The 57,671-nt window shown below is 65.9% G+C and carries 46 protein-coding genes and 1 pseudogene (1 of these 47 cut by a window edge); 34 read left to right on the top strand and 13 right to left on the bottom strand.

From position 1 onward, the window contains the following. Positions 1-240: 240 nt before the first annotated feature. Positions 241-1,177: pseudogene (locus MUN23_RS20390) on the top strand (5'-3' exonuclease H3TH domain-containing protein). Between the two features lie 65 nt (positions 1,178-1,242). On the opposite strand, the gene MUN23_RS20385 reads toward MUN23_RS20390, so the two are convergent. After that, complete coding sequence (locus MUN23_RS20385; RefSeq protein WP_248760755.1) at positions 1,243-2,748, bottom strand: HNH endonuclease signature motif containing protein; 1,506 nt, start codon at positions 2,746-2,748, stop codon at positions 1,243-1,245. 188 nt (positions 2,749-2,936) lie between these two features. Continuing rightward, on the bottom strand, positions 2,937-3,515 hold the full coding sequence (locus MUN23_RS20380) for a hypothetical protein (protein WP_248760753.1): 579 nt from the start codon (positions 3,513-3,515) through the stop codon (positions 2,937-2,939). Between the two features lie 162 nt (positions 3,516-3,677). On the opposite strand from MUN23_RS20380, the gene MUN23_RS20375 reads away from it, so the two are divergent. From MUN23_RS20375 to MUN23_RS20365, 3 genes are all read left to right on the top strand, one after another. Then, on the top strand, positions 3,678-5,834 hold the full coding sequence (locus tag MUN23_RS20375) for an elongation factor G-like protein EF-G2 (protein ID WP_248760751.1): 2,157 nt from the start codon (positions 3,678-3,680) through the stop codon (positions 5,832-5,834). 13 nt (positions 5,835-5,847) lie between these two features. Further along, positions 5,848-7,104 carry an MFS transporter gene (locus MUN23_RS20370; protein ID WP_248764159.1) on the top strand — a complete coding sequence of 419 codons (1,257 nt, stop codon included), beginning with the start codon at positions 5,848-5,850 and terminating at the stop codon, positions 7,102-7,104. A 104-nt stretch (positions 7,105-7,208) separates the two neighbouring features. Continuing rightward, positions 7,209-9,080 (top strand): gamma-glutamyltransferase family protein, encoded by a 1,872-nt coding sequence (locus tag MUN23_RS20365; RefSeq protein WP_248760749.1) that lies wholly within the window; start codon positions 7,209-7,211, stop codon positions 9,078-9,080. Between the two features lie 47 nt (positions 9,081-9,127). On the opposite strand, the gene MUN23_RS20360 is transcribed toward MUN23_RS20365, so the two are convergent. Next, positions 9,128-9,388 carry a hypothetical protein gene (locus MUN23_RS20360; protein ID WP_248764158.1) on the bottom strand — a complete coding sequence of 87 codons (261 nt, stop codon included), beginning with the start codon at positions 9,386-9,388 and terminating at the stop codon, positions 9,128-9,130. 95 nt (positions 9,389-9,483) lie between these two features. Between MUN23_RS20360 and MUN23_RS20355 the strand changes: the two genes are divergently transcribed. Together MUN23_RS20355 and MUN23_RS20350 are read left to right on the top strand one after the other, a co-directional pair. Then, the gene (locus tag MUN23_RS20355) at positions 9,484-12,279 is read left to right on the top strand and encodes an ATP-dependent RNA helicase (RefSeq protein ID WP_248760748.1); all 2,796 of its coding nucleotides are present in this window, start codon (positions 9,484-9,486) and stop codon (positions 12,277-12,279) included. Positions 12,280-12,435: 156 nt separating this feature from the next. Next, the gene (locus tag MUN23_RS20350; protein ID WP_248760747.1) at positions 12,436-12,588 is read left to right on the top strand and encodes a hypothetical protein; all 153 of its coding nucleotides are present in this window, start codon (positions 12,436-12,438) and stop codon (positions 12,586-12,588) included. A gap of 25 nt (positions 12,589-12,613) precedes the next feature. On the opposite strand, the gene MUN23_RS20345 is transcribed toward MUN23_RS20350, so the two are convergent. Beyond that, the gene (locus MUN23_RS20345; RefSeq protein WP_248760746.1) at positions 12,614-13,291 is read right to left on the bottom strand and encodes an alpha/beta family hydrolase; all 678 of its coding nucleotides are present in this window, start codon (positions 13,289-13,291) and stop codon (positions 12,614-12,616) included. A gap of 79 nt (positions 13,292-13,370) precedes the next feature. Here MUN23_RS20345 and ligD point away from each other — a divergent pair, with 79 nt between their 5' ends. Beyond that, positions 13,371-14,393, top strand: a complete 1,023-nt coding sequence (ligD, locus tag MUN23_RS20340; RefSeq protein WP_248760745.1) for a non-homologous end-joining DNA ligase — start codon at positions 13,371-13,373, stop codon at positions 14,391-14,393. Positions 14,394-14,409: 16 nt separating this feature from the next. On the opposite strand, the gene MUN23_RS20335 is transcribed toward ligD, so the two are convergent. Continuing rightward, positions 14,410-15,030 carry an L-threonylcarbamoyladenylate synthase gene (locus tag MUN23_RS20335; protein WP_058932553.1) on the bottom strand — a complete coding sequence of 207 codons (621 nt, stop codon included), beginning with the start codon at positions 15,028-15,030 and terminating at the stop codon, positions 14,410-14,412. 160 nt (positions 15,031-15,190) lie between these two features. On the opposite strand from MUN23_RS20335, the gene MUN23_RS20330 reads away from it, so the two are divergent. After that, positions 15,191-15,946, top strand: coding sequence for a ZIP family metal transporter (locus MUN23_RS20330; protein WP_248760744.1), 756 nt, complete (start codon positions 15,191-15,193; stop codon positions 15,944-15,946). A gap of 20 nt (positions 15,947-15,966) precedes the next feature. Here the strand turns inward: MUN23_RS20330 and MUN23_RS20325 are convergent, their stop codons facing one another. Beyond that, positions 15,967-17,940 carry an amino acid transporter gene (locus MUN23_RS20325; protein ID WP_248760742.1) on the bottom strand — a complete coding sequence of 658 codons (1,974 nt, stop codon included), beginning with the start codon at positions 17,938-17,940 and terminating at the stop codon, positions 15,967-15,969. 109 nt (positions 17,941-18,049) lie between these two features. Between MUN23_RS20325 and MUN23_RS20320 the strand changes: the two genes are divergently transcribed. From MUN23_RS20320 to MUN23_RS20290, 7 genes are all read left to right on the top strand, one after another. Then, positions 18,050-20,071, top strand: a complete 2,022-nt coding sequence (locus MUN23_RS20320) for a DUF4118 domain-containing protein (RefSeq protein ID WP_248760740.1) — start codon at positions 18,050-18,052, stop codon at positions 20,069-20,071. Then, positions 20,068-20,787: a response regulator gene (locus MUN23_RS20315; RefSeq protein ID WP_248760739.1), complete on the top strand. Its 720-nt coding sequence runs from the start codon at positions 20,068-20,070 to the stop codon at positions 20,785-20,787. The genes MUN23_RS20320 and MUN23_RS20315 overlap by 4 nt, the downstream gene beginning before the upstream one ends. A gap of 109 nt (positions 20,788-20,896) precedes the next feature. Next, the gene (locus MUN23_RS20310) at positions 20,897-21,328 is read left to right on the top strand and encodes a VOC family protein (RefSeq protein ID WP_248760735.1); all 432 of its coding nucleotides are present in this window, start codon (positions 20,897-20,899) and stop codon (positions 21,326-21,328) included. Positions 21,329-21,503: 175 nt separating this feature from the next. Beyond that, entirely contained in the window at positions 21,504-22,019 is a 516-nt protein-coding gene (locus MUN23_RS20305) for an HAD domain-containing protein (protein ID WP_248760734.1), read from the top strand. A 147-nt stretch (positions 22,020-22,166) separates the two neighbouring features. Further along, positions 22,167-23,384: an inorganic phosphate transporter gene (locus tag MUN23_RS20300; RefSeq protein ID WP_248760733.1), complete on the top strand. Its 1,218-nt coding sequence runs from the start codon at positions 22,167-22,169 to the stop codon at positions 23,382-23,384. Beyond that, complete coding sequence (locus MUN23_RS20295) at positions 23,381-23,602, top strand: hypothetical protein (protein WP_248760732.1); 222 nt, start codon at positions 23,381-23,383, stop codon at positions 23,600-23,602. The genes MUN23_RS20300 and MUN23_RS20295 overlap by 4 nt, the downstream gene beginning before the upstream one ends. A gap of 39 nt (positions 23,603-23,641) precedes the next feature. Continuing rightward, a complete protein-coding gene (locus MUN23_RS20290; RefSeq protein ID WP_248760731.1) occupies positions 23,642-24,199 on the top strand; it encodes a dihydrofolate reductase family protein in 558 nt (185 codons plus the stop codon). A gap of 22 nt (positions 24,200-24,221) precedes the next feature. Here MUN23_RS20290 and MUN23_RS20285 read toward each other — a convergent pair whose 3' ends face one another. After that, positions 24,222-24,695: a hotdog fold thioesterase gene (locus MUN23_RS20285; RefSeq protein WP_099093412.1), complete on the bottom strand. Its 474-nt coding sequence runs from the start codon at positions 24,693-24,695 to the stop codon at positions 24,222-24,224. A gap of 193 nt (positions 24,696-24,888) precedes the next feature. On the opposite strand from MUN23_RS20285, the gene polA reads away from it, so the two are divergent. From polA to rpsA, 6 genes are all read left to right on the top strand, one after another. Next, entirely contained in the window at positions 24,889-27,531 is a 2,643-nt protein-coding gene (gene polA, locus MUN23_RS20280; RefSeq protein ID WP_248764157.1) for a DNA polymerase I, read from the top strand. 54 nt (positions 27,532-27,585) lie between these two features. Then, positions 27,586-28,197, top strand: a complete 612-nt coding sequence (locus MUN23_RS20275) for a GyrI-like domain-containing protein (RefSeq protein WP_248760730.1) — start codon at positions 27,586-27,588, stop codon at positions 28,195-28,197. Between the two features lie 97 nt (positions 28,198-28,294). Further along, positions 28,295-29,584 (top strand): GNAT family N-acetyltransferase, encoded by a 1,290-nt coding sequence (locus MUN23_RS20270; protein WP_371876046.1) that lies wholly within the window; start codon positions 28,295-28,297, stop codon positions 29,582-29,584. 27 nt (positions 29,585-29,611) lie between these two features. Then, entirely contained in the window at positions 29,612-30,223 is a 612-nt protein-coding gene (locus tag MUN23_RS23515) for a polysaccharide deacetylase family protein (RefSeq protein ID WP_256468657.1), read from the top strand. Further along, on the top strand, positions 30,151-30,579 hold the full coding sequence (locus MUN23_RS23510; RefSeq protein WP_256468656.1) for a hypothetical protein: 429 nt from the start codon (positions 30,151-30,153) through the stop codon (positions 30,577-30,579). The genes MUN23_RS23515 and MUN23_RS23510 overlap by 73 nt, the downstream gene beginning before the upstream one ends. A gap of 158 nt (positions 30,580-30,737) precedes the next feature. Continuing rightward, entirely contained in the window at positions 30,738-32,216 is a 1,479-nt protein-coding gene (gene rpsA, locus MUN23_RS20260) for a 30S ribosomal protein S1 (protein ID WP_056339708.1), read from the top strand. A gap of 138 nt (positions 32,217-32,354) precedes the next feature. Here the strand turns inward: rpsA and MUN23_RS20255 are convergent, their stop codons facing one another. Both MUN23_RS20255 and MUN23_RS20250 read right to left on the bottom strand, forming a co-directional pair. Further along, the gene (locus MUN23_RS20255; RefSeq protein WP_248760726.1) at positions 32,355-32,879 is read right to left on the bottom strand and encodes a GNAT family N-acetyltransferase; all 525 of its coding nucleotides are present in this window, start codon (positions 32,877-32,879) and stop codon (positions 32,355-32,357) included. After that, complete coding sequence (locus tag MUN23_RS20250; RefSeq protein WP_248760724.1) at positions 32,863-33,579, bottom strand: YigZ family protein; 717 nt, start codon at positions 33,577-33,579, stop codon at positions 32,863-32,865. Before MUN23_RS20250 ends, MUN23_RS20255 begins: the two co-directional genes overlap by 17 nt. A 22-nt stretch (positions 33,580-33,601) precedes the next feature. Between MUN23_RS20250 and coaE the strand changes: the two genes are divergently transcribed. From coaE to MUN23_RS20230, 4 genes are all read left to right on the top strand, one after another. Beyond that, positions 33,602-34,816, top strand: coding sequence for a dephospho-CoA kinase (coaE, locus tag MUN23_RS20245; protein WP_248760722.1), 1,215 nt, complete (start codon positions 33,602-33,604; stop codon positions 34,814-34,816). A gap of 82 nt (positions 34,817-34,898) precedes the next feature. After that, on the top strand, positions 34,899-36,998 hold the full coding sequence (uvrB, locus tag MUN23_RS20240) for an excinuclease ABC subunit UvrB (RefSeq protein WP_248760720.1): 2,100 nt from the start codon (positions 34,899-34,901) through the stop codon (positions 36,996-36,998). 228 nt (positions 36,999-37,226) lie between these two features. Next, positions 37,227-38,255 (top strand): TerC family protein, encoded by a 1,029-nt coding sequence (locus MUN23_RS20235; protein ID WP_248760718.1) that lies wholly within the window; start codon positions 37,227-37,229, stop codon positions 38,253-38,255. Between the two features lie 121 nt (positions 38,256-38,376). Then, complete coding sequence (locus tag MUN23_RS20230) at positions 38,377-39,828, top strand: MFS transporter (RefSeq protein WP_248760716.1); 1,452 nt, start codon at positions 38,377-38,379, stop codon at positions 39,826-39,828. Here the strand turns inward: MUN23_RS20230 and MUN23_RS20225 are convergent. The 4 genes from MUN23_RS20225 to MUN23_RS20210 form a co-directional block, all read right to left on the bottom strand. Continuing rightward, on the bottom strand, positions 39,814-41,100 hold the full coding sequence (locus MUN23_RS20225; RefSeq protein WP_248764156.1) for an alpha/beta fold hydrolase: 1,287 nt from the start codon (positions 41,098-41,100) through the stop codon (positions 39,814-39,816). The two genes, MUN23_RS20230 and MUN23_RS20225, sit on opposite strands and share 15 nt — an antisense overlap. Before the next feature lie 79 nt (positions 41,101-41,179). Then, positions 41,180-41,680 (bottom strand): GNAT family N-acetyltransferase, encoded by a 501-nt coding sequence (locus tag MUN23_RS20220; protein WP_248760714.1) that lies wholly within the window; start codon positions 41,678-41,680, stop codon positions 41,180-41,182. Between the two features lie 45 nt (positions 41,681-41,725). Then, the gene (locus MUN23_RS20215; RefSeq protein WP_248760713.1) at positions 41,726-43,096 is read right to left on the bottom strand and encodes a CoA transferase; all 1,371 of its coding nucleotides are present in this window, start codon (positions 43,094-43,096) and stop codon (positions 41,726-41,728) included. Positions 43,097-43,107: 11 nt separating this feature from the next. Then, on the bottom strand, positions 43,108-45,654 hold the full coding sequence (locus MUN23_RS20210; RefSeq protein WP_248760711.1) for an RNA helicase: 2,547 nt from the start codon (positions 45,652-45,654) through the stop codon (positions 43,108-43,110). Between the two features lie 97 nt (positions 45,655-45,751). Here MUN23_RS20210 and MUN23_RS20205 point away from each other — a divergent pair, with 97 nt between their 5' ends. The 9 genes from MUN23_RS20205 to rapZ all read left to right on the top strand — a co-directional run. Beyond that, positions 45,752-46,537: a trans-aconitate 2-methyltransferase gene (locus MUN23_RS20205; protein ID WP_248760709.1), complete on the top strand. Its 786-nt coding sequence runs from the start codon at positions 45,752-45,754 to the stop codon at positions 46,535-46,537. Between the two features lie 144 nt (positions 46,538-46,681). Further along, positions 46,682-48,427 carry an ABC transporter ATP-binding protein gene (locus tag MUN23_RS20200; RefSeq protein ID WP_248760708.1) on the top strand — a complete coding sequence of 582 codons (1,746 nt, stop codon included), beginning with the start codon at positions 46,682-46,684 and terminating at the stop codon, positions 48,425-48,427. Continuing rightward, positions 48,424-50,235, top strand: a complete 1,812-nt coding sequence (locus MUN23_RS20195; protein WP_248760707.1) for an ABC transporter ATP-binding protein — start codon at positions 48,424-48,426, stop codon at positions 50,233-50,235. Before MUN23_RS20200 ends, MUN23_RS20195 begins: the two co-directional genes overlap by 4 nt. Beyond that, complete coding sequence (locus tag MUN23_RS20190; RefSeq protein WP_056339746.1) at positions 50,232-50,612, top strand: GntR family transcriptional regulator; 381 nt, start codon at positions 50,232-50,234, stop codon at positions 50,610-50,612. The genes MUN23_RS20195 and MUN23_RS20190 overlap by 4 nt, the downstream gene beginning before the upstream one ends. A 48-nt stretch (positions 50,613-50,660) precedes the next feature. Continuing rightward, entirely contained in the window at positions 50,661-53,588 is a 2,928-nt protein-coding gene (gene uvrA / locus MUN23_RS20185; protein WP_248760706.1) for an excinuclease ABC subunit UvrA, read from the top strand. A 78-nt stretch (positions 53,589-53,666) separates the two neighbouring features. Further along, positions 53,667-54,380 carry an HAD hydrolase-like protein gene (locus MUN23_RS20180; protein WP_248760705.1) on the top strand — a complete coding sequence of 238 codons (714 nt, stop codon included), beginning with the start codon at positions 53,667-53,669 and terminating at the stop codon, positions 54,378-54,380. Continuing rightward, a complete protein-coding gene (locus MUN23_RS20175) occupies positions 54,367-55,035 on the top strand; it encodes a 1-acyl-sn-glycerol-3-phosphate acyltransferase (RefSeq protein ID WP_248760703.1) in 669 nt (222 codons plus the stop codon). Before MUN23_RS20180 ends, MUN23_RS20175 begins: the two co-directional genes overlap by 14 nt. A gap of 19 nt (positions 55,036-55,054) precedes the next feature. Beyond that, complete coding sequence (uvrC, locus tag MUN23_RS20170; RefSeq protein ID WP_248760702.1) at positions 55,055-57,061, top strand: excinuclease ABC subunit UvrC; 2,007 nt, start codon at positions 55,055-55,057, stop codon at positions 57,059-57,061. 72 nt (positions 57,062-57,133) lie between these two features. Further along, positions 57,134-57,671 carry the 5' portion of an RNase adapter RapZ gene (gene rapZ / locus MUN23_RS20165; protein WP_248760701.1) on the top strand. 386 nt of this gene lie beyond the right edge of the window, so only the first 538 of its 924 coding nucleotides appear in the window; the start codon lies at positions 57,134-57,136; its stop codon lies off the right edge, out of view.

Raw genomic sequence — 57,671 nt, 5'->3', positions numbered from 1 at the left:
TGCGGCAGGGTCGTTCCGTTCGTCGTCGTGATGACGTGGCGCCGCGTGCGGGTCCGAAGCCTGCTTCAAGGGCACGCGGGGTGCGGTCTTTACGGGTGCATCTTCGGCCAAGGGGAAACCTCACAAACACAGAAGGTTGGCCCGCTGCTTGAACCGATAGAGGCATCCTAACCCCAAGGGAGCGTTCTGTCGCCCGTAAATGCTCGTAGCCCGGCAGCTGCTTCCGTGTCAGGATCAGGTATGCCACACCGCCTGATGCTGCTCGATACTGCGTCACTGTACTTTCGCGCCTTCTATGGCTTGCCGGACACGATCCGCCGTGCTGACGGAACCCCGGTGAACGCGGTTCGCGGCCTCCTGGACATGATCGCCCGCCTCACCACGGATTACGGGGCAACGCATCTGATTGCCTGCTGGGACGACGACTGGCGTCCGCAGTGGCGCGTGGACCTCATCCCGAGCTACAAATCGCACCGGGTCGCCGAACTTGTATCGGATGCCCCCGACGTCGAGGTCGTCCCGGACGCGCTCGAGGCGCAGCTTCCGATGATCCGCCGCGTGCTCGAACTCGCCGGCATCGCCATAGTGGGGGGCCGCGGAACACGAGGCCGATGACGTCGTCGGGACCTATGCCAGCCACGCGGGCCTCCCCGTGGATGTGGTCACCGGCGACCGTGATCTTTTCCAGACCGTCAACGATGACCGTCAGGTCCGGGTGATCTACACCGGGCGGGGCATGAGGAACCTCGAAGTCGTGACAGACGCCGTCGTCGTCGGGAAGTACCGCGTGCTGCCCGAACAGTATGCCGACTACGCGACCCTTCGCGGCGACGCCTCCGACGGGCTGCCAGGCGTTGCCGGCATCGGCGAGAAGACCGCCGCGTCGCTCCTGGGCGAGTACGGCACACTGGAGAACCTGCTCGCTGCAGCCGCCGACGGGGGAGGCGGGGTATCCGCGTCCGTGCGCTCAAAGCTCGCCGCGGCCGCGGAATACCTGACGGTCGCGCCAACGGTGGTGAAAATTGTGCGCAACCTCAAGCTCCCCACCCTCGAGGAGGCCGGTGCGCAGCTTCACCCCGTCGACGCGGAATCGCGCGCCGAACTGGAGCGTCTCGCCGTCGAATGGAACCTTGGAGGCTCGGTTAAACGGCTGCTCGACGCGCTTGACCGGCAGTAGCAGTGATTGCTGCATACGCCGACTGGAACGTCCGGTCCCGACGCCGCTGCCGAGCCCCGGAGGAGCTAGACCATCTGAGGGACGCCCCACTCCGGCCATGGCTCGTCGACCGGTGCCTGTTGCCAGCTCCACTCCGGCAAGGGATCTACCGGGCGCAGCTCCTTAGTCGGCTCGCCGGGCAAGATGTCATCGGGCATGGTCGGGCCCAGTTGCGGGTGTATCAGCAGGGTCATGATGTCGGGTGGCCAATCGGGTGGTTCCCAGCCCTGTTGTTCGCTGGCGTACTGACGGCCTGTCGGTGAAATCCAGCCGGGTGGCTTGTCGGTGGTCGCCCCAGTGGGTGTCCAGCCGCTGGTGTGTTTCAGCCTGTGGTGCTTGGGGCATGGCTGCCCCAGGTTAATGATGCCGGTGGTGCCGCCGTCGGCCCAGGAGAGAAGGTGGTCGGCTTCGTTGTCCAGGGACTGGTTGGTGCAGCCGGGGAACGGGCATTTGCCGTCCCGCAGGCGGAGCCATTGCCGCATGCTGACGGGGATGCGGTAGCTGGTGCGCCCGATCTCCAGCGGCGCCCCGTCGCGGGGGTCGGTAAGGACCCGGTGGAACGACGAGGAACTTTCGGCCATGAGCCGGCTGGCCATCGACGTCGGGATCGGCCCATATCCGTCGAGCATGGCGGGTTCGTCGGTGAGGCCCATCAGGGCGAACACCGGCACGGTCACGAGCACCTGCGCCGACGGTGACGGCACGTGCTCCGCAGTGCCGCCAAGGAGCCACTTGGCGGCCATGTCGGCGCGGATTTGGCTCAGGTTCCGGCGCTCATGGGGTCCTTGGAGGGCGCGGGCCGCCGTGGTGGTGCGGTCCCAGATCCCGGCCGCCTGGTCCGCGGGGAGGTACGCGCTCAGCCAGGCCATGCCGTCCCGGTCCGGGGCGAACTCCAGCCGGCGGTCCAGGGCGCTTTTGGTGTGGCGTTCTTCGATGCTGTCCGGATGGTGGCGTTCACGCCAGGTCCGGGCTTTGTGCCGGAACCTGGACGGCACGAGTTCCCCTGCGGGGCAGCCCTGTGCGGGGTTGGGTGCGTCGGGGTCCAGAAAATGGGCTTCCAACGCGGCGGCGCCGGCGGGGTCCAAGTTCGCGGTTTCGTCGACCATGGCCCGGGCGTGCTGCCACGAAATGCTCCCGTCCTGCAGGGCGGCCAGCGTCAGCGGAAGCGTGGTTGACAGTTCGTGAGCCTCGGACAGAAGCGCACCGGCGGTCCGTTCGCTGACCGTCAGGACGCACGCGACCTCGGAGACCACGGCCATGTCCTGCGCGATGAGGCCCTGTGGCAGCGCGTTCGGGGAGGCCATCGCCCGCGTAGTGTCAGCGAACCCGGCGGCGGCGTGGACCACCAGGGCAGCCGTAGCAGCTTGCAGCCGGGCAGCCTCCGCGAGGGTGTCCAGCCAGCCGTCAGACTGATGCCGCAGCGGATCCGGTTCCCCTTGACCCGCAGGATCTGCGCCAGGGATCACCAGGGCAAGCGCAGCGACAGAAGCCTTGATGGCCTCCAACGCCTCCACCGCGGTTGTCCTTGTCATACTCACATCATCTTGCGAGGCACTGACATTTTAAGGTCCCCCTAGCCAGTGACGAGAAATACTTTGGGAAAGTTTTTCGCGTGGGGCCTCAAATGTCCGTTCGCGGAGGGGGGTGGGGAGTGGCCTCAAGTGTCGGTTCGCGCAGCGTGCGGGCCTGGAACGGTGCCGCGCTCTGACTCGTTGGCTGCTCAGTCAGCCGTGAGGTAGCGGCCGTTCCTGATCCGCGACGGGCCAAAGACGACGGTCAGCGGGGCAATCGTCCGCGGCCGGTGATCCCGCGACAGGGGACGTCCGACGGCGACATGGGGCACCCAGTGCGGGTACCGGTAGCCCAGGGCCGGTGAGCTGAGGATGAAATCGTCCACATTGTCCACGAGGAGCCGGTCCAGGAGATCATGCAGGCCCTGCACCAGGGACACCTGGTAGTCGTGCACGCGACGGGGCACATCCACTTCGAGCCCGGAGATGCCGCCGCCACCCAGCACAATCAGTTGTTCCGAAGTTCCCGCAAACCCGTCCATTACGGGCAGGCCCTGCAACCAGCCCGTCGTGCGCCGGGCGGCTTCACCGGCCGAGGTGATCCCCTTGGTCCAGTCCGCGACGTCCTGGGCAAAATCCGCCAAGATGCCCATATGCAGCAGCGTCATGTGCAGCCCCTGCGGCCTTCGCAGGGCATTGACATAGCTGGCCAGCGCCTCGTAGTCGGACGGTCCCGCACCAACCGTGAGGACGGGAACCTCCACTGTGATGCGCGGAACCGGCTGCATGGGACCCCCTCACGGTGGCACGGACTCTTGGGCTCTGGCTGCCATTATCCTCCGCTGCGGCCACCTCGTCCCGGCGCCTGCTCTTGCCCTTGCGCCCGCCAGGGTGTCGAATCAGAGAACACGATTCGGCCCGGTGCATGGCAAAGACGCCAGGAGGTTCCCATGTCAGTGAAAGCCGCAAAGGACGCAGCACGGACACCGGGGCGGGGAGGGCCGGAGGTGCGCCGGGCTGATGCTCCGCACGGCATCGCGGCAACAGATCCGGAGCAGGTGCGCAACGTGGCGCTAGTGGGGCATTCGGGCGCCGGGAAGACCCTGCTGATCGAAGCAATGCTGGCCGCCCACGGCATGATTTCACGCAAAGGCTCCATCGCGGAGGGCACCACCGTCAGCGATTCCGACCCTTCGGCAGTGCGGCAGCAACGGTCGGTCACGCTGTCCCTGGTTCCGCTGCTCGTCGACGGGACCAAGGTGAACCTGCTGGATACTCCGGGATATCCGGACTTTATCGGCGAACTTCGGGCGGGGCTCCGGGCTGCGGACGCCGCCCTCTTTGTTGTCTCCGCCGTTGACGGCATCGACGCCACCACTACGGCGCTCTGGGGCGAATGCGAAAGCCTCGGGATGCCGCGGGCGGTGGTCATCACCCGCCTGGACCACCCCCGGGCAGATTACGACGGCGTCCTGGCCGCCTGCCAGCAGGCGTTCGGCGACGCGGTGCTGCCGTTGTACGTCCCGGTCGGGTCCGGCGGCGAAACCAGCGGGCTGCTGGGACTGCTGACGGGCACAGTCTCTGACTACTCCGACGGGGAGGCGGCCGCAGGTTCCCGGGACGTTGACGCCGGTGAGCGCTCGGCGTCGGAAGCCGCCCGGGGCCGGCTCATCGAAGGGATCATCGCGGAGAGCGAGGACGAGACCCTGATGGACCGCTATCTGGGTGGTGAGGACATCGATACCGATGTCCTCATCGCGGACCTGGAAACCGCCGTCGCCCGCGGTTCCTTTTTCCCGGTGGTGCCGGCCTCGGCTGTCACGGGCCTTGGCACAGCGGAACTGCTGGAAGTCCTGACCCGGGGCTTCCCGTCGCCGGTGGAGGGCGGCCTCCCAGAGGTGACTGACCTGGCGGGTGCTCCAGCGGCGGCTTTGGCCTGTGACCCGGACGGGCCGCTGGCGGCTGAGGTGGTCCGCACCACCATTGATCCGTTCCTGGGGAGGGTCTGCCTGACGCGTGTATTTTCAGGTACTTTGCGTGCTGACACTCCCGTGCACGTCGGCGGGCACGGGCTCGCGGACCGCGGCCATCAGGACCACGACACCGACGAGCGCGTCACCCACCTGTATTCTCCGCTGGGCCCCACCCTGCGTCCCGTGGCACACTGTGTTGCCGGTGACATCTGTGCGGTGGCGAAACTGGGAAGCGCCGAAACCGGGGATACCATTTCGGCGAAGGACCAGCCGCTCCTGTTGGCTACCTGGGAGATGCCGGAGCCGCTGATGCCGGTGGCCGTCGAGGCGGACTCGCGCAGTGACGAGGACGCGCTGGCCCGGAGCCTGGCGAAGGTGGCCGCCGGCGATCCCACGCTGCGTGTTGAGCGGAACGCGGAAACACACCAGCTGATCCTCTGGTGCATGGGGGAGGCCCATGCCGAGGTGGTGCTGGACAGGCTGCGCGACCAGGGCGTGAAGCTGCACACCATTGACGTAGTGACGCCACTGCGGGAAACGTTCGCCGCCCCGGCAACGGGCCACGGCCGGCACGTTAAACAGTCCGGCGGCCACGGGCAGTATGCCGTCTGCGACATCGACGTGGAGCCGCTGGACCGTGGCGGCGGGTTCGAATTCGTCGACAAAACGGTGGGCGGGGTGATCCCCGGAACGTTCATCTCCTCCGTGGAGAAAGGGGTGCGTGCGCAGATGCAGAAAGGGCTGGCTGCCGGGTTCCCCGTGGTGGACCTCCGCGTCACGCTGGTGGGCGGCAAGGCCCACAGCGTTGACTCTTCCGACGCCGCCTTCCAGGCGGCGGGGGCCCTGGCGCTCCGGGAGGCTGCCGCGGCCGGTCGTATCCAGCTACTCGAGCCGGTTTCCGCCGTCAGCATCACCGTGTCCGAGGCGCACGTGGGGGCCGTGATGAGTGACCTCTCAGCACGCCGCGGACGGCTCACCGGCACGGCCACCTCCGGTAGTGAGCTGACCGAAATCAGCGCGGAAGTCCCGGACCAGGAACTGCTGAAGTACGCTGTGGAGCTGCGGGCGCTGACTGCCGGGACCGGCCGGTTCCGGCGCCGGTACCTCCGGCATGACCCGGTGCCCAGCGGCTGATGAACGCCACGTCATGAACGCCGCCGCGCGGAAGATCCAGCGCATCTACCTCACCCTGACGCTGGGCAACACCCTTGCGGCCTCCTTCATCTGGGGCATCAATACGCTCTTTCTGTTGGATGCCGGGCTGAGCAACCTGGAAGCATTCGCGGCCAACGCCTTTTTCACGGCCGGCATGGTCCTGTTCGAAGTGCCCACCGGGGTCATCGCGGACGGTTGGGGACGCCGGGTCTCATTCCTGCTCGGCACGGTGACCCTGGCAGCCTCCACCTACCTGTACTACCTGCTCTGGCAGCTGTCCGCTCCCTTCTGGGCCTGGGCAGTGGTGTCGGTCCTTCTGGGCCTGGGCTTCACGTTCTTCTCCGGGGCCGTGGAGGCTTGGCTGGTGGATGCGTTGCGTTTCTCCGGCTACGACGGTGAGTTGGAGGCAGTGTTCGGGCGGGCATTGATGGTCTCTGGCATCGCGATGCTCGTCGGTTCGACGGCCGGCGGCGTGATTGCCCAGGCCACTGACCTCGGCGTGCCGTTCCTGTTGCGTGTTGGAGTGCTCCTGGCGATGTTCGGGGTGGCCTTTTGGCTGATGCGCGATGTGGGCTTCACTCCGGAACGTTCTCCCCATCCGCTCAAGGCGAGCCGGGACGTACTGTCCGCCTCCATCGACAGCGGCCTGAAAAACCCGCCCGTACGGTACATCATGCTCGCAGCGCCGTTCAGCGCCGGCGTCGGGATCTATGTTTTCTATGCTCTGCAGCCCTACCTGCTGGAGCTCTTCGGTGACCCGCGCGCCTACTCCGTCGCCGGCCTCGCGGCGGGCATTGTGGCCGGGGCCCAGGTGGTGGGCGGCTGGCTGGCGCCCATGGTCCGGCGCCTGGTCCGCAAACGCACCACGGTCCTGGTAGTGAGCAGCAGCGTGGGCGCCTTGATCCTGGTGGCCCTCGGCATTACGCGTGTGTTTTGGGTGGCGCTGCTGCTGCTGGTGCTGTGGGCCCTGATCTCAGCGGCGGGCACTCCGGTGCGGCAGGCCTATTTGAACGACATGATTGCTTCAAAGCAGCGGGCAACGGTGCTCAGCTTCGATTCACTCATGGGATCCAGCGGTGGAATTGTGGTGCAGCCGCTGATGGGCCGGGCAGCGGACGTATACGGCTATCCGTTGTCGCTGGCTATCAGCGGTGTGATCGAGCTGTTCGCCGTGCCGTTCCTGCTCGCGAGCCGGCGGCGGCGCTCGCCGGCCGACACTGCCACCACCGAAGCCGGCACACCGGCCTGAGGCCATGGCTTCGGGCACAAAAAAGTTGAGCCTTGAGTGTCCCAACCCGGCGGAGTATCGTGGCGAAAACCCACCCTGCGCAACACCCTGACTTGGGAGAGATCATGCCTAGTGTGCGACGTCAATTGGCTGCTGTAACGGCTGTCCTGGCCTTGAGCGTAACGGGTGGGGCGGTGACCAGTCCCGCGTTCGCTGATCCCCGGGAAATCAAGAAGGAGGCGATGGCGACCGGGTACGGCGGGGCGGTGAGCACCGTTGACCCGGAGGCGTCCGCTGCGGCGATCGAAGTCCTGCGCGACGGCGGCAATGCGGCGGATGCCGCCGTCGCCGCGGCCGCGACCCTGGGTGTGACCGAGCCGTACAGCGCCGGCGTCGGCGGAGGCGGATACTTCGTGTTCTACGACGCGAAGTCCGGCAAAGTGGGAACCATCGATGGCCGCGAAACGGCTCCGGCAACGATGCCGACCACCGCGTTCGTGAATCCGGCAACCGGCGTCCTCTATACGTTCGCCGAGCTGGTCTCGAGCGGCGTCTCCGTAGGCGTCCCCGGAACACCGGCCACATGGGAACGGGCGCTGGAGCGTTGGGGCACGCTGGACCTTGACGAGGCCCTCGAACCTGCCATCAAGGTGGCCGACCGCGGCTTCGTGGTGGACGAAACCTTCCGCCAGCAGACGCTTGACAATAAGGTCCGTTTCTCCGCTTTCACGTCGACGAGCGGCTTGTTCCTTCCCGGCGGCGACGCGCCCGCCGTCGGCAGTGTCTTCCAAAGCCCCGACCTTGCTGAGACCTACAGGCTCCTAGCGAAGAAGGGAACGGATGCCTTCTACGGTGGACAGCTCGCGACGGAGATCGCGGCAACTGTCAAGGACCCGCCGAAAGACCCCGCCTGGGTGCCTCCTGTGACTGTCCCGCCCACCAGCATTCCAGCCCTTCCGGGCTACCTGACGACGGCGGATCTCGCCGCATACCGGACGCTGGACCAGGAACCCACACACGTCGAGTACCGCGGCTATGACGTCTACGGCATGGCGCCCTCCAGCAGCGGTGGCACAACAGTCGGCGAGGCGCTGAATATCCTGGCGCCTTTCAACCTCCGTGAGATGACCGAACCGGACGGCAAGAATCCTGGCGCGTTGCACCACTACCTCGAAGCGACCGCGCTCGCCTTCGCGGACCGCGCCAAGTACCTGGGCGACCCGGCATTTGTCGACGTGCCCACCGAAGCGCTGACCAACCCGCTGTTTGGCAAGGAACGGGCGTGCGCAATCGACCCGAAGCAGGCGGCGACACCGAAGCCCGTCGCCGCCGGTGATGTTTCCGGGTTCGACGGCGTGTGCCCGGTTGCACCTGCGGCAGCCGCAGACGAGAAGGACACCGAAAACATCTCCACGACCAACCTGACTGTCGCTGACAAGTGGGGCAACGTGGTGGAATACACTCTCACCATCGAGCAGACCGGCGGGTCCGGCATCGTGGTGCCCGGCCGCGGGTTCCTGCTCAACAATGAGCTCACCGACTTCTCCTATACGTCGACCAATCCGGAGGACCCGAACCGGATCGAGCCGGGGAAGCGCCCACGGTCCTCGATGTCGCCCACCATCATCCTTAAGGACGAGAAGCCGTTCCTGGCGCTCGGTTCCCCAGGCGGATCGACCATCATCACCACGGTGCTGCAGACCATCCTGAACAGGGTGGACCTGGGTATGGGCATTTTGGACTCGCTCGCGGCCCCGCGTGCGTCCCAGCGCAACACGCCCAATGTCACGGCCGAGCAGGGCTTCATCGACCAATACGGGAAGTCGTTGGCATCATACGGTCATACCCTTGTACTAGCCGGTGACGCTTTCACGTCGGCTGCGGAGATCGGCGCCGCGACAGCCATCGAGTTTGGGCCGGGTAAGAGCATGACTGCGGTTGCCGAGCCCCTGCGGCGCGGCGGCGGTTCGGCGATGGTGGTCAATCCGTCGCCGTGAGCCTACCTGGCGCAGTGAACCGGGAGCCGCTTGGCGCGGTGGCCGGGTTACTGCCCCATCCCGGGCCGGACGGGGACAAACTCGATAGTGGTCTGCACCTTTTTCTGCGGACCACGGGAAAAACCCTTGGCGTCAAGCTGGTTCTGGGCGCGGTACACCGCCAGGGCGTCATCGTAGATCTCATTGAGCCGCCGGCCGGAGAACTCCTCCTGGGAGCCGTCGCTGAACGTGACAGTCACGGTGGCAGTGGCGGGAAAGTGCCTTTTCATGCGGATGAAACCTTCGGAGTCCTGCTGGAGGTTGATCAAGGGAAGTCCTGCTTTCATGGTCGACGACCTCCAGTCTGACGTATCCCACCGCACGTGCGCTGACGGCGGCGGGTGATTGCGGCGACAATGGACGGGTGACATCGCCAACCAACTCCGCCGCCGTCGCTGCTGGCACCCCGGGTGCCGCCACCTTTGATCTGGCGGCCATCGGCACGGGTCTGGCCTTCGCCGAATCGCTCGCCGAGTTGTCCACTGTGCTGCGCGCCGGCGGTGCGGCGGGTACGGCAGTGGTGCAGGCGCCGCCCGGCACCGGCAAAACAACGCTGGTCCCACCGCTGCTCGCCAACCTCTCCGCGCCTGCAGGAATGGCCAAGCGGGTGGTGGTCACCCAACCGCGGCGGGTCGCTGCGCGTGCCGCCGCCCGGCGACTGGCCGCCTTGGACGGCAGCCGGATCGGAGACCGCGTGGGATACACTGTCCGCGGTGAACGCCAGGCCGGTCCCGCCACCCTGGTGGAGTTTGTCACGCCGGGCATCCTGCTGCGGCGCCTGCTCGATGATCCCGGCCTGGAAAGCACGGGCGCGGTCATCCTTGACGAGGTCCACGAACGCGGCCTCGAAACCGACCTGCTGCTGGGGATGCTCACCGAAGTGCGGCAGCTCCGCGGCGACCTCACGCTGGTGGCCATGTCCGCCACACTGGACGCGCCCCGCTTCGCCGCCCTGATCGGGGGCGCAGCCGCGAATGCAGGGACCGGACAGGCAGGGACAGCGGACGACGGCGGCGGGCCGGCTCCCGTCGTCGACTGCCCCTCAGCGCTGTACCCCCTGACAGTGGAGTGGGTACCCGCCGCCGTCGCGCGGTTGGATGACCGTGGGGTCACGCGCGGATTTCTCGACCACGTGGCCGATGCAGCCGCGCAGGCCCATACCGCCGCGGTGGGGCAGGACGCGCGCACCGATGCGCTGGTCTTTGTCCCGGGAGCCTGGGAGGTCTCCTATGTGGCGGCCCGCCTCCGCGGCAGGGCTGCCCCCGGAACTGAGGTGCTGGAGCTCCACGGCCAGGTCAGCCCAGCCGAACAGGACCAGGCCGTTTCGGGGCGCCGGCCGGGTGGCCCGGCACGGATCATCGTGTCCACGGATCTGGCCGAGTCATCCCTGACCGTCCCCGGAGTGCGCCTCGTCATCGATTCCGGGCTGACCCGCGAACCCCGCCGTGATGCCAGCCGCGGTATGTCCGGGCTGGTCACGGTTTCCTGCTCCCGGGCATCAGCCGAACAGCGGGCCGGCCGGGCCGCACGGCAGGGCCCGGGCCGGGTGGTCCGGTGCTACGACCAGCGGACCTATGGCGCCGCGCCGGCGCACGTGACGCCGGAGATCGCCGTCGCGGACCTGACCGGTGCTGCGCTGGTCCTGGCCTGCTGGGGATCACCGGGCGGCGCCGGGCTGGCACTTCCGGATGCACCCCCTGCGGCAGCCATAGGCGAGGCCATCGAGGTGCTGCGCGAACTCGGAGCCGTGGCCCGCGACGGACATGCCACCGCGGTGGGGCGGACGCTGGCAAGGGTCCCGGCCGATCCACGGCTGGCCCGAGCACTGCTCGACGGCGCCGCGGCCGTAGGTCACCGCGCCGCAGCGGAAGCGGTGGCACTCGTAGCCGGGGACCAGCGGGCCCCGGGGGCCGACCTCACCCGGCTCCTGTCCGGCCTGCGCACCGGAAAGGACCCCGCTGCCAGGCGCTGGGCGGAGGACGTCCGCCGGCTGGAGGGCATTGCGCGGACTGAAGGTGCCGCCATCGGACAGTCCGCCATTGCGTCCCTGATGAGGTCCGCGCCGGTGACCGCTGCGGAGGCGGTGGGCGTCGTCGTCGCGCTGGCGTTCCCGGACCGTGTGGCCCGGCGCGTCCCGGGCGATGGCCCGGCGCGGTACCTGCTGTCGTCCGGCACGCGTGCGGGGTTGCCGGCGGGCAGTCCGCTCGCGGGGCATGAGTGGCTGGCCGTGGCGGAAGTTTCACGCGCCGCCGGCCGGGACGCAGCCGGTACCGGCGCGGTGATCCGGTCCGCCGCGCCGCTGAGCGCCGACGCCGCCGAGGCGGCCGCCGGGCACCTCCTGACCGACGCGGTGGAAGCGCAGTTCAGCCACGGCCGGGTGAAGGCCAGGCGGGAACGCCGGCTGGGTGCCATCAGCCTGTCCTCCACCCCGGTCCGCCCCTCCGCCGAGGAGGGCCGTGCCGCCGTGGCCCGTGCCCTCGCCACGGAGGGGCTGGGAATTATCGGATGGTCGACGGCGGCTGACAACTTACGCCGCCGCCTCGCCTTGCTGCGCCGCGAACTGGGTGAGCCGTGGCCCGATGTTTCGGAACAGTCACTGCTGGCACGGCTGGACTCCTGGCTGGGACCGGAGCTCGAGAAACTGGATGGCGGCGCCGCCACCAACAGCATTGACCTCACCGACCCCTTGCGGCGGCTGCTGCCCTGGCCGGAGGCGGTCCGCCTGGCGGAGCTGGCACCGGAGGCACTGAAAGTACCCAGCGGATCGATGGTGCGGATCGACTACCCCGAGGTGTCGGACATAGCGGCGTCAGGCGGTGCCGGGTCAGGCTCGGCCCCGGCCGACCAGGCAGGACCCGGGCCGGAAGCACCCGGGCAGCCACGCGCGGACGACGGCGGCCGGCCGGTTGTTGCGGTCAAGCTGCAGGAGTGCTTTGGCTGGGCTGAGACCCCGCGGCTGGTGGACGGCAGGGTTCCTGTCCTCTTCCACCTGCTGTCGCCCGCGCGGCGGCCGCTCGCCGTGACGGACGACCTGGCATCGTTCTGGTCCGGGCCGTACGCGCAGGTGCGGTCCGAGATGCGTGGCCGCTACCCCAGGCATCCCTGGCCGGAGGATCCTTGGACGGCACTGCCGACGGCCCGGACCAAAGCCCGCATGTAGCGCCGGGCCGCCGGCAGCCTTTCTTTCGCTGGTTGCACCGGGTGAGATGTCCGATACGTCGCCGAAACGTTGCGTCGACCCGCTGAAACATGGCGCAGTTAGGCTCGTTCCTACTTGGACAGCGTGGTCCAGACCACCACACGAAGGGACACAATTATGTTGCTTTTGAGTAGCCTGAACTTCCTCTTTGACGCCGGTCGCGGAGAGGGCAGCCGCCCGCACAATGGCGGGATCGGGAAGACCGATTTCCCCACGGGCCGGCTGACCTCCACCGCCTGGGAAGGCTGGTGGCACGAGGACGCCGCGTAACTGGGGCCGTTACGGCTGGGATCGGTCAGCCGCGGCTCCGCATAAACTCGGCCACTCTAGGCGCCAGCGACGCTCCGATCTCTGCAGCGTCGCGTTTCTTTCCTGCGACGGCGAAGGAGTGGTCACCGCCGTCGATCCAGTCCAGGACAACAGACGGACCGATCCGGGAGACCACACCCTCCAGCAGATCCGGCGTCGCGAAGGTGTCGCGCGTGCCCTGCAGGAACAACATGGGGAGCGTGAGTCCGTAGAGGTGCTCGTCGCGGAGCTTTTCGGGCTTGCCGGGCGGGTGGAGGGGATAGCCAAGGTAGACGAGTCCGGCAGTGTCCATTCCCTCGGCAACTGCCATGGACGCCATCCGGCCGCCGAACGATTTGCCGGCAGCCCACACCGGTCCGGTATCACCGTGCTGGGTTCCTCGCCGCATTGCTTCATGCATTGCGGCGCGCCAGGCGGCGATGGCTGCCGGCGGCCGGTCCGGGAATTTCCGGCCGGCCTCGCGGTAGGGGAAGTTGAAGCGCAAGGTGGTAACGCCGTCGTCGTTCAGTCCACGGGTGAAACCGCTCATGAACGGGTGCTCCATACCGGCGCCTGCCCCGTGCGCCAGCACCAGGGTGGCGAAGGGGCTGTCCGGGCGGGCGTAAACGCCGGAGACCTCAACGTCGCCGACGGGAAAGGTGACAGGGGATTCAGCTACGGCCATAGGTCCATGATGCCGGATCACCGGCAACCCTGGGCGCCGGGGTGCTGACGCCACGCGTGGCGCAGGGTAGGTTGTCCCCATGGCGAGCGAACAGACCACCCTCACTGTCCCGGGACCGCACGGCGATCGCGAGATGCGCGTTTCCAGCCCCAGCAGGGTGCTCTGGCCGGATCTCGGTCTGACCAAGCTGGACCTCGCACGCTACATGGTGGATGTCGGGGAGGCGTTCATTGCCGCGAACGGTGACCGTCCGGTGGCGCTGCAGAGGTACTCGGACAATGTCGAAGGGGACCAGTTCTTTTCGAAGAACCCGCCCAAAGGAACCCCTGAGTTCATCCGGTCAGTGAAGGTGGTCTTTCCGAGCGCACGCTCGCACCCCATGCTGGTCCTGGACGAACCCGCCGCGGCCGTATGGGCGGTGCAGATGAATACAGTGGTGTTCCACCCGTGGCCGTCGCATACAGCGAACACCGATAACCCGGACCAGCTGCGCATCGACCTTGACCCGCAGCCGGGCACAGATTTCGACGACGCCGTCCCGGCTGCCCTGGCGTTGAAGGAGGTGCTGGCGGAGGCCGGGCTGGACACGTTCATCAAGACATCGGGGAACCGCGGCCTGCACGTCTACGCTCCCATCGAGCCCAACCACGAATTCCTGGACGTCCGCCACGCGGTGATCGCTGCGGCCCGCGAGCTGGAGCGGCGGATGCCGGACAAGGTCACCACGGCCTGGTGGAAGGAGGAACGCGGCGTGAAGGTGTTCCTGGACTTCAACCAGGCGAACCGGGACCGGACCATCGCCGGCGCGTACAGCCCCCGCGCGCTGGCCCATGCGCCGGTCTCCTGCCCCATCAGCTGGGACGAACTGGGCAGCGCGGATCCCAAGGACTTCACCATCCTGACGGTCCCCGAGCGGCTCAGGACCGTCGGCGATCCCTGGGCAGACATGAAGGCGCATCCGGGCACCATCGACGTGCTGTTGGAGTGGTGGGAGCGGGACCTCAAGGCCGGGCTCGGCGAACTGCCGTTCCCGCCGGACTACCCGAAGATGCCCGGTGAGCCCCCGCGGGTGCAGCCGAGCCGGGCCCGCAAACCGGACTGAGTCCGTTCGAGCCGCGCTACTCGAACCGGGACGGGTCGCCGGTGCCGCGACGCACCACCTCGGCCACTCCGCTGGAATAGTCGATCACCGTGGTGGGCTCTGCCCCGCAGTCGCCGGAATCGATGACCGCGTCCACCTCGTGCTCAAGCCGTTCCTTGATTTCCCAGCCCTGGGTCAGCGGGTCTTCCTCGTCCGGGAGCAGCAGGGTGCTGGAGAGGAGGGGCTCGCCGAGTTCGGCCAGCAGCGCCTGGACCACCCGGTTGTCCGGGATGCGCACGCCCACGGTCTTTTTCTTCGGGTGCAGCAGCCGGCGGGGCACTTCCTTGGTGGCCGGCAGGATAAACGTGTAGCTTCCCGGTGTGACGGCTTTAATGGCGCGGAAGACGTCGTTGCCGATGTTCACGAACTGGCCCAGCTGGGCGAAGTCCTTGCACACCAGCGTGAAGTGGTGCTTGTCGTCGAGCTTGCGGATATTCCGGATCCGGTCCAGCGCATCCTTGTTGCCCAGCTGGGCCCCGAGGGCGTAGCAGGAGTCCGTGGGGTAGGCGATCAGCCCGCCGTCGAGCACGATCTTCACGGCCTGCGTGATCGCGCGGGGCTGGGGATCCTGGGGATGAACATCAAAGTATCTGGCCATGCTCCTGAGCCTACGACAATTGCCGCCCTGGCCAGTAGACAGGCACGGCCCAGTAGATAGGCACGGCGCCGTGCGTGCAACGCCGAGGGAGGATAGGTTCAGGGCCTATGGGTTCAGTCAGCAGGGTGAGTCCTGTGCGGGGCGAACGAAGGGTGGCAGCATGCCGGTGTGGCTTCAGGCGTTGATGTGGGGAACCGTGGCCGGTGCCGCCTTGGTGCTGGGGGCCGCCGCGTCGTGGAAATGGGCCATTCCGTCCAAACTGGTCTCCTCGATCATGTCCTTTGGGGCGGGCGTGCTGATTTCCGCACTGGCGTTCGAGCTCGTCGCTGAGGCGGTTGATGGCGGGGGCCTGTGGCCTACCGTGACCGGATTCCTGGCCGGCTCCGTGGTCTACGTGGGAGCGAACATGCTCCTCACACGGGCCGGCGCAAAACACCGCAAACGCTCAGGCAGCCAGCAACCGTCGGAGCAGGACAGCCCGGGCAGCGGCACGGCCATCGCCTTCGGCGCCCTCCTCGACGGGATCCCGGAGTCGATAGTGCTCGGCGTCGGACTCGTCACCGCGGGATCGGTCAGTCCGGCCATGCTTGCGGCTGTGTTCATTTCCAACGTTCCCGAGGGTCTTTCCGGAACTGCCGGGATGAAAAAGGCAGGACGCAGTACCGGCTACATTTTTGGGGTGTGGGGAGGCATCGCCGTCATGTGCGGGTTCGCCTCCCTGCTCGGGTATGTGGCGCTGGAGAACGCTCCGGACGCCGTCATCGCCTTCATTACCGCGATCGCGGCAGGCGGGATCCTGGCGATGCTCGCCGACACCATGATCCCAGAGGCGTTCGAAGAGCACCACAACCTCACCGGACTGACCGCATCCGTCGGGTTCCTGACGGCCTTCACAGTCCACCAGCTCGGGGGGTGAAGTCCCGCCGTCGTCAACGGTCAGCCCACGTGCACCCACGGCCGCTTGGTGACATCCGGTTCGGCCTCGCGGAGGATCTCGCGTGTCACGGGGGCGATCTCGCCTTCGCCCAGCACCAGGAACTTCAGGAGGTTCACGGCAGGATTTCCTTCGGTCCAGCGGAAGTAGACGTGCGGCATCAGCCCGGTCACATCGCGGATGTGCAGGAGCACCGAGGCGATGGTGTTGGGCACAACCGGTCCATGGACTTCCAGGACGGCGAACCCGTGCCGCACCACACCCCGGACCTCCAGGGCCGTCTCGAAGTCGGAGGAATCGTCCACAGTGACTTCCAGGAACAGGGGCCGGTAATCAGAGGGGAAATGGCTTGCTTCGGTGGATGACGCCAGTTTCTGCCGGTAAGCATCCGCCGACTGGCGAAGCGGTTCGTGGGCGATGATCCCGATCGGCCCGCTCAGATTCTCCGCCATGAACTCCAGGGCCTGGGTGTCCAGCCGGACGTGCGTGGCGTGCAGTTCGAAGGATCGCAGCACCCTCGAGAGCAGCGAGATGCTGATGATCCCCAGAATGAAGAAGCCGGCAATCCGGATGCCTTCGGGACGTTCAAAGATATTGGCGACCGTTGTGTAGACAAACAGCACCGTGATGATGCCAAAGCCGATGGTCCGCTTGCGCTGCTGAAGCCGGCGGGCCGAGAGTGTCACGGCCACTGCAGCCGAGGTCATCAGCACCAGGACGCCGGTGGCGTACGCCCCGCCCTGGGCATCGACGTCGGCCTCAAACAGCCAGGTGATCAGGAACCCGATCAGCGTGAAGACAAGCACGAGCGGCCGGACTGCCTTCGCCCACGCAGGGGCCATGCCATACCGCGGCAGGTACCGGGGGACAAGGTTCAGCAATCCGGCCATCGCGGACGCACCGGCGAACCACAGGATGGCGATGGTGCTCACGTCATACACCGTGCCGAAGCCCGGCCCGAGGTATTCGTGGGCCAGGAACGCCAGCGCCCTGCCGTTGGCTTCGCCGCCCGGCAGGAACTCAGCCTCGGGGATCAGGACAACCGTGGTGAAGCTGCTGGTCACGAGGAAGGAACTCATGACCAGGGCGGCGGTGGTCAGCATCCGCCGGGTCCCCTGGATCCGCCCGGCCGGGTTCTCCTGGGTATCGCCCGCGCCGCCGCGGACCTGCGGCATCACCGCCACGCCGGTTTCAAAGCCGGACAGCCCCAGCGCCAGCTTGGGGAAGACCAGCAGGGCGATGGCCACCGCCATCAGCGGATTCCCGTGGGAGGTGTTGAGCGTCTGCCACCAGTCACCGACGGCCACCGGATGCGCGGCTGCCTCCGCGAGCGACCTCGCGATGACCACCACGTTGAGCCCCAGGTACAGGACCACCAGCACAACGGCGACGCCGATGGCCTCCTTGAACCCGCGCAGGAAGACCGCAGCGAGCATGGCAAGCAGGACCAGCGTCACGGCCACCTCCTGTCCGTGCAGGGCGTCCGGTGCAAAGGGATTCTCGATCAGGTGTGCCGTGGCGTCCGCGGCGGACAACGTCATGGTGATCATGAAGTCGGTGGCGGCGAAACCCAGCAGCACCAGCACCAGGAGCTTGCCCCGCCACTTGGGGAGCAGCCGCTCCAGCATGGCGATGGATCCCTCGCCGCGGTGGCTCTCGCCGGCAACCCGGCGGTAGACGGGGAGAGCGCCGAACAGCGTCACGGCCACCAGGACCAGCGTTGCCAACGGGGAGATGGCACCGGCCGCGAGCGCCGCGATGGCCGGCTGGTAGCCCAGCGTGGAGAAGTAGTCCACGCCGGTCAGGCACATCACCTGCCACCAGTGGTGCTTCCTATGTTCGTCGGCGAGCCCGCCCGGCCCCTGATGGGTGCCCTTGGCATCCTCCAATCCATGCAGCAGCCAACTGCCAAGGGCCTCCTTCCGCGTCGCACGGAGTGCCGAGGGGTCGGCCGGGGGTCTGCTCATGGTGGTCATGAAAGCCTTTCAGTCTGCGGCACAGCACCGCGGGCACAGCCGAATCTAGTACTGCCCCCTCGCCTTGGAGCCGGATTCGGGCGGATCTTGACGCATCCTTAACGTCCGTATGAGCAACGCCACCAACCCCGGGAAAGGCCCGCACGGGACGTCGGGATCCGGGTGGGAGAATGGCGGCATGGCACGGGAACGGATAGTCATCGGCCTCAACGGCAGCGATGACGCAGAACTGCTCATCCGGCGCGCCGCCAGGATTCTCGAAAGGACCGACGGCGGCGAGCTGGTGGCCGTCCACGTCCGCACCACGGGGGGTACCGCGGGCGAGTCTCCCCAGGTTTTAGAGGCACAGCGGCGGCTGGTCAATGACCTGGGCGGGACCTACCACACCGTCTCCGCGACGGATCCGGCCCGGGCCCTGCTCGATTACGCCCGCAAGTCCAGTGCCACCCATATTGTCGTGGGGCAGTCCCGCCGCGGACCGCTTGCGGGTGTGCTGGCAGGCTTGTTCGCCGGCGGCACCGTTGAAGCCCGGGTGGTCCGCGGTGCGGGCGACGTCGACGTCCAGGTAGTTCCCCGCGTCCCGCCCCAGCGGAACGCACCACGCCGGCGGCCTGACCTGGGCCGCACCAGGGTTGCTATTGGCTTTGCGCTCGCAGCAGCCCTGCCCGCACTGCTGCAGCTGCTGCTCGCAGCCTTCGACCACAGCGTTGCCACCGCCGTCCTGATCCAGCTTGCCGGCGCCGTTGCGGTGGCGCTGGTGGGCGGGTTGTGGCCTGCCGTGGTCGGCGCCCTGTGGAGCAGCGTGCTGGTGAACTACTTTTCCACGCCGCCGCTGGGGGACCTGGCGATCAGTGATCCCCAGGACCTCCTGTCACTGGCCGTCTTTGTGGGGGTGTCAGTGGCGGTCGCCGGGGTGGTGGACGGGTCTGCCCGCCGGTCCAAGGAGGCTGCCCGCGCGCAGGCGGAGGCGGCCACGCTGGGCGACCTCGCCCTGGGCGCCTCCCGTTCGGAAGACACTCTGGACGGGATCCTGGCGGAGGCCCTGGACGTTTTTGGTGCCACCGGCGCCGGTGTGTACAGCAGCCGGGAGGGCACAGCGCAAGGTTCCAGTCCGACGTCGGGACTCGCCGGAGTCCGCGGCGCGGACGGCAGGATCTGGTCGCTCGTGGCCGGCGCGGGGGATACCGCCGGGTGGGAGCATGGCGTCACCGGACCGCCGGGCAGCACCGCGGAACCGGTCGACGACGACACCCGGCTGGTGCTGTTCGGCCGGGAGGCGCCGGCAGTGGAAAGCCGGTTGCTGGGTGCGTTTGCGGTCCACGTGAAAGCCCAGCTGGAACGCCGCCAGCTGGCCGTCAGCCGGCGCGAGGTGCTGCGGCTGGCCGAAGGGAACTCCATGCGCACGGCGATCCTGCGGGCGGTGTCCCACGACCTGCGGACCCCCCTGGCGGGGATCAAGCTCGCCGCCGGTGGCTTGCTGCAGCGGACCGTCACCTATACGCCCGCGGAAGAACGGGAGCTGCTGGAAACCATTGACGAATGCACGGACCGGCTGGACCAGCTGGTGGGAAACCTCTTGGACATGTCAAGGATCACCGCCGATTCCGTCCGGCCGCTGCTGGGACCCGTGCGGTGGAGCGAGGTTGTTGCGCCGGCCCTGCGCGGGCTCCCGGACGGTACAGTCCGGGTGGAGCTGCCCGCCAACATGCCCACCGTCGAGGCTGATCCGGTGCTGCTGGACCGCGTGATCGCGAACATTGTGGAAAACGCCGTCAAGTACGCGCCGGGTTCGGGGATCACCATCACCGGCGCTTCCGACGGCATGGGTGCAGCCACGCTGGATGGCTATCCGTCCGGCGAACTGCGGATCATCGATCACGGCGCCGGTGTGCCCGCCGGGAAGGTGCTTGAGATGTTCCAGCCGTTCCAGCGGCTCCACGACCGGCCCCAGGCCACCGGAGTGGGACTGGGCCTGGCCGTCGCCGACGGGTTCGTCAGGGCCATGGGCGGGACGCTGACTGCACAGGAAACTCCCGGCGGCGGGCTGACCATGGTGATCAGGCTGGCCCTTTCCACCGGCTCGCCGGGCGCGCGCCACGCGGCCGGCCAGCCGCGTCAGGAGGCCACATGAATTCGGACCAGGCTGGTTCTTCCGGCACGCAGGGCGGCCGCCGGACCAGTGTGCTGGTTGTCGACGACGATCCCCACCTGCTGAAGGCACTCCGGATCACGCTCCAGGCCCACGGTTACGCCGTGGAGTCAGCGGCCGACGGCGGCACAGCCTTGCGTGCCGCTTCCCACCGTCCGCCGGACGTAATGATCCTGGACCTCGGACTGCCGGACCTGGACGGAGCGGAAGTCCTGCGGGAACTCCGTCGATGGAGCAGCCTGCCCGTACTCGTGCTGTCCGCACGCCACGGCTCATCGGACAAAGTCGACGCCCTGGATGCCGGTGCGGATGACTACATCACCAAGCCCTTCGGACTCGACGAGCTGTTGGCCCGCCTGCGGGCCCTCCTGCGCCGCGTTCCGGATCCGGCGTCGGCACCCACGGTGGCCGCATCCTCCTTCACCGTGGACTTGGCCCAGCGGCAGGTCACGAGGGACGGGGACGTTGTCCGGCTGACGCCGACCGAATGGAACATCCTGGAACTGCTGGTCCGGAACCCTGCCCGGCTGGTGACCCAGCAGCAGCTGCTGCTGGACGTCTGGGGACCGGCCTACCAGACGGAAGCCAACTACCTGCGCGTGTACATGGCCCAGTTGCGGCGGAAGCTGGAGGCCGATCCCGGGAAACCCCGCCACCTCCTCACGGAACCTGGTGTGGGATACCGCTTTATGCCCTGAAAACTGCGGGGCATCAGGCTCCGTGAACCCTATGAACGCGGCGGGAAGTGCGGCAGGATGTTGACTGTTCCGATTCCGTTTCAGTTCTGTACTTCAAGGAGAACCGGCCATGCCAACGACGCTCAACCCCTACCTTGGCTTTCGCGAGAACGCCCGCGAGGCGATGACCTTCTACCAGTCCGTCTTCGGCGGCGACCTGGCCCTCAGCACGTTCGGGGAGTTCCACGCCAGCGAAGATCCGGCGGAAGCCGACAAAATCATGCACGGCATGCTGACGGCCAGCAACGGCCTGGTCCTGATGGGGGCGGACACGCCGAACGGCATGGACCTCGCGACCGGCAGCTCCATTTCGGTTTCGCTCAGCGGCGACGACGAAGCTGAACTGCGCGGCTATTGGGAGAAGCTGTCCGCCGACGGCGGCACGGTCACCGTTCCCCTGGAACCGGCGCCCTGGGGCGACATCTTCGGCATGTGCACCGACAAGTTCGGCACCGCCTGGCTGGTCAACGTCAACAACCCCCAGGCCGCTCCCGCGTCATAGGCTCCCACGTCCAACCAGGACAGAGAACGACGGACCAAAGGCGTTCTCTGCCTGGGAGACACCGCTTATCCGCGAGTCCTTGAGGAGGGGCTGCACGCAATGCAACCATTGATGCGTGCAGCCCCTCAATCATTTAAGGGCCGTTCCGGGCCTGCCGGCCTGACCGGGAGCGGCAGTGCGGAACGTCACCCTGTACCTGGACGTCGACGGCGTCGTTTGCCCGTTCGGAGCAACGGGCACGACGCCATGGGGTTCCGGCTGGATACTTGCGAACGCCGGCGTGCTCGAAGTGGCGTATGCGGGCCAGCTGGTTGACGGGCTGAACCGGCTTTCCCGGTTGCCTGGAGTCCGGTGCGTGTGGCTCACCAGCTGGGAGGAGATGGCCGCGGACTACTTATGCCCTGCCATCGGACTTGCCGGCGGCCACTGGCCCTGCCTGACAGCGGATGGTGCCGGAACGGGGGAGGGCTGGTGGAAGCTTGCCGCCCTCCAGGAGGACCTGGCGGCCAACGCCCCGGATGGCATCGTGTGGATTGACGATCAGCTCCGCTATGAACAGGTAGCACTGGCGTGGGCCGGATTCCTGGGCCGACGCATCCTCACGGTGTCGCCCGATCCGCGCCGGGGAATCTCTCCCGGCGAACTAGCCGCCGTCGGTGGGTTTGTCACGGAGCAGCTGTTTTTGACCTGATGCCATGGACGCGTACGATCGATAGGGTTTCACGCCGGTTCTGTTAACTCCACAGGTCATTTCACATGAACTGCAGGTGAATAATGCGTTGCAGGGCACGGCGGGTAGTGGAACTGCTGAACGTCGACTCTGCAGATTGGGCAACAGGTGGATATCACCTTTATGGTGGCGCTGGTCATCGGACTGGCATTATTTTTCGACTTCACAAACGGATTCCATGACACCGCGAATGCGATGGCTACGCCCATCGCCACCGGTGCCATTAAACCGAAGACCGCTGTGACGCTCGCCGCAATCCTGAACCTGGTCGGTGCCTTCCTGTCGACGGAAGTGGCCAAAACAGTCTCCGGCGGCATCATCCGGGAAGGCTCCGACGGTGTCCAGATCACGCCGGACATTATTTTCGCCGGCCTTATGGGCGCCATCCTCTGGAACATGATCACCTGGCTCAAGGGACTGCCGTCGAGCTCATCCCACGCACTCTTCGGCGGGCTGATCGGCGCGGCCATCGCCGGCATCGGGTTCAATTCCGTGAACCTGGAAACCCTGCTCCAGAAGGTCATCCTGCCCGCCATCTTCGCGCCGCTCATTGCCGGCCTGGTGGCGTACCTCTGCACTCGGCTCGCGTATGCCCTGACGTCGCGGCACGATCCGGAAACCGGCGGCAAGCTGACGCAGAAGCGGGGCGGGTTCCGCACCGGCCAGATCTTCACGTCCAGCCTGGTGGCGCTGGCCCACGGCACCAACGACGCCCAGAAGACCATGGGCATCATCACCCTGGTGCTGATTTCCGCCGGCACCCAGGCCCCGGGTTCGGGCCCGCAGTTCTGGGTCATCACGGCATGCGCCCTGGCCATCGCCGTCGGCACCTACGCAGGTGGCTGGCGCATCATCCGGACCATGGGTTCCGGGCTCACCGAGGTCAAGCCTGCCCAGGGATTCGCGGCCGAGACCAGTACCGCCTCTGCCATCCTTGCGTCTTCCCACCTGGGCTTCGCCCTGTCCACTACCCAGGTGGCGTCAGGGTCCGTCATCGGGTCCGGCATGGGCCGTAAGGGCACCACGGTGCGGTGGAACATGGTGGGCAAGATCGCCCTGGGCTGGCTGTTTACACTTCCCGCCGCCGGCGTTGTGGGCGCGCTGACCGCGCTGCTCGTGAAGACCGGCGTGGTGGGTGTGGTGATTGCCGCCGTCGCCGGCACCGCCGCGGTGCTGTTTATGTTCGCCTACTCCCGGAAGTCCGCGGTGGGCCACCACAATGCCGTGGAAGTCGAAGAAGCGGGCCAGGCCGTCCGCTTTGCCAAGAAGAAAGCCTTCGCCCGGGCCCGTGCCAAGGCGAACCAGCACGAGGATGTTCAGCGATGAAGTGGTTGGAACTCTTGACAGTGGCAGGTGCCACCCTGGTGTCCGCGGTGACCGTTGTGGTCCTGTATTCATTGGGCGTGCGGCTGACGGCCATCGCCGGTGACGCCCGGCAGGCCTCACCCCGCACCACGCGCTACTTCGCCTACACCTGCTTTGGCCTCTGCGGCGTTGCTGTGCTGTTCGGGCTTTACCTGATCATTCCGTACTTCAGCAAATAGGCCTTCAGCGCGTCAACGCCGCAGGGCTAATCTGGTTCCATGTCAAGGATCCAGTATTTTGTCGCGGCCTCCATTGACGGGTTCATCGCCACCACCAAGGATGACCTCGCCTGGCTTCTCGAGTTCGATGGCTTCGAGGGCGGCAAGGAAAGCTACGAAACCTTCATGGCCGGCATCGGCTGCATCGTGATGGGCGGCGAGACGTACGCCTGGCTGATGGAGCACGAACCCGGCAACTGGCCGTACCCTTCCACACCCTGTTATGTGTTTACCCGGCACGAGCACGTTGCCCCGGCCGGCACGGACATCACGTTCGTCCGCGGACCCGTCCAGGAGTTCATCCAGGACTTCAAGGACCATGCCGGCGGCATGAACGTCTGGGTGGTGGGCGGCGGCAACCTCGCTGCGCAGTTCGCCAACGCAGGACTGCTGGATGACCTCATCCTTTCTGTCATCCCCGTGGTCTTGGGAGACGGCAAACGGCTGCTGCCATTGGAGGGCCCGACGGCGCCACTTGAGTTGACGGCGTCCCGCACCTTGGGCCGCGGCATAGTGGAGCTCCGCTACACCTTCACGTCCCCGGTTACGGCACGCTAGGGAGCTGAACGGACGGAGGCGCTTAGGCCTCCGCGGGCTCGTTGTCCCGCAGCATGTTGGTGAGGCGTGCGGTGGAGAGGCGGCGGCCTTGTTCGTCGGTCATCACGATTTCATGCGTTGTCAGTGTCCGGCCCAGGTGGATCGCGGTGCAGGTACCTGTCACGGTGCCCGCAGCGATTGCACGGTGGTGGGTGGCGCTCACTTCGATGCCCAGGGCATGCCTGCCGGCGCCGGCGTGCATCCCGGCGGCGAAGGACCCCAGGGTTTCGGCCAGCACCACATGGGCGCCGCCGTGGAGGATGCCCGCCACCTGGGTGTTCCCTTCCACCGGCATGGTGGCCACCGTTCGTTCCGGGCTCATCTCCAGGAAGTGGATCCCCATCTTCACCACCAGGGCGCCGATGCCCAGGCGGCCGAGCCAGTCGTGGAGGTGCGCCGGGATGCCTGCTGTGACCAATTCCTCAGTGAAGGGCCCGGGCGTGAAATTGTCCATCATGGGAACTAGGCTGGCACCTGTGAGTGAAACTACCAAACCGGCCCCCTTCCCGTCCGAGACCGCAGTACTTGACGCTGATGCTGCCCTGCAGGACATCAACGTCCTGCCGGCCGGAGGCCAGGTTTCCGCCACGGAAGCCCCGGTGCCTCCCATCACCGGCCAGCCGCGGCTCCTGGTGCTGGATGGCCACTCGATGGCGTTCCGCGCGTTCTTCGCTTTGCCGGCGGACAAGTTCTCCACCGCCAACGGACAGCACACCAACGCCATCCACGGTTTCACGTCCATGCTCATCAACCTGATCAAGGAACAGAAGCCCACCCACATTTGTGTCGCCTTCGACGTCTCGGATGACACCACTCACCGGAAAGCCGAGTACAGCGAGTACAAGGGCGGACGCAACGAAACGCCCCGTGAGATGAGCGGCCAGATCGACCTCATCGACAAGGTCATGGGCGCTTGGGGCATCAAAACCATCAAACTGCCCGGCTATGAGGCAGATGACATCCTGGCCACCCTCGCCGCCATGGGGGAAAAGGCCGGTTTCGAGGTGCTGCTCGTCTCGGGCGACCGTGACGCCTTCCAGCTGATCACGGACAACGTTTTTGTGCTGTACCCGCGAAAGGGCGTCAGCGACATTCCCCGGATGGACGCGGCAGCCATCCAGGAAAAGTATTTTGTGACGCCCGCGCAGTATTCGGACCTTGCCGCTTTGGTGGGGGAGACCGCGGACAACCTCCCGGGCGTTCCGGGCGTCGGCCCTAAAACCGCGGCCAAGTGGATCAACCTTTACGGCGGTCTTGAGGGCGTCCTCGAGCACCTGGATGCGATCGGCGGCAAGGTGGGCGATGCCCTCCGGGAAAACGTGGAGGACGTCAAACGCAACCGACGCCTGAACAGGCTCCACACGGATCTCGAACTCCCACTCACCCTGGACGATCTCGCGGAACCGCGGCCGGACGAAGCCGCGCTGGAGGCGTTGTTCGACGAACTTGAATTCAAGACCATCCGTACCCGGCTCTTTGCCCTGTACGGCAGTGAAGACGTGGAATCTGCGGAGCGCGAAACCATCGCCGCGCCCGACTTCGTGACTCCCGCAGGGGCCGCCGAGCTGGGTGCCTTCCTGGCGGCCGGCGCTGGCAAGACGTCCGCGGTCGCCGTCGACCTGGTGCCCGGGCGGATCGGCGAGGACGCCGCCGCACTGGCCATTGTCCGTGACGATGCCGCCGTCTATATCGACCTCGCCGCGCAGGACGCCGCAGCCGAAAACGTCCTGGCGGACTGGCTGCGTGATGAAAGCTCGTCAAAGGTCATGCACGGCTACAAGGCTGCGCTCAAGGCCCTGTCCAGCCGCGGCCTGGGACTGGAAGGCGTGGTGGATGACTCCTCAATTTCCGGATACCTCATCCAGCCGGACCGCCGCACGTATGAACTCGCCGAGTTGGCCCAGCACCACCTCAACGTCAGTGTTCCGTCTGAGACCTCCAAGGCGGGCCAGCTGGAGCTGGCGTTCGACGGCGACGACGCCGCCGCTGCCGGCGCGCTGGTCCAGGTGGCGGCCGTGGTCCAGGCCCTGAGCCGGCACTTCGCATCAGAACTCACCGAACGCAAGGCTGGGGACCTGCTGACCACCCTGGAGCTGCCCGTCAGCCGGGTGCTGGCCGACATGGAAACCGCGGGCATCGCCATCGACCTGCCGCGCATGGACGACCAGATCGCCGATCTGGCCAAAGTGATCGACAACGCGCAGGAACTTGCCTTCGCCGCGATCGGCCACGAGGTTAATCTCGGATCGCCCAAGCAGCTGCAGACCGTGCTCTTTGACGAACTCGAATTGCCGAAAACGAAGAAGATCAAGTCCGGCTACACCACCGATGCCGCGTCGCTGAAGAACCTGCTGGAAAAGACCGGCCACGAATTCCTGGTCCAGCTGATGGCGCACCGGGAGTCGTCGAAGCTGCGCCAGATGCTGGAGTCGCTCAAGAAGTCCGTGACCGAAGACGGCCGGATCCACACCACCTACGCGCAGAACGTGGCAGCGACGGGCCGGATCTCCTCCAACAATCCCAACCTGCAGAACATCCCCATCCGCAGCGAGGAAGGCCGTCGCGTCCGCGGCATCTTTGTGGTCAGCGACGGCTACGAGTGCCTGCTGTCCGCGGACTACTCACAGATCGAAATGCGGATCATGGCGCACCTTTCGGGCGACGCAGGCCTGATCCAGGCCTACCAGGACGGCGAAGACCTCCACCGGTTTGTGGGCTCGAACATCTTCCACGTGCCCACCGAGGAAGTCACCAGTGCCATGCGCTCCAAGGTCAAGGCGATGTCCTACGGCCTCGCCTATGGCCTGACTTCGTTTGGCCTGTCCAAGCAGCTGGAAATTTCCGTGGACGAGGCCCGCACGCTGATGAAGGACTACTTTGACCGGTTCGGCGCTGTCCGCGACTACCTTCGCGGTGTGGTGGACCAGGCCCGGGTGGACGGCTATACGGCCACCATCGAGGGGCGTCGCCGCTACCTGCCGGACCTCACCAGCACGGACCGGCAGCTGCGCGAAAACGCGGAGCGCATCGCCCTGAACTCACCCATCCAGGGATCGGCCGCTGACATCATCAAACGCGCCATGCTGGGCGTGCACGCTGAACTGGCGGCCCAGGGCCTGAAGTCGCGCATGCTCCTGCAGGTCCACGACGAACTGGTCCTTGAAGTCGCAGCCGGCGAGCGTGTTGCGGTGGAGAAGCTCGTCACCGAGCAGATGGGCTCCGCCGCGGACCTCAGCGTCCCGCTGGATGTCCAGATCGGTGTGGGCCCCAGCTGGTACGACGCCGGCCACTAGGCTGCTGGGAACGGGCCGGGAACGGGCTGCTGGGAACGAATGGGCGGGGGCGCGATGGACAAGTACGACGTCAAGAAACAGTTCAAGGATCTGTACGCGCCCCGGGCCCGGGACTTCGAGACGGTCACCGTCCCTCCACTGAGCTACCTGATGCTGGACGGGCACGGTAACCCGGGGACGGCCCCCGCCTATGCCGCCGCCCTCGAAGCCCTGTATTCGGTGTCCTACGCCCTCAAGTTCGCCAGCAAGCACGCGGGCCGGGACTACGTCGTCGGGCCGTTGGAGGGCCTGTGGACAGCAGACGATCCTGACGCCTTCACCAGGGGTGAGAAGGACAGCTGGAAGTGGACCATGATGATCCATCAGCCGGGCTGGATCGGCGCATCCGAGGTGCAGGACGGTATCGCGAAGGCTGCGGCGAAGAACGTTCCGGGGCTGGACCTGCTCCGCCTTGAGACCCTCGATGAAGGCCTCTCGCTGCAGATCCTGCACATCGGCAGCTACGACGACGAGGCCCCCACGCTGCACCGCCTGCACAGTGAATACATGCCGTCCAAGGGCTTCGGATTTGCCGGCCTGCACCACGAGATCTACCTCACCGACGCCCGCCGGGTGGCACCGGAAAGGCTCAAAACCATCCTCCGCCAACCCGTGCGGCGGCTCTGAGCCATTTCCCGCCGGCCCTGCGGAACTTCCTGCCTGTGAGCGTGTTGCTGCTGGCCAGGCCCCGGATTCATTGGTTAGGCTCGGCGGTGTGGCTGAACTGAGTGATGACTATGAAATCCGGCGCTTCCCAGCGGCATCCCAGGGCGAGGCGGGTTATCCCGACGCCGAATCATGGGTGAAGGCGGTCGCCTTTGGCTTCCACGAATCCACGCGGACACCGGAGCATGTTGCCAAATCCTTGGAGACCTACGCAGCTGACCGAAGGATCTTCACCGGCGCCTACCAGACCCGGGAAGTCGCGCCTGGGTCGCTCCCCGCGGACGTACCCGTGGCAACCTTCGGCACCCTGCGCAAAACACTCAACATCGGCTTCGGCCGGCTGCTGGAAACCCAACTGGTCACAGCCGTGACGGTCCGGACCTCGCATCGGCGGCGCGGCCTGCTGCGCCGGATGATGTCCGAGGACCTGGCCCTGGCGAGGGACGATGGCCTGGCAATGGCCGCCCTGACAGCGTCCGAGGGCTCCATCTATGGACGCTTTGGCTACGGCGTGGCCAGCTTCGAACGGTCCGTGAAAGTGGACACCACCGCCCGGTTCCGGCTTAATCACCACGCCGTCGGTACCGTGGACGTCGCGGACCCCCGTGTGCTGCTGGACCTGGCGCCGGTCATCTTCGACCGCGTGCACCGCCTGACGCCGGGATCGATCGGCCGCCAGGACTGGTACCGCCAGCTGGCTTCAGGGTCCTTGGGCCGCGAGGGCAAGGAAGATCCTGCCGTCAAGGTGGCACTGCACTACGGGCCCGACGGCGCCGTGGACGGCTACGTCTCCTACAAATTCCTCGGCTGGGACACCGAGCCCTACACCATGCAGGTTGTGGACCTCGTGGCGGCCACGAACGAGGCGTACCTGGAGCTGTGGCAGTTCCTGGCCGCCATCGACCTGGTGGAACGCGTCACGTGGGAGGAAGCGCCGCTGGATGACCCGCTCACCTGGGCACTGTCCGATCCCCGCTGCATCGACTCCTCAGACAGCCGGGACATGCTCTGGCTCCGCATCCTGGACGTGGCCCAGGCGCTGGAAGCCCGGCATTACCCGGTGGACGGAAAGCTGGTGCTCGAGGTGCAGGACCCGCTCGGCCTCACGGCGGGAACGTTTGGCGTGGACGTCAGTAGCGGCGAGGCCGCCGTCGTACGCCTGGACGTGCCAACCGAGCCTGACCTGACGCTGGATGTCTCCGCATTGTCATCAATTTATCTGGGCGCAGTCTGTCCGGTTACGCTGACTTCGGCTGGGCGAATCCGTGAACACAAGCAGGGCGCGTCGCTCCGGGCACGGGGGATGTTCGCGGTTGAGCGGGCCACCCACTGCCTGACCCACTTCTAGGGCCCCTGCCTCGTTCAAGGACAATCCATGGGGGATTTTGGTGTGCCCGGGCCGACGGGCCGACGGGCTATTTTGCTCGGTCTGGCGTCCGGCGTTCTTGCTGCCGTGGCATCGTGTTCGTCGGCGGACACGGTCGGGCTCGAGTCCGCGCCTCTTTCGGATGAACGCGGGGACCTCGCGGTACTTGCCCCGCCCGTGCCAAACGGGCCAGAAGCGTCGGCGGTACCGTCGCAGGTCCCGGCCGCGACGGCAGCCGCAGTCCTGCCGCCGTCAAAAGCCCAGCTGGTGACGGAATTCGACGGCCGCCGGCCGGCCGAGTGGGGTCTGGCGGTGACCGGAGTGGTCACCAGGTCGCCAGGCAGTCATACGGCGCTCACCTTCGATGCCTGCGGCGGCCCCGGCGGATCCGGCGTCGACAAGGAACTGCTCGCCACGCTCCGGCGGCTGAACATCCCGGCCACCCTTTTTGTGAATGCCCGGTGGATCCATGCAAACCGGCAGGTCGCTGCCGAGCTGGGGCAGGACCGCTCTTTGAACTGGCGAACCATGGTTGGCACCACCGGCCGTTGTCCGTCATCGGACGATCCGCCTACGGCATCCCCGGCACCACAAGCCTGGCCGACGCATATGACGAACTGACGGGGTGCCAGGACCTGCTGCGGGAAATAGCAGGCCGACAGCCGCGGTTCTTCCGCCCCGGCACGGCATATCTCGACGAGGTGGCCGCCGCGATGTCCCGGCGTCTGGGCATGTTGCCGGTCAACTTCAGCATCAACGCCGACGCCGGCGCCACGCTGGCGCCATCAGCGGTTGCCTCTGCCTTGGCCACAGCACGTCCTGGCGATATCGTCATAGCGCATTTCAATAAGCCCGGCGGCGGCACAGCCGCCGGCTTCCGGCAGGCCCTGCCACAACTGCAGGGCGGCGGAACCACGTTCGCCCGACTAGGCGATGTGTTGCCATGCGCTTTGACCCTCGTTGGCCGCTGCGACTAGAATAAGTGGGCGCGTACTACGTGCGCGTTTCTAGAATCCACAAATCAGGAAGACCCGGAAGATCCCTGCGATCGCCCGAAGACCTGCGCCTGCGTTCCATAACGCGGGCGCGGCGGTTTGCCTGACCGACTAACTATCCACAACGGAGCCCCTACTACATGACCATCACCTCCACCGAGAAGCCCGGTACCCCCGTAGTCGCCATTAACGACATCGGTACCGCTGAGGACTTCCTCGCAGCAGTCGACGCCACCATCAAGTACTTCAACGACGGCGACCTCGTCGAAGGTACCGTCGTCAAGGTCGACCGCGATGAAGTTCTGCTCGACATCGGTTACAAGACCGAAGGTGTCATCCCCTCCCGCGAGCTGTCCATCAAGCACGACGTTGATCCCGGAGACGTTGTCTCCGTTGGCGATCTCGTCGAAGCCCTGGTGCTCACCAAGGAAGACAAAGAAGGCCGCCTGATCCTCTCCAAGAAGCGGGCTCAGTACGAGCGCGCCTGGGGCGACATCGAGAAGGTCAAGGAAGAAGACGGTGTTGTCACCGGTACCGTCATCGAGGTTGTCAAGGGTGGTCTTATCCTCGACATCGGTCTGCGCGGCTTCCTGCCCGCATCCCTCGTCGAGATGCGCCGTGTGCGCGACCTCGCTCCGTACATCGGTCAGAAGATCGAAGCCAAAATCATCGAGCTGGACAAGAACCGCAACAACGTTGTGCTGTCCCGCCGTGCCTGGCTCGAGCAGACCCAGTCCGAGGTTCGCTCCACGTTCCTCAACAAGCTGGAAAAGGGCCAGGTCCGTCCCGGCGTCGTTTCCTCCATCGTCAACTTCGGTGCATTCGTGGACCTGGGCGGCGTTGACGGCCTCGTTCACGTTTCGGAGCTGTCCTGGAAGCACATCGACCACCCGTCCGAGGTTGTCGAAGTTGGCCAGGAAGTCACTGTCGAGGTTCTCGAAGTCGACCTGGACCGCGAGCGTGTTTCCCTGTCGCTCAAGGCTACGCAGGAAGATCCGTGGCAGACCTTCGCCCGCACCCACGCCCTCGGGCAGGTTGTTCCGGGTAAGGTCACCAAGCTCGTTCCGTTCGGTGCGTTCGTACGCGTCGAAGACGGCATCGAAGGCCTCGTGCACATCTCCGAACTGGCAGTCCGCCACGTGGAGCTGGCTGAGCAGGTTGTCTCCGTTGGTGACGAGCTGTTCGTCAAGGTCATCGACATCGACCTTGAGCGCCGCCGCATCTCCCTCTCGCTCAAGCAGGCTAACGAGGGCGTTGACGCCGAGTCCACCGAATTCGATCCGGCTCTCTACGGCATGTCCGCTGAGTACGACGAAGAGGGCAACTACAAGTACCCGGAGGGCTTCGACCCGGAGTCCAACGAGTGGCTTGAAGGCTACGAGAACCAGCGCGCCGTTTGGGAGCAGCAGTACGCTGACGCCCAGACCCGCTGGGAAGCACACAAGAAGCAGGTTGCCCAGCACGCTGCCGACGACGCTGCAGCTGCAACGTCCGGTGACAGCGATTCAGGCACCACCAGCTACTCCTCGGAGCCTGCTGCTGAGTCCAACGCCGGTGCAGGCACGCTTGCATCCGACGAGGCTCTTGCCGCTCTGCGCGAGAAGCTGACCGGCAACTAATTGCCACCGGCCCGGGGCTTCCCGGGCCAACACAGCGGGCCCCTGCGAAAGCAGGGGCCCGCTGTGCTTAACCGAAAACCTGTGTTAACCGGCCATCTGACCAGCACTTAATGCTTCCAAACGTGCACTTCGGAGTGTCTACTGCGGGTTAGTTGAGAGTACGACGACGGCACTCACCGCGCCGCCGTCGTCGTGCGTCAGGACCGCGCCAGCGGCGATGAGGAGCCGCTGCGCGCCGATGTTGGCTGCCGTGGTTTTGGCCACGACGCGGTGCAGTCCGGCGCGGCGGGCTTCCGCCAGTACCAGCCGCAACGCGGCGCCGCCGACACCGTGGCCGCGGTAGCTCCGGCCCAGCCAGATGCCGGTCTCCGCTGTTTCGTGTTGCGCCGTTTCCGCGTCCGTCAGCTTGAGCCTGATCGCGCCGGCCGGGCTGCCGTCGCAGAGCACTGCCCAGCTCTTTTCCGTGGCCGGTCCCTCCAGTCCCGCGGCTGCAGACCGGTGGTAGGCGAGGAACCAGTCGATGCGTTCGGCATTCCAGCCCGTCCCGTTGCCCAGCGGCGGTGTGACGTCATCCGCGGACGCATCCAGCTGTGCCAGCTGAAGCAGCCGCTCCAGCATGGGGTCGTCGACGTCTGCCAGACGGACTTCAGGGGAGCGGGGCATCGAGCCACTCCGTTCCGGCCGCCGTGAGCACGGTTCTCCCGGCGGTGAGCGACAACACGCGTTCGGTGGCCGCAGAGATTTCCGCGGCATCGTCAGGCACGGCCAGGCGCAGGATCGTGTCCTGCGCTCCGTAGCTGGTTTCCGCCATCACAAACCCCGCCGCCCGAAGATCGTTCTCCAGCCGTCCCGCAGCGGCGTGCGGCACCGACGCTGAGCAGATCCGCAGCCGGCTGCGGCGGACCAGTGGGGCCCGTTCCAGGGCCGCGGAAACCGACTCTGAATACGCCCGCACCAGCCCACCCGCCCCTAGCAGGATGCCGCCGAAGTAGCGGACGACGACGGCGCTGACGTCGCTGATGTCCGTCATACCCGGCGCCGTTTCCCTTTTGATGATGGCCTCCAGCATGGGGATTCCGGCCGTGCCGGAGGGCTCGCCGTCGTCATTGGAGCGCTGGATGTCCCGGTCCGGCCCCAGGACGAATGCCGAGCAGTGGTGGCGGGCATCGTGGAACTCGCGGCGCAGGCCGGCCACCAGGTCCCGCGCGGTGTCCTCGTTGTCGGCGCGGCGCAGCACGGTAATGAATCTGGAGCGTTTAATCTCGATCTCGTGCCGGAACTCCGGCCCCAACGCGAGCGTGGTGTACGCGGTGGCCCTGCTGTCTGCGGCGTCAGTGCTCTGTGTATCCGCTGTTTGTGCCACGTCTTCAGTTTAGGGTGGTGGGATGCTGAAGATCGGTTTGACGGGCGGCATCGCCTCAGGGAAGTCAGTGGTCGCCACACGCCTTGCCGAGCTCGGTGCGGTGCTGGTGGACGCGGATGCGCTTGCCCGGGACGTGGTGGAGCCGGGAACGCCCGGGCTGGCCAGCGTGGTGGAAGCCTTTGGAGCGGAAATGCTCGACGGCGGCGGCCGGCTGGATCGGGCCAGGCTGGGTTCTGTGGTCTTTGGCAGTCCTTCGCAGCTGGCCGTCCTGAACGGCATTGTGCACCCGCTGGTCCGGAAGGCAGCGGCCGGCATCATCGCCGCAGCCCCGGCCAGCGCCATTGTGGTCCAGGACATTCCACTGCTCGTGGAGACGGGCCAGGGGAGCGGCTTCCATCTTGTCCTTGTGGTGGACGCGCCCGATGACGTCAGGATCGCCCGGATGCTCGAACACCGCGGCATGACGTTTGAGGACGCGCGGTCACGCATGGCTGCCCAGGCCTCGCGCGAGGCGCGGCTGGCCGCTGCCGACGTCCTGCTGGACAACTCCGGATCGCTGGCGGACGTGACGGCGCAGGTGGACCGGCTCTGGGCCGAACGACTGGTGCCGTTCGCGCGCAATCTCCGGCGCAGCGTCAGGGCGGTCAGGGCAGGCATGGCAGTTTTGTCGGTGCCGCAGCAGGATTGGGCGGTCCAGGGTGCACGGCTTGGCGCCCGAATCCAGGCCGCAGCATCGGACGACATCCTGGCTGTGGACCATATCGGCTCCACAGCCGTGCCTGGCCTGGCAGCCAAGGACGTCATCGACCTCCAGGTCACGGTGTCGGATCTCAACGCCGCGGACCGGATTGCGCCGCTGCTGGCGGCCGCTGGTTTCCCGGCCGTGCCGGGGGTGGCCTATGACACACCGAAACCGACGGATCCGGACCCTGCGCAGTGGCAGAAACGCTTCCACGCCAACGCGGACCCCGGCCGCCCCGCCAACGTGCACGTACGGGCGGCCGGATCGTCCGGCTGGCGCTACGCGCTGATCTTCCGCGACTGGCTCAGGGACGACCCGGAAGCCGCCGCCTTGTATGAGGACCATAAACGCGCGCTGACCGAACAGTTTGCCGGCAGTAAAGGTACCCACGCCTACGCGGAGGCAAAGGAACCGTGGTTCACGGACGTCGCCTGGCCGCGGATGGACGGCTGGGCCGCGCGCACAGGGTGGCAGCCGCCGTCGTACCTCCCCTGACCTCCCTGCCCCGGGGGGGGCGGGTTGTTCGCCGGCAACTGATCCGGCCGTCACTGTCGGTCCCCGGTTGTAGATTAGATGCATGAGCCTTGCCCAGGAGATCAACCGCGTTGTCGCTCCGTTTGAAGTCATCAGCGAGTTCCAGCCGGCGGGTGACCAGCCTGCTGCCATCACCGAACTGACGGAGCGGATCAGGAACGGCGAAAAGGACGTTGTGCTGCTGGGTGCCACCGGTACCGGCAAAAGCGCCACCACGGCCTGGCTGATCGAACAGGTCCAGCGGCCCACGTTGGTTATGGTGCAGAACAAGACCCTCGCGGCCCAGCTCGCCAACGAATTCCGTGAACTGCTGCCCAACAACGCGGTGGAGTACTTCGTTTCCTATTACGACTACTACCAGCCTGAGGCGTACGTAGCGCAGACGGACACCTTCATTGAGAAGGACTCCTCCATCAACGAGGAAGTGGAACGGCTCCGGCACTCCGCCACCAACGCCCTGCTGACCCGCCGCGACGTCATTGTGGTCGCCACCGTGTCCTGCATCTACGGCCTGGGCACACCCGAAGAGTACATTGCCGGCATGGTCACGCTCCGCAAGGGGGCACAGATGAACCGGGATGACCTCCTCCGGAAGTTCGTCGCCATGCAGTACGCGCGCAACGACATGGACTTCCACCGCGGCACATTCCGGGTCCGCGGCGACACCGTGGAAATCATCCCGATGTACGAGGAACTCGCCATCCGCATCGAATTCTTCGGAGACGAGATTGAGAACATCCACACTCTCCATCCGCTGACTGGCGAACTGATCCGGGACGAAGAGGAAATGTACGTCTTCCCGGCCTCGCACTATGTGGCCGGGCCCGAGCGGATGGCCCGGGCCATCAAGCGGATCGAGGACGAACTCGCCGAACGCCTGGCCGTCCTGGAAGGCCAGAACAAGTTGGTGGAAGCCCAGCGGCTCCGGATGCGCACCACCTACGACCTCGAAATGATGCAGCAGATGGGCTTCTGCAACGGCATCGAAAACTACTCGTCGCACATCGACGGCCGTGCCCGCGGGACCGCTCCGCACTGCCTCATCGACTACTTCCCGGACGACTTCCTGCTGGTGATCGACGAATCCCATGTCACCGTGCCGCAGATCGGCGCCATGTACGAGGGCGACATGTCCCGCAAGCGGAACCTCGTGGACTTCGGCTTCCGCCTGCCGTCGGCCATGGACAACCGACCGCTGAAATGGGACGAATTCCTCCAACGCGTGGGCCAGACGGTCTACCTGTCGGCCACTCCCGGCAAGTACGAACTCGGCAAGGCTGACGGCTTTGTGCAGCAGATCATCCGGCCCACCGGACTGATCGACCCCGAGGTGGTGGTCAAGCCCACCAAGGGCCAGATCGATGACCTCCTCGGCGAGATCAAGACCCGCACGGCAAAGAACGAACGCGTCCTGGTCACCACGCTGACCAAGCGGATGGCGGAGGACCTCACCGACTACCTGCTGGGCCACGGCATCAAGGTCGAATACCTGCACTCGGACGTGGACACCCTTCGACGCGTTGAACTGCTCCGGGAACTCCGGATGGGTGTCTTCGACGTCCTGGTGGGCATCAACCTGCTCCGCGAAGGCCTGGACCTGCCCGAGGTCTCGCTCGTGAGCATCCTGGACGCGGACAAGGAAGGCTTCCTGCGCTCGGCGACTTCGCTGATCCAGACCATCGGCCGTGCTGCCCGCAACGTGTCCGGCGAGGTCCACATGTACGCGGACCGCATCACCGACTCCATGGCCAAGGCTATCGACGAGACCAACCGGCGCCGCGCCATCCAGGTTGCCTACAACACGGAACGGGGCATCGATCCGCAGCCGCTGCGGAAGAAGATCGCCGACATTACCGACCAGCTGGCCAAGGAAGACGCGGACACCCAGGAGCTGCTCAATAACAACCGGCTGGCCAAGGGCGCCAAACGTGGCAAGTCCGCGGCAAAGGGCGCAGCACAGCTCCGCAAGGACGGCCTCGCCGCGGCACCGGCCGAAGACCTCGTGGGCCTCATCGAACAACTGACCGAACAGATGCACGGCGCTGCCGCCGAACTCCAGTTCGAGGTGGCCGCGCGGATCCGGGACGAGGTCAGTGACCTTAAGAAGGAGCTCCGCCAGATGCAGGCGGCCGGCCATGCCTAGCCCACCCCGGGCGCCGAAAGGGAAGTGGCAGTCGGGGCATGTTTCCGCATGTCGGGACGCCTACTGTACAGTTAACGTCACGTAGGGGAGTATCCCGAGCGCTACGATCGTCAACACGCCAGGCACAGTTGCCTGGCCGGGCGTAGCGGGCCGCCATTTCAGCACCAAGTGCATAGGCTGGCCGGAGAGACTTACACCATTTCTCTGTACCCTGCGAAAGGCTAACCTGTGCCCGAATTACCCGTGTGGTTCGAGGTCGGCTCACTTGTCGTCCTTGGCCTGATCCTCCTCATTGACCTTCTGCTGGTCGTCCGACGCCCCCACGAGCCTTCCATGAAGGAAGCCGGCCTGTGGGTTGCGTTCTACGTCTCCCTGGCCCTGCTGTTCGCCGGGGCCATGTTCTTCTTTACCGGCGCCGAATTCGGCGGCCAGTTTGTGGCCGGCTGGGTCACTGAATACAGCCTCAGCATCGACAACCTGTTTGTCTTCATCATCATCATGGCCCGCTTCTCCGTGCCCCGTAAGTACCAGCAGGAAGTCCTGATGGTGGGCATCATCATCGCCCTGATCCTGCGCGGCATCTTCATCCTCCTCGGCGCCATCGTGATCGAGCAGTTCAGCTGGGTGTTCTACATCTTTGGCGCGTTCCTGCTCTGGACCGCCTGGAAGCAGGCCCAGGACGAAGGCGAGGACGAAGAGGACAAGGAAAACCCGCTCATCGCCCGGATCCGCAAGGTCATCCCCATGTCGGAGAAGTTCGACGGCGGCAAGCTGCGCACCACGGTGGACGGCAAGAAGGTCTTCACCCCCATGCTGATCGTGTTCATCACCATCGGCCTGACCGACCTCCTTTTCGCCGTCGACTCGATTCCGGCGATCTTCGGCCTGACGCAGAGCCCGTTCATCGTCTTCACCGCCAACCTGTTCGCCCTGATGGGCCTGCGCCAGCTGTACTTCCTGCTGGGTGGCCTGATGAACCGCCTGATCTACCTGAAGCACGCGCTGTCCTTCATCCTGGCGTTCATCGGAGTGAAGCTGGTGCTCCACGCCATGCACGTGAACGAACTGCCGTTCATCAACGGCGGCAACCACATCGAGTGGGCCCCGGAGATTCCGACATTCGTCTCCCTGGCCGTCATCGTGGGCACCATCATCGTTGCCGTGATTGCCAGCCTCCTGAGCTCCAAGGCAAAGACGGCCCACCTGGACCCCCGCCTTGAGGAAGACGCCAAGAAGAGCCTCAGCGAAGCCGAGTAGGCTGTCTCCGCGTTTCGTTGACGCACACTGCATTTTCACTGATCCCGGCCGCACTGCGGCCGGGATCAGTGGCTTAATCTGCCCCCTGTAGGACGTGGCCGCCCAGGACTATGCTCGGACCATGGCCCGCACGCTGATCACGGAAAGAGGAGTGCGCCAGGTGCAACGGCGCACCGTGGTGCTGCTGAGCGCGGCCCAGGTTTTCGGTGGCATCGGCACCGGAGCCACGGTTTCGATTGGTTCCATCCTGGCCGTGGAACTTTCCGGTTCCAGCGTGTGGGCGGGTGCCGTGGCCACGGTTATGACATTGGGGGCCGCGCTGACAGCACTGCCTCTTGCCTCGCTGGCGGACCGGCGGGGCCGTCGGGCCGGGCAGGTCACGGGGCTTTCCGCCGCCCTGGCCGGCACAGTTCTGATAGTGCTGTCGGTGGTGTCCGGCTTGTTCGTCCTTCTGGTGCTGGGGGCGGTGGGCATCGGGGTGGGTACCGCGGCCAGCCTGCAGGCACGCTTCGCCGCCGTCGACCTTGCGGACGCTGAACACCGCGGCAGGGCGCTTTCCGCCGTGGTGTGGGCTGTGACGGTCGGCGCCGTGGCCGGACCCAACCTGATCCAGCCCGGCACCGTGGTGGGCCTGGCACTCGGCCTGCCTCCCGTCGCCGGACCGTTCGTGATCTCCGCAGCCGGACTCCTGCTGGCCATTGTGCTGCTTTTCGCTGGTCTCAGGCCGGACCCGCTCCTGCTCGCGCGGGAAATCGCCGCCTGGGATCTTGCCACTCAGGATCTTGCCACTCAGGATCTTGCCACTCAGGAACCCGCCGCGCTGGATCTCGACGCCCAGCCAGATGGCGGGAAGATGCAGGGCACGCCACCACGTACGGCAAATCAGCAAGGCGCCACCGCGCGCAACGCAGCCGGGGGATCGCTCGTCCGCGGGCTGCGGGCAATCCGCCAGTCCAGGGCTTCCTGGCTGGCGCTTGCCGCCGTCGTCGGAGCGCACGCCGTGATGGTGGGCGTGATGTCCATGACCCCGCTGCATTTGCAGGAACTCGTAGCCGGGCCTGGTGCCTCCCATGCCGGCCACGCCGCCTCCGGCGATGTCCTGGTGATCATCGGCTTCACCATCTCCCTGCATATCGCAGGCATGTTCGCGTTGTCGCCGGTTATGGGCTGGCTGACGGACAAGGCAGGCAGGACTGAGACCATCATGATCGGCTTCGCCACGCTGATCGCTGCCGTCGCCGTCGCAGGATTTGGCCAGACGTCCACCGTCGCGGTGGCCGTGGGACTTGTGCTGCTGGGCATGGGCTGGTCTGCGGCCACCATTTCCGGGTCCACGCTGCTGGCGGAGAGCGTCCCGCAGGAGTCCCGCGTGGTGGTCCAGGGGGTGTCGGACATGCTGATGGGCGCTGCAGGTGCGGTGGGCGGGGCCACTTCCGGACTGATCCTCAGCTGGGCCGGCTACCTGGGGCTCAATATGGCAGGCGGACTGGTGGGGGCTGCTGTACTGAGCGCCGCCGTCGTTGCCCTGATGGCGCGCCGCCGCAGCCCGGCGGCCGGCTCAGCTGCCGGCTGAGCCGGCAACCGAGCGCACCATACCCAGCAGCCGCCCGAAAATAGCCTCGCCGTCGTCCGCTATGCCGTCATGGTGGAAGTCGGCCGTCTCCCATACCCGGAGTCCGCGCACAGCAGCCGCCGTGTCCATTGACAGGCTGCGGTCCACGTAAATGTCGTCCTGGTAGACCGCGGCGGCAACCGGCACGCTGTTCGCGGCCAACTGTGCGGGGTCATACAGCGGCTTCCAGTCCGTTTTGGCGGCCAGCAGATGGGCCACCTGCCGCAGCGGCACCAAGGCGGGATCCTGTTCGAAATACCACGGGTACACCATCTCGCCGGTCAGCAGCAGCGCCTCCGCATCCGGATGGAATGCCGGATTTTCCTGCAGCACACGCCAGGCAGCCCAGTCGGTCGCCTGTCCCTGCCCGTAGATGGACTCATGCAGCAGGGCATAGAGCGGGTTCGCCAGGCGGGACACGATGCCCTGGACCTGCTCCAGGAAGGCATCGGAGAGGTTCCCCTGTGGTGTCTCGGTGAAGGCGTCTTCCAGCAGGTAGTGCAGGCCGTCCACCCGCGTGTTTCCGCCCAGGAAGGAGCCCACCATCTGGAACCGTTCAACCGTGAGCCGGCCGCCGTCGGGAAGGAACTCTTCGGCCTGCCGGAGGTGCGATGCGATCGCGTTCACTGTCCGGCGGTCCTCCGGATACCAGCTGAAGTACTCGGTGTTGCGGGCTGCAACGCGCGCGAACGTGGCGCGGTAGACGTCGTCGGCATGGCCGGCGAGCGGCGCAAGCCCGCCCGTGATGAGAGCCTCCTTCAGCCCGTCCGGGGCAAAAGACAGGTAAGTCAGCGCGCAGAATCCGCCGTAGCTTTGGCCGTAGATGCTCCAGGGGCCGGAGCCGAGCGCCGCGCGGATGAGCTCCGCGTCGGCCACGATGGAATCCGCACGGAAATGCTCAAGGTACGCGGCCTGCGCTTCGGCCGTTCCGCGCGCGGCCAGCGTGTTCCGGTCAAGGGGGGTCGACAGCCCGGTGCCGCGCTGGTCCAGCATCAGGATCCGGAAGTCCCGGGCAGCCGCCTTGCTCCAGCCGCCCAGCGAAGCCAGCCGGTTGCCGCGGCCGCCCGGCCCGCCCTGGAGGAACACCAGCCAGGGAAGCTCTTCGGCTTCAGCCTGGGTGTGGGCCGACGAGACGTACTCACGGGCGAAGACGGTGATAGCCTCGGCGTCGTCGCCGCTCCCTGGAGCGAAGTGGTCCAAGGGAACGGTGAAGTAGTGCTCGGCGGTGCGCATGCCACGGAATTCGTGCCTGGCCTTCACAAAATGCGGGACAGGGGTCCGCGTTTGCGTCGTTTGCGAGGTAGCGTCCTGCTCAGCCACGGATGGACGCTGCCGTTCTGGTGCCAAAGCTCTCCAGCGCGTCGCCGGTCAGCCGGAACGTGGACCAGCCATCCAGGGGGCGGGCGCCGAGGCTGCGGTAGAAGTTGATGGACGGTTCGTTCCAGTCCAGGACGCTCCACTCAACCCGGGCGTAGCCCCTCTCGACGGCGGTGGCGGCCAGGTGCTGCAGGAGCGCCTTGCCGTGGCCCTCGCCGCGGGCGTGCGGGCTGACGTAGAGGTCTTCCAGGTAGATGCCGTGGACGCCTTCCCAGGTGGAGTAGTTCAGGAACCAGAGCGCGAAACCCCGGACCTCGCCTGCGCTGTTCTCAGCCATCGTGGCAAACACGCGCGGGTTCTCGCCGAACAGGACCTCAGCCAGCATTTCCGGTGTGTTGCGGACCGCGTCCGGTTCCTTTTCGTAAATGGCCAGTTCGTTGATCATCTGCAGAATGGCGGGGACGTCTTGCCGGGTGGCGGGGCGGATTACACTCATGGTCCGAGTTTACTAGCGGGGCCGTGATCCCTACTGCCAGGCTCCCTATTGCCAGCGAAGCTGCGATGTTCCGTAGCGGACGGGTCCGTTGCTGTATTCCAGCGGCACGCCGTCCGACATGATGGGCGGCCCAACATATCGCAGGCGACCGTAGGGGCTGTCCATCACGCGGAGGTCCGGGTCAGGCAGGGAACCGCCGTGACCGGCCACTGCGGGCAGCCGGAACAATTCTTCAGCGGTGCGGGCCAGGGAAAGCCGGGCAGCGCCGCCACGTCCGCTTCGGAGCCGTTCGGCCAGCAGGGCAATTGCTGCCGCCGCCAGGCCATAACCGGTGGCATGATCCAGTGCCTGCACTGGAAGCGCCCCCGGCTGCCACCCGTCATCAGTCGTGCGGCCATACAGTTCGGCAATGCCGCAAGCGGCCTGTACCAGGCTGTCAAAACCGCGCCGTCGGTTCCAAGGGCCGCCGCTGCCCCAGGCACTCAGAGTGACTATGACGAGGTCTGGCCGGGCAAGCAACAGCGCTTCGGGCGCCAGCCCAAAAGGGTCCAGCCCGCCGTCGCGGTAGCCCGTGACCACCACGTCGGCAGACCCAATGAGAAGCCTGACCGCTTCCATGGCGGAAGGATCCCGGAGGTCCGCCTCGGCGCTGCGCTTGTCAAAGCCCGAGTCAATGAACACATCGCTCAACTCCGGAAGCTGGGGCGGGTCGATGCGCAGAACGTCTGCGCCCAGGGCGCCCAGGAGGCGTGTGGCAGTGGGCCCCGCAATGACGCGCGTCAGGTCCAGCACCTTGAGCCCGGCCAGGGGGTGGCGTGGAACTGCCGATGGAACCCACCGGGAGAGCTGCGGACTTTCACTGGCTGACGGCGGCGGACGCGAGATTCTGATCCATGGACCGGAGCTGGCCGTCCCATACATGGGGGTCGCGATCCACTCGTCCCGTGTGCGCACGGCAGCAGCGACGCCGTTGTTTGCCGTGATGGCTTCCTCGGCGGCCACGGACGTCATTCCTAACAGGGCGTGTTCCACGTCCTGTGGTGTGCTCACGGAGAGGGACGACGTCAGCCGGGCTGCGTGGTGGGGGTAGTTGGCGTGCAGGCGGATCCAGCCGTCCGACGTGCGCCGAAAGCCGGACATCGGAGCGAACCCTTCGGGTTTCCCGCCCGCGATCCGCAGGTGTCCCAGCGAATCGAACGCCGCCGCGGTGGCTCCGGATGCCATTGAGTACCTGCCCGGAACGCCAACAAGCGCGTTCAACGACGTCGCTGCTGCCTGGACCGCCCCCAAAGCCAGTCCCTCGACGTCCAGCGGGCCCTTCCACCACTGCCGTGGACCGTTGGAAGGTGCCACGGGCTGGGCCTTCAGGGCTTCCACAACCCGAAGGCTGCCGGTCAGGTCGGGGACGGAGTCCATTCGGTCAGAGCCTAGAGCCGGTTGACGTCGGTGACACGGACCACTGCCGTTCCGGTTTCATCGGAGGCCGCCAGGTCCACTTCCGCGGAGATGCCCCAGTCATGGTTGCTCGCCGGATCGTCGAAAATCTGCCGGACCTTCCAAAGGCCTGGCTCTTCGGTGATCATGAGCAGTCCGGGACCGCGGGCATCCGGGCCGGTGCCAATGTCGTTGTGTTCGTCGAAGTAGTCGTCCAGGACGTCTTCCCAGCGGTTGGCATCCCAGCCCGCGCCGCCGTCGAGCTCGCCCAGGGCTGCGGCGTTTTCGTCCGCGAACAGTTCCACGCGGCGGAACATCTCGTTGCGGACCATCACGCGGAAGGCACGGATGTTGGACGTCAGCGACGGCGGCGGGGGAGGGGGAGCGTCGTGCGGGGTGGGCATCGCGCCGGACGTCAGCTCCTCCCATTCGTCCAGGAGGCTGGAGTCCACTTGCCGCACCAGCTCGCCAAGCCAGGCGATGAGGTCTTCAAGGTCTTCCCGAAGCATGTCCTGCGGTACGGTCTGGCGCAGCGCCTTGAAGCAGTCGGCGAGGTAGCGCAGCACAATGCCCTCTGAGCGGGCCAGCCCGTAGAACTGGACAAATTCGCCGAAGTTCATGGCCCGCTCGTACATGTCGCGGACCACGGACTTGGGCGCCAGTTCAAAGTCGCCCACCCATGGCGCGGCCTTGCGGTAGACCTCGAAGGCTTCGCCCAGGAGTTCGGCGAGCGGCTGCGGATAGGTGACTTCCTCCAGCATGGCCATGCGCTGGTCGTACTCGATGCCGTCAGCCTTCATCGCGGCAATCGCTTCCCCGCGGGCCTTCTTCTGCTGCGCGGAGAGGATCTGGCGGGGCTTTTCGAGGGTCGCCTCGATCACGGACACCACGTCCAGGGCGTACGACGGCGAATCCGGGTCAAGGAGCTCCAGGGCCGCCAGCGCAAACGGCGAGAGTGGCTGGTTAAGGGCAAAGTTGGCCTGCAGATGGACGGTGAGCCGTACGGTCCTGCCGTCATGGCCATGCTCTTCTGCCGGGATGCGCTCCACCACTTCAGCGGCGAGGAGTTCACGGTAGATCCCCAGGGCTTTTTTCATCAGCCGCAGCTGTGACGACCGGGTCTCGTGGTTTTCGGTCAGCAGCCGGCGGGCCGCGGTAAACGGGTCGCCGGGCCGTTCCATCAGGTTCATCAGCATCGAATGCGTCACGCTGAAGCTGGACGTCAAAGGGTCGGGCACGGATTCCACGAGGCGCTTGAAGGTGGGTTCCCCCCAGGAGACGAAGCCCTCCGGCGGCTTCTTCTTGACCACCTGGCGGAGCTTCTTCTGGTCGTCACCGAACTTGGCGGTGGCCTTGGCCATCGCCTTCACGTTTTCGATGACGTGCTCGGGTGCCTGGACCACCACCGTCCCCGCGGTGTCATACCCGGCGCGGCCGGCCCTTCCGGCAATCTGGTGGAACTCCCGGGAGTTAAGCGGGCGGGTGCGGACGCCGTCGTACTTGCTCAGTGCGGTGAGCAACACGGTGCGGATGGGCACGTTGATCCCCACGCCCAGTGTGTCCGTACCGCAGATCACCTTGAGCAGGCCCGCCTGGGCGAGCTGCTCCACGAGCCTGCGGTATTTCGGCAGCATGCCGGCGTGATGTACGCCGATACCGTGCCGGACCAGCCGGTTGAGCGTCTTGCCGAAACCTGCGGCGAAACGGAAATTCGCGATCAGCTCCGCGATTTTGTCCTTCTCCTCGCGGGTGCACACGTTGATGCTCATCAGTGTCTGGGCCCGGTCAATGGCCTCGATCTGGCTGAAGTGCACCACATAGGCGGGCACCTGGCGCGTAGAGAGGAGTTCCTCGAGTGTTTCGTGGACCGGCGTCTGGTGGTAGTAGTAATGCAGCGGAATGGGGCGCTCGGCGGAACTGACGGTGGTGGTGGGGCGGCCTGTAAGTTCGGTGATGCCGGCCTCGAACCGGCTGACATCACCCAGGGTTGCGGACATCAGAAGGAACTGGGCCTGGGGGAGCTCCAGCAGCGGGACCTGCCAGGCCCAACCACGCTGGGGGTCGGAGTAGAAATGGAATTCGTCCATGATGACCGCACCGAGTTCCGCGTCGGCCCCTTCGCGGAGGGCGATGTTCGCGAGAATTTCTGCCGTGCAGCAGATGATCGGTGCGTTCTGGTTGACGCCGGAGTCACCCGTGATCATGCCGACGTTTTCTGCACCGAAGATGTCGCACAGGGCAAAAAACTTCTCCGAGACCAGCGCTTTAATGGGGGCGGTGTAGTAACTGCGCTGGCCCCGCGCCATGGCCTGGAAGTGCGCCGCGATGGCCACCAGCGATTTGCCGGAGCCCGTCGGGGTGGCGAGGATGACGTTGGCTCCGGTGGCGAACTCCATGATGGCCTCGTCCTGGGCAGCGTACAGTTCCAGGCCCCGGCTTTCGGTCCACTCAAGGAATTGGGTGTACAGGGCGTCCGGGTCGATGCCTGCGCCGGAGGGGTCTGAGGCGGGCAGGACAGGCAGCTGGTCAACGAGTTTCATTGATTTCCAGCTTAGTGCCCAGCCGGTGCCGGATATCCGGGCGGGCCCGGGTTAGGCTCGCGGTACTGCCAGACAGCACCCGGCGATGGAGGTAACTGTGAAGTGGGACCCCGTAAAGTACGTCCAGTTCGGCGATTACCGTGACCGGCCGTTTTTCGACCTGACGGGGCGGATCCAGGCCGACCGGCCACAGCACGTTGTGGACCTGGGATGTGGTCCGGGAAACCTCACGGCCACCCTTGCCCGGAGATGGCCGGAAGCGCAAGTGGTGGGGCTCGATTCGTCCAGGGAGATGCTGGACAAGGCCGCCGCGCACGCAGCCAGGCATGCGGGCCTCAGCTTCGGGCTGGCGGATATCGCAGCCTGGACGCCCCCGGCTGAAACCAACGTGGTGGTCACCAATGCCGCGCTTCAGTGGGTGCCGGGGCATCAGGAGATGCTGGCGGGCTGGCTGGCGGCGCTCAAGCCCGGTGCCTGGTTCGCCATGCAAGTGCCGGGGAACTTTAATGCCGCGTCCCATGCCCTGATGCGGGAACTCGCAGGTTCGGCACGCTGGTCGCCCCAGCTCGACGGCGTACTTCGCGGTGGAGAGTCCGTGGGGGAGCCCGCAGACTACCTCAGCATCATGCTGGACGCGGGCTGCACGGCAGACGCCTGGGAAACCACCTACCAGCAGGTCCTCACTGGGACGGATCCGGTGCTGGACTGGGTGCGGGGCACGGCGTTGCGCCCGGTCGCGGCGGCTCTTTCGGCCGAGGACGGGCACGCCTTTGAAGCGGAGTACGCTGCAGCCCTGCGGGCCGCATACCCGGCAACGGCACATGGCACGGTGTTTCCGTTCCGGCGTATCTTTGCCGTGGCGCAAAAACAGCCAGGCGCATAAACTCCATTCGTTTGAGGTTCTCTGGTCGGTAATGCCTTATGACTGAGAAGAGAATGTGATGCTGGTTACAATGACGACAGCGGCTTCTGGGGATGGCAAATGGCCGGACCCTCATCGGCCTCCCAAATCCCTCCTGGAGGTGCGATGCTTTTCGGCTTGATGACCCGGCTGCTGGCTGGCCACAAGGGCGCCGTGACCGCGATCGTTGCTCTCCAGCTTGTCCAGACCGCAGGCAACCTGCTGCTGCCCACCATCAACGCAGCCATCATCGACGACGGCATCGTTGCGGGGAACACGCCGGAAATCTTCCGCCTGGGCACTGTCATGGTCCTGATAGCTGCGGTCCAGGCGTCGGCAGCCATCGCCGCGGGCTACTTCGGGGCAGTGGTTGCCATGAAGCTCGGGCACCAGCTGCGCGGCGAGGTCTTCGCCAGGATCCAGTCGCTTTCTTCCCAGGAAATGGCAGCCTTCGGCACGCAAAGCCTCGTTACCAGGGCCACGAACGACACCCAGCAGATCCAGTCGTTCGCCGTCCTGGTCTTCACCATGCTGGTGGCGGCCCCCGTGATGGCGGCCGGGGGCGTCTTACTGGCGTGGCAGCAGGACATGGTGCTTTCAAGCGTCGTGATGGTCATCATGCCAATACTTCTGCTCATCATGTATCTCATCGTCCGGCGCCTCGTTCCCCTGTACCGGCAGGGGCAGGAGCTCCTGGACCGAACGGGGGAGCTCTTTCGTGAGCAGATCATCGGCGCGAATGTGATCCGCGCCTTCGTCAGGCAGGGACACGAAACACGCCGGTTTGCGAAGACCAACAGCAGCCTCACGGGAAACAACCTTCAGTCGTCGCTGCTCGTGGCCGGCATGCTGCCGCTGATCATGATTGTGGTCAACCTGTCGTCGGTGGCCGTGGTGTGGTTCGGTGGTCACCGGGTTTACGACGGCGGGATGAAGATTGGTGCCCTCACGGCCTTTATCGCCTACATCCTGCAGATTCTCCTGGCAATCATGATGGCCATGTACGTGTTCATGACGGCTCCGCGGGCCGCTGCCTGCGCAGAACGGCTGGGTGCCGTGCTCGACGCAAAACCGTCAGTCCAGGACCACAAGGCGTCCCAAGAGACCCGCCATGGGAGCGCCCTGGAGGGCGGCAGCGTCACTTTCAGGAACGTCAGCTTCTCCTACCCCGGCGCCGAAAATCCGGTACTGGAAGACATCAGCTTCACAGCCCGGCCAGGAACCACTGTTGCCATCGTCGGCTCAACAGGGAGCGGCAAGTCGACACTCCTGAGCCTGGTGCCCCGGTTCCTGGACGCCACGGCCGGAACCATCAGCATCGGCGGCCGGAACATCTGCTCGATGCCCCTGGGCCTCCTTCGCCGGACCATGGCGGTGGTGCCGCAACTGTCGCACCTCTTCTCCGGAACCATCGCCGACAACCTGCGCGTCGCAGCTCCGGAGGCAACCGAGGGCCAGCTTTGGGAAGCCATGGAGACAGCCCAGGCCGCCGGCTTCGTCCGTGCGCTGCCGCGGGGGATGGACACGGAGGTCGGGCAAGGCGGAACGAACCTCTCCGGCGGCCAGCGGCAGCGTCTCTGCATAGCGCGGGCCCTCCTGCGGCGGGTCCCCGTCTATCTCTTTGACGACAGCTTTTCTGCGCTGGACTTCGCCACCGAGGCCCGGGTCCGGGATGCCCTGGAGATTGCCCTAGAGGGTGCAGTGGTCATTGTCGTGGCGGAACGGATCTCCACCGCTGCCGGGGCCGGCCAGATCCTGGTGCTCGACGACGGCCGGCTGGTTGCCCAGGGAACACACCGGCAGCTGCTCGAGACGTCTGCCACCTACCGGGAAATCGCCGAGTCCCAACTGGCGCTGGACGACGCGCCATGACCGCTTCGCCCGGCGCCGGGGCGTCCGAAGGATTCTGGCCCACAGCGCGCCGGGTCCTCGCGTTGCTGCGCCCGTCCAGGGGGCGGATGCTGGGTGCAGTTGCGGCCACCTGCGCTTTTGTTGCCCTCAACGTCGCGGCGCCGCACTACCTCGGTGATGCCACCGATGTGGTGGTGGATGGGGTCTACAGCGGAGCGCTCGACGGCCAGCGCCTGGGACTCTTGCTGGCCGCCGTTGCCGCGATGTACATCGGCGCTTCGCTGTTCAACTGGATCCAGGGAGTGCTGACGGCCGGCGCGGTTCACGGCCTGATGTATCGCCTCCGGGCATCGGTTCAAGACAAGCTGCACCGGCTTCCTTCCACGTACTTCCAAGAGCAGTCCAGGGGTGATGTCCTGAGCCGCGTCACCAATGACATCGACAATATTTCGCAAGCTCTCAGCCAGGTCCTCACGCAGCTGATCATGTCTGTCCTTATGCTGTGCGGTGCCTTGGCCATGATGCTGTGGATCTCGCCGCTCCTGGCCCTGATCGCGCTTGTTTCGGTGCCCTTGTCCACCTTTATCACCGTTATGGTGGCCCGGAAGTCCCAAGCGCATTTTGCCCGCCAGTGGTCCGAAACGGGTGAGTTGAACGCGCACGTGGAGGAGTTTGTCACCGGGCACGAGGTTATTAAGGCCTTCGGGTACCAGGACCAGGCAGCGGCGGTCTTCAAGGCAAGCAACGACCGCCTGGCCCGGGCATCCGCACGGGCCCAGTATTCATCCGGCATTGTCCAGCCGTTGATGGTCCTTATTGCCAACATCAACTACATCGCGGTGGCGGTGGTGGGGGCCCTCCAGGTCACCACGGGGGCCATGACCATCGGCGGGATCCAGGCGTTCATCCAGTTCAGCCGGCTTTTCACCCAGCCTGTGGGCCAGATCGGCGGCATGCTCAACGTCATCCAGTCCTGCGTGGCTTCGGCGCGCCGTGTGTTCGACCTGCTCGACGCCGCGGAGATACCTGCCGAGCCCGAACGTGACGGTCACAAACCCGGTCAGGAAGGGCGGATTGTGTTCAGTGATGTCACCTTCGGCTATGCCCGGGCTGACCCTGTGGTCCGTGGACTGTCGTTCACGGTGGAACCGGGCCGGACGGTCGCGATTGTCGGGCACACGGGCGCCGGCAAGACCACCGTTGTCAACCTGCTCATGCGGTTCTATGAGGTCGACGCCGGCAGGATCACCATCGGGGGTACCGACATTGCTGACATTCCGCGGGACGTCCTGCGCAATGGATTCGGTGTGGTGCTGCAGGATGCCTGGCTGTTTTCCGGCACCATCAGGGAGAACATCGAATACGGCCGGCCAGGAGCCACGGCTGCGGAGATCACCGCGGCAGCCGAGGCGAGCCACGTGGACCACCTCATCAGGTCGTTGCCCGCCGGCTACGACACGATGCTGGGCAACGGGGGAGAGCCGCTCAGCCAGGGGCAGCGCCAGCTGATCGCCATCGCCCGGGCGCAGCTGGCGGACCGCACTGTGCTGGTCCTGGATGAGGCCACCAGTTCAGTGGATTCCCGGACCGAGGTCCTGATCCGCCAGGCCATGCAGAGGTTGCGCCGTGGAAAAACAAGCTTTGTGATCGCCCACCGTTTGTCCACGGTCCGGGACGCTGATCTAATTCTGGTCATGGACCACGGACGCATTGCAGAGCAGGGAACCCATCGAAGCCTCCTGGCGGCCAACGGCCGCTATGCACGGCTCTACAACGCCCAGTTCGCCGGACGCCCGGGCCGCGCCGGCACGTTGGAGGCCGGACGATGACAACAGCTGGTCCGTTTCCCGGAACCTGGAAGCCCAACCAATCCAGCACGGTGGCACTCTTTGAGCAGCTGCGCCTGCATGTGATCCGCCTCGCGGACAGCGGGGCCCTTCCGCCGGGAACCAAGCTGCCGGCGGTACGGACCCTGGCGGGGCTGCTCGACGTCGCGCCCCACACTGTGGCCAGGGCGTACAAGGAGCTGGAGGCAGCCGGTGTCGTGGCCACGAAGGGCAGGAACGGCACTGTGGTGTGCGCGCGTGATGAGCGGGCGGATGCGCTCTCCCTGGCCGCCAACTCTTATGCGTCAGTGGCCAAGGCCCAAGGTGCCACCTTTGCGGAAGCAGTCCAGCTGCTGGCAGCAGCCTACGACGCCGACTAGCCGGACCCCGCATGGATATTCGAAGAAGTTTTCGATTAGCATTAGTGGGTGCCTAAAGCCGTAGCTGAAGAAACAGCAGTCGAATCCGTCCCCGTCGCCGTTCCCCAGGCCCCAGCCACGCCTGCCCGGCCAGACCTCTCCCGCCTTGTGGTCAAAGGGGCGCGCGAGCATAACCTGCGCAACGTGGACTTGGATCTGCCCCGCGATGCCATGATCGTTTTCACCGGGCTGTCCGGTTCCGGGAAGTCGTCCCTGGCGTTCGACACAATCTTCGCCGAGGGCCAGCGGCGCTACGTTGAGTCCCTGTCGGCGTATGCCCGCCAGTTCCTCGGCCAGGTGGACAAGCCGGACGTCGATTTCATCGAGGGGCTCTCCCCGGCGGTATCGATTGACCAGAAGTCCACTAGCAAGAACCCCCGGTCCACGGTTGGCACCATCACCGAAATTTATGACTACATGCGATTGCTGTGGGCACGCGTGGGACGGCCGCATTGCCCGGTCTGTGGCGAGGTTGTGGCCCGTCAGACTCCGCAGCAGATCGTGGACCAGTTGCTTGAGCTTGACGAAGGCACGCGATTCCAAGTCCTGGCGCCGGTGGTGCGGGGGCGCAAGGGCGAGTTCGTGGACCTCTTCAAGGAGCTGACCGCCAAGGGCTATTCGCGTGCCCGGGTGGACGGTGAGCTGATCCAGCTGAGCGAGCCGCCCAAACTCGGCAAGCAGTTCAAGCACACCATTGAGGTGGTGGTGGACCGCCTGGTGGTAAAGGAAGGCATCAGCCAGCGCCTCACGGACTCCGTTGAAACGGCGCTTGGCCTGGCCGAAGGCCGGGTGCTGGCCGAGTTCGTCGATCTGGACGCAGACGCGCCGGGACGGCTGCGGGCATTTTCCGAGAACCTCGCCTGCCCTAACGAACATCCCCTGGCCATCGATGAAATCGAGCCGCGGTCCTTCTCCTTCAACAACCCATTCGGCGCCTGTTCCGCGTGCAGCGGCATCGGTACACGGCTCGAGGTTGACGAAGAACTGATCATTCCGAATCCTGAGCTGTCTTTGTCCGAGGGCGCCATCGCGCCATGGTCACTCGGCACCGCAACAACCGAGTATTGGAACCGCCTGCTCGAAGGGCTGTCCAAGGAGCTTGGCTTCTCCATGGACACACCTTGGGAAAAGCTGGGCAACGACGTCCGCCAGACCGTCCTGCACGGCAAGGACCACAAGGTGGTTGTCCAGTACAAGAACCGCTTCGGACGCGAACGTAAATACAGTACCGGCTTCGAAGGTGCCATCCAGTACGTCCACCGCAAGCACGGTGAGACGGACTCCGAGTGGGCGCGCGACCGCTACGAAGAGTACATGCGGCAGATCGCGTGCCCCGCGTGCAATGGTGCCCGGCTCAACCCCGCCTCGCTGTCCGTCCTGATCAACGGCAAGTCTATCGCCGAGGTGGCCGCCATGCCCATGCGCGTGTGCGCGGACTTCCTGAACAACCTGGTCCTCACCGGCCGCGAGGCCCAGATCGCCCACCAGGTGCTCAAGGAAATACAGGCCCGGCTGACCTTCCTGCTCGACGTAGGGCTGGAATACCTGAATCTCGAGCGCCCCTCCGCCACCTTGTCCGGTGGCGAAGCGCAGCGGATCCGGCTCGCCACCCAGATCGGTTCCGGCCTCGTGGGCGTCCTGTACGTCCTGGACGAGCCCTCCATCGGCCTCCACCAGCGCGACAACCGCCGGCTTATTGAGACCCTGACCCGGCTCCGGGACATGGGAAACACCCTCATCGTTGTCGAGCACGATGAGGACACCATCCAGGTGGCGGACTGGATCGTGGACATCGGGCCCGGCGCAGGCGAGCACGGCGGCCAGGTAGTGCACTCGGGGTCCTACCAGGATCTCCTGGCCAACACCAACTCACTGACCGGCGATTACCTGTCCGGCCGCAAGAAGATCGACATCCCCAAGAAGCGGCGCAAATACGACAAAAAGCGTGAGCTGAGGGTCGTCGGTGCGCGTGAAAACAACCTGGTCAACGTTGATGCGGCCTTCCCCCTGGGCCTGTTCACCGCCGTGACCGGCGTCAGCGGCTCCGGCAAATCCACCCTGGTCAACGAGATCCTTTACAAGGTGCTGGCCAACAAGCTCAACGGCGCCAAACAGGTGGCCGGACGCCACAAGAGCATCATGGGCCTGGAGCACCTGGACAAGGTGGTGCACGTGGACCAGAGCCCTATCGGTCGCACCCCACGCTCCAACCCGGCCACGTACACCGGCGTCTTTGACAACATCCGCAAGCTCTTCGCCGAGACCACCGAGGCCAAGGTCCGTGGCTACCTGCCAGGCCGGTTCTCCTTCAACGTCAAGGGCGGGCGCTGCGAAGCCTGCGCAGGTGACGGCACGCTGAAGATTGAAATGAACTTCCTGCCGGACGTCTACGTGCCCTGCGAGGTGTGCCACGGCGCACGGTACAACCGCGAAACCCTCGAAGTGCACTACAAGGGCAAGACCATCGCGGATGTGCTCAACATGCCCATCGAAGAAGGTGCGGAGTTCTTCGCGGCCTTCTCCCCGATCGCCCGGCACCTGAACACCCTCGTGGACGTGGGCCTCGGCTACGTACGGCTGGGACAGCCGGCAACCACCCTCTCCGGCGGCGAGGCCCAGCGTGTCAAGCTCGCCGCGGAACTGCAGAAGCGCTCCAACGGACGTAGTGTGTATGTTCTCGACGAGCCCACCACGGGCCTGCACTTCGAGGACATCCGCAAGCTCCTGATGGTCCTTCAAAGTCTGGTGGACAAGGGCAACACGGTGATCACCATCGAACACAACCTGGACGTCATCAAGAGCGCCGACTGGATCGTGGATCTTGGCCCGGACGGCGGTTCGGGCGGCGGCCAGATCGTGGCCACCGGCACGCCCGAGCAGGTATCGAAATCCACCAAGGGCCACACGGCATCCTTCCTCGCGGAAATACTGGGCTAAGCGGTTGGCGTCCGATGACGTATGCCGTGTCGGGCATGCGAGTTTCAGGCATGCTCGGTGTCGTGAGAAACTAAGCCGGTGACTCAAACAACAGTGCCCGTGATCTTTGACCTGGACGGCACTCTTGTCGATCCGGCCGGCGGAATATCCGGCGGAATCGCAGCAGCCCTTGCCGCCGCAGGTCTGCCGGTTCCCGGCCAGGACGTCCTGAACTCGATGATCGGCCCCAAACTCAGCGACGCACTCCAGAGCGTCTGCAAGGTTCCGGCCGACAAGCTTGACGAGGTCATCCGGACGTACCGGCAGTACTACCTGGCCACTGGGATAGCCCAGAGCCGGCTGTACCCCGGGATCAAGGAAGCGCTGGAGACCTTCGCTGCCGAAGGCAGGCCAGTGGCCGTCGCCACGCAGAAGCCCGAAGGGCTGGCCCAGATCGTGCTGCGCCACCACGGCATCGCCAACCTGTTCCAGTCCATCAGGGGTTCGGCAGACAACGAATCGTCGACGGTCGGTCCGCTGGGTAAGGCGGAGATCATCTCCGCGGCCCTGACCGACCTGTCCACCCAGCACGCCGTGATGGTGGGTGACCGCGCCCAGGACGTGGCCGGAGCCATCGCGAACGGGCTTGACTGCATCGGCGTGGGCTGGGGATTCGCTCCCGATGGCGAACTTGAGGAAGCCGGAGCCGTCACCGTGGTGGACACCACCGCGGGCATGGTCGCCGCCATCGGGCGCCTCGAAGCCATCCACGCTGCCGCGATGAGTGAGGTGCGCAACGATGGCGCTGTTTGAGGCGGTCCGCTGGACATTTCGCGGGCTCGTCGCGGGCTCCTGCCGGCCCACCGTCGTCGGCCTTGAAAACGTCCCGAAAGAGGGGCCCTTCATTGTGGCCCCGAACCATCTTTCCTTCTTTGACAGCGTCATTGTCCAGGCGCTGATGCCGCGGCCCGTGGCCTTCTTCGCCAAAGCCGAGTACTTCACCACCGGTGGCGTCAAGGGCAGGGTCATGAAGTCCTTTTTTGAGTCCGTGGGTTCCATCCCGGTGGAGCGCGGCGAGCAGGCAGCAAGCGTCCAGGCGCTCAAAACCCTCCTGGACATCCTGGAGGCCGGCAAGGGCATCGGCATCTACCCTGAAGGCACACGGTCGCGGGACGGTATTCTCTACCGCGGCCGCACCGGCGTGGGCTGGCTTGCACTGGCAACCGGGGCTCCCGTGATCCCGGTCGGACTGATCGGGACGGAGAACCTGCAGCCGGCCGGTGAGAAGGGCTTCAAGCCGCATCACTTCACCATGAAGGTGGGGGAACCCTTGTATTTCGACAAGACCGGCCCGGATCATTCGCTGCCGGCGCGGCGGCAGGTAACGGACCGCATCATGGATGCGATCGCCGAACTCAGCGGCCAGGAACGCTCCACCAGCTACAACCAGGGCAAGGCCGCGGACTAGGCGTTAGTAGAATGAAGTAGTGGCAGATCCAGCAAGTTACAGGCCCCAGACGGGTGAAATTCCCACCAACCCCGGGGTGTACCGGTTCCGCGATCCCCACGGCCGGGTCATCTACGTCGGCAAAGCCAAAAGCCTTCGCTCCCGCCTGAACTCCTACTTCGCGAATCCGGCGGGCCTGCTGCCCAAAACCCACGCAATGGTTCACACGGCCAGCAGTGTCGAGTGGACAGTGGTGGGCAGCGAGCTGGAGTCGCTGCAGCTTGAATACACCTGGATCAAGGAATACAAGCCACGTTTCAACGTGGTCTTCCGCGACGACAAAACGTATCCGTACCTGGCCCTCACCATGAGCGAGAAGCTCCCCAGGGTCCAGGTCATGCGGGGGGACCGCCGCAAGGGCACCCGATACTTCGGCCCGTACACGGCTGGCGCGATCCGGGAAACCATGGACACTTTGCTGCGGGTTTTCCCCGTCCGCAGCTGCAGCGCCGGCGTCCTCAAACGGGCCCAGGCGAGCGGCCGGCCGTGCCTGCTGGGCTACATCGATAAATGCTCGGCCCCCTGCGTTGGCCGGGTGACCCCGGAAGAACACCGGGCCCTGGCGGAGGACTTCTGCGCGTTTATGGGCGGCGAGGCCAAGCGTTTCATCACCAAACTCGAAAAGCAGATGGCCGACGCCGTCGGCACCCTCGACTACGAGCGTGCGGCGAGGCTCCGTGATGACATCGCCGCCCTTCGGAAGGTCTTTGAGCGGAACGCCGTAGTGCTCGCCGACGATACCGACGCCGATGTCTTCGCACTCCACGAGGACGAGTTGGAGGCTGCCGTCCAGGTGTTCCACGTCCGGGGTGGCCGGATCCGTGGCCAGCGCGGCTGGGTGGTGGAAAAAGTGGAGGACGCCACCACCCCGGATCTGGTGGAACACCTGCTGCAGCAGGTCTACGGCGACGACGGCGACAGCCATGGCAGGCTGCCCCGCGAAGTCCTGGTGCCCGTCGAACCCAGCAACGCCGCCGAGCTGACGGAATGGCTCGGCGGGTTGCGCGGAGCCAAGGTGGATGTCAGGGTGCCGCAGCGCGGCGACAAGGCTGCGCTGATGTCCACCGTCCGTGAAAACGCCGAGCACGCGCTCAAACTGCATAAGACCCGCCGCGCCGGGGACCTCACCGTGCGCTCCCAGGCACTGCAGGAGCTGCAGGAAGCCCTGGACCTGCCCGTGGCGCTCCTGCGGATCGAATGCTTCGACGTCTCGCACGTCCAGGGCACCAACGTCGTGGCGTCCATGGTGGTTGTCGAGGACGGGCTGCCCAAGAAGTCCGAATACCGGAAATTCTCCGTCACCGGGGCCGCCGCCGCAGACGACACCGCCGCCATGCACGACGTCCTGACCCGGCGCTTCCGGCATTACCTGCAGGACCAGTCCGCGCAGGCAGAGGCCTCCGCCCTGCCCGGGCACCAGGCCGCCTTGGAAGCAGCCGCCAATGCCGCGGTCCTGGACACCACTACGGCCGCCCCGCGGGCAAAATTCGCCTACCCGCCCAACCTGGTGGTGGTCGACGGCGGCAAGCCCCAGGTGAACGCCGCGGCCCGGGCCCTGGCGGACCTTGGCATTGAGGATGTCTACGTCGTGGGCCTGGCCAAACGCCTTGAGGAAGTCTGGCTGCCGGACAGCGACTTCCCCGTGATCCTGCCCAGGACGTCCCAGGGACTCTATCTGCTGCAGCGGATCCGTGACGAAGCCCACCGCTTCGCCATCACCTTCCACCGACAGAAGCGCGGCAAGGCCATGACCGTCTCGGCGCTGGACGGAGTGCCGGGCCTTGGCGAGTCCAAACGCAAGGCCCTGCTCACCCACTTCGGATCCGTCAAAGGCGTGAAAGCCGCCACCGCGGCCGAGCTCACGGCGGCCAAGGGCATCGGACCATCCCTTGCCAACGCCATCGTGGCCCACTTCAGCAGCGACGACACGGCCGGCGATGCGCTTCCGGCCGTGAATATGGCCACCGGCGAAATCATTGAAACCTAGGTAGGGTAAGGAACGCAGGTTTCCGCCATTGCGGGCGCCTGTCTTCATCTGTACAGAAACGGGGCGGAACGAATGGCAGACTCTACGGCGGAATCCGGGACGGAGCAGGACGGGCTGACGCCGGTCAAGCCCCCCGAAGCGGAACTGCTGGTGGTCACCGGTATGTCAGGGGCGGGACGCAGCACCGCCGCAGACGCACTTGAGGACCATGGCTGGTATGTTGTGGAAAACCTGCCGCCGCAGATGCTCGGCACCCTGGCCGAGATTGTCTCCCACGCTCCGCAGTCCATTCCGCGGCTGGCCGTGGTGATGGATGTCCGCAGCAAAGGCCTCTTTGTCGACGTCCGTGCGGCCCTGGGGGCCCTCGCCGCCAGTGGTGTCAAGTTCCGGGTCCTTTTCCTCGACGCCAAAGACGACGTCCTGGTCCGCCGGTTCGAGCAGGGCCGCAGGCCCCATCCGCTCCAGGAAGGCGGCCGCATCCTCGACGGCATTGCAGCCGAACGGGAGGTGCTCAAGGAACTGCGCGACAGCTCCGACGTCGTACTGGACACCTCGACCTACAACGTCCACGCCCTGGCCACCGCCATCACGGAACTCTTCAGCGAGACCG

Source organism: Pseudarthrobacter sp. SSS035, assembly GCF_023273875.1.
Lineage (GTDB): Bacteria > Actinomycetota > Actinomycetes > Actinomycetales > Micrococcaceae > Arthrobacter.
Note: the sequence above shows the minus strand (reverse complement) of the source record. Positions and strands in the feature narration are given on the sequence as shown.

What these genes read in the sequence shown, in the direction of transcription:
- MUN23_RS20385 (WP_248760755.1), bottom strand. Translation starts at nt 2,748, where the DNA reads ATGACAAGGACAACCGCGGTGGAGGCGTTGGAGGCCATCAAGGCTTCT.
- MUN23_RS20380 (WP_248760753.1), bottom strand. Translation starts at nt 3,515, where the DNA reads ATGCAGCCGGTTCCGCGCATCACAGTGGAGGTTCCCGTCCTCACGGTT.
- MUN23_RS20375 (WP_248760751.1), top strand. Translation starts at nt 3,678, where the DNA reads ATGTCAGTGAAAGCCGCAAAGGACGCAGCACGGACACCGGGGCGGGGA.
- MUN23_RS20370 (WP_248764159.1), top strand. Translation starts at nt 5,848, where the DNA reads ATGAACGCCGCCGCGCGGAAGATCCAGCGCATCTACCTCACCCTGACG.
- MUN23_RS20365 (WP_248760749.1), top strand. Translation starts at nt 7,209, where the DNA reads ATGCCTAGTGTGCGACGTCAATTGGCTGCTGTAACGGCTGTCCTGGCC.
- MUN23_RS20350 (WP_248760747.1), top strand. Translation starts at nt 12,436, where the DNA reads ATGTTGCTTTTGAGTAGCCTGAACTTCCTCTTTGACGCCGGTCGCGGA.
- MUN23_RS20345 (WP_248760746.1), bottom strand. Translation starts at nt 13,291, where the DNA reads ATGGCCGTAGCTGAATCCCCTGTCACCTTTCCCGTCGGCGACGTTGAG.
- ligD (WP_248760745.1), top strand. Translation starts at nt 13,371, where the DNA reads ATGGCGAGCGAACAGACCACCCTCACTGTCCCGGGACCGCACGGCGAT.
- MUN23_RS20335 (WP_058932553.1), bottom strand. Translation starts at nt 15,030, where the DNA reads ATGGCCAGATACTTTGATGTTCATCCCCAGGATCCCCAGCCCCGCGCG.
- MUN23_RS20330 (WP_248760744.1), top strand. Translation starts at nt 15,191, where the DNA reads ATGCCGGTGTGGCTTCAGGCGTTGATGTGGGGAACCGTGGCCGGTGCC.
- MUN23_RS20325 (WP_248760742.1), bottom strand. Translation starts at nt 17,940, where the DNA reads ATGACCACCATGAGCAGACCCCCGGCCGACCCCTCGGCACTCCGTGCG.
- MUN23_RS20320 (WP_248760740.1), top strand. Translation starts at nt 18,050, where the DNA reads ATGAGCAACGCCACCAACCCCGGGAAAGGCCCGCACGGGACGTCGGGA.
- MUN23_RS20315 (WP_248760739.1), top strand. Translation starts at nt 20,068, where the DNA reads ATGAATTCGGACCAGGCTGGTTCTTCCGGCACGCAGGGCGGCCGCCGG.
- MUN23_RS20310 (WP_248760735.1), top strand. Translation starts at nt 20,897, where the DNA reads ATGCCAACGACGCTCAACCCCTACCTTGGCTTTCGCGAGAACGCCCGC.
- MUN23_RS20295 (WP_248760732.1), top strand. Translation starts at nt 23,381, where the DNA reads ATGAAGTGGTTGGAACTCTTGACAGTGGCAGGTGCCACCCTGGTGTCC.
- MUN23_RS20290 (WP_248760731.1), top strand. Translation starts at nt 23,642, where the DNA reads ATGTCAAGGATCCAGTATTTTGTCGCGGCCTCCATTGACGGGTTCATC.
- MUN23_RS20285 (WP_099093412.1), bottom strand. Translation starts at nt 24,695, where the DNA reads ATGATGGACAATTTCACGCCCGGGCCCTTCACTGAGGAATTGGTCACA.
- polA (WP_248764157.1), top strand. Translation starts at nt 24,889, where the DNA reads ATGGCGTTCCGCGCGTTCTTCGCTTTGCCGGCGGACAAGTTCTCCACC.
- MUN23_RS20275 (WP_248760730.1), top strand. Translation starts at nt 27,586, where the DNA reads ATGGACAAGTACGACGTCAAGAAACAGTTCAAGGATCTGTACGCGCCC.
- MUN23_RS23515 (WP_256468657.1), top strand. Translation starts at nt 29,612, where the DNA reads ATGGGGGATTTTGGTGTGCCCGGGCCGACGGGCCGACGGGCTATTTTG.
- rpsA (WP_056339708.1), top strand. Translation starts at nt 30,738, where the DNA reads ATGACCATCACCTCCACCGAGAAGCCCGGTACCCCCGTAGTCGCCATT.
- MUN23_RS20255 (WP_248760726.1), bottom strand. Translation starts at nt 32,879, where the DNA reads ATGCCCCGCTCCCCTGAAGTCCGTCTGGCAGACGTCGACGACCCCATG.
- coaE (WP_248760722.1), top strand. Translation starts at nt 33,602, where the DNA reads ATGCTGAAGATCGGTTTGACGGGCGGCATCGCCTCAGGGAAGTCAGTG.
- uvrB (WP_248760720.1), top strand. Translation starts at nt 34,899, where the DNA reads ATGAGCCTTGCCCAGGAGATCAACCGCGTTGTCGCTCCGTTTGAAGTC.
- MUN23_RS20230 (WP_248760716.1), top strand. Translation starts at nt 38,377, where the DNA reads ATGGCCCGCACGCTGATCACGGAAAGAGGAGTGCGCCAGGTGCAACGG.
- MUN23_RS20225 (WP_248764156.1), bottom strand. Translation starts at nt 41,100, where the DNA reads ATGCGCACCGCCGAGCACTACTTCACCGTTCCCTTGGACCACTTCGCT.
- MUN23_RS20220 (WP_248760714.1), bottom strand. Translation starts at nt 41,680, where the DNA reads ATGAGTGTAATCCGCCCCGCCACCCGGCAAGACGTCCCCGCCATTCTG.
- MUN23_RS20215 (WP_248760713.1), bottom strand. Translation starts at nt 43,096, where the DNA reads ATGGACTCCGTCCCCGACCTGACCGGCAGCCTTCGGGTTGTGGAAGCC.
- MUN23_RS20210 (WP_248760711.1), bottom strand. Translation starts at nt 45,654, where the DNA reads ATGAAACTCGTTGACCAGCTGCCTGTCCTGCCCGCCTCAGACCCCTCC.
- MUN23_RS20200 (WP_248760708.1), top strand. Translation starts at nt 46,682, where the DNA reads ATGCTTTTCGGCTTGATGACCCGGCTGCTGGCTGGCCACAAGGGCGCC.
- MUN23_RS20195 (WP_248760707.1), top strand. Translation starts at nt 48,424, where the DNA reads ATGACCGCTTCGCCCGGCGCCGGGGCGTCCGAAGGATTCTGGCCCACA.
- MUN23_RS20190 (WP_056339746.1), top strand. Translation starts at nt 50,232, where the DNA reads ATGACAACAGCTGGTCCGTTTCCCGGAACCTGGAAGCCCAACCAATCC.
- MUN23_RS20175 (WP_248760703.1), top strand. Translation starts at nt 54,367, where the DNA reads ATGGCGCTGTTTGAGGCGGTCCGCTGGACATTTCGCGGGCTCGTCGCG.